Annotated in this window: 49 protein-coding genes and 3 pseudogenes; 26 read left to right on the forward strand and 26 right to left on the reverse strand. The window is 69.1% G+C overall.

All coding sequences use genetic code 11. The features are described 5' to 3' along the window. Nucleotides 1–10: 10 nt before the first annotated feature. Both GA0070215_RS23775 and GA0070215_RS23780 read right to left on the reverse strand, forming a co-directional pair. Nucleotides 11–664, reverse strand: a complete 654-nt coding sequence (locus tag GA0070215_RS23775; RefSeq protein ID WP_091050015.1) for an SRPBCC domain-containing protein — start codon at nt 662–664, stop codon at nt 11–13. After that, on the reverse strand, nt 661–1,068 hold the full coding sequence (locus tag GA0070215_RS23780) for an ArsR/SmtB family transcription factor (RefSeq protein WP_018788046.1): 408 nt from the start codon (nt 1,066–1,068) through the stop codon (nt 661–663). Before GA0070215_RS23780 ends, GA0070215_RS23775 begins: the two co-directional genes overlap by 4 nt. 509 nt (nt 1,069–1,577) lie before the next feature. On the opposite strand from GA0070215_RS23780, the gene GA0070215_RS23785 reads away from it, so the two are divergent. The 11 genes from GA0070215_RS23785 (at nt 1,578) to GA0070215_RS23835 (ending at nt 12,330) form a co-directional block, all read left to right on the forward strand. Further along, nucleotides 1,578–1,853: an ArsR/SmtB family transcription factor gene (locus tag GA0070215_RS23785; protein ID WP_244167125.1), complete on the forward strand. Its 276-nt coding sequence runs from the start codon at nt 1,578–1,580 to the stop codon at nt 1,851–1,853. Further along, nucleotides 1,850–2,947: an ACR3 family arsenite efflux transporter gene (arsB, locus tag GA0070215_RS23790; RefSeq protein WP_018788044.1), complete on the forward strand. Its 1,098-nt coding sequence runs from the start codon at nt 1,850–1,852 to the stop codon at nt 2,945–2,947. The genes GA0070215_RS23785 and arsB overlap by 4 nt, the downstream gene beginning before the upstream one ends. Before the next feature lie 92 nt (nt 2,948–3,039). Beyond that, complete coding sequence (locus tag GA0070215_RS23795; protein ID WP_091050017.1) at nt 3,040–3,459, forward strand: arsenate reductase ArsC; 420 nt, start codon at nt 3,040–3,042, stop codon at nt 3,457–3,459. A gap of 429 nt (nt 3,460–3,888) precedes the next feature. Then, a complete protein-coding gene (gene phoU, locus GA0070215_RS23800; protein ID WP_018788042.1) occupies nt 3,889–4,533 on the forward strand; it encodes a phosphate signaling complex protein PhoU in 645 nt (214 codons plus the stop codon). Nucleotides 4,534–4,723: 190 nt separating this feature from the next. Then, nucleotides 4,724–5,701 carry a PstS family phosphate ABC transporter substrate-binding protein gene (locus GA0070215_RS23805; protein WP_091050020.1) on the forward strand — a complete coding sequence of 326 codons (978 nt, stop codon included), beginning with the start codon at nt 4,724–4,726 and terminating at the stop codon, nt 5,699–5,701. Nucleotide 5,702: 1 nt separating this feature from the next. Continuing rightward, nucleotides 5,703–6,650, forward strand: a complete 948-nt coding sequence (gene pstC / locus GA0070215_RS23810) for a phosphate ABC transporter permease subunit PstC (protein WP_018788040.1) — start codon at nt 5,703–5,705, stop codon at nt 6,648–6,650. Then, nucleotides 6,647–7,564, forward strand: coding sequence for a phosphate ABC transporter permease PstA (gene pstA, locus GA0070215_RS23815; RefSeq protein ID WP_018788039.1), 918 nt, complete (start codon nt 6,647–6,649; stop codon nt 7,562–7,564). Before pstC ends, pstA begins: the two co-directional genes overlap by 4 nt. 59 nt (nt 7,565–7,623) lie before the next feature. Then, entirely contained in the window at nt 7,624–8,481 is an 858-nt protein-coding gene (gene pstB / locus GA0070215_RS23820) for a phosphate ABC transporter ATP-binding protein PstB (protein ID WP_026268525.1), read from the forward strand. 239 nt (nt 8,482–8,720) lie between these two features. Next, a complete protein-coding gene (locus GA0070215_RS23825; protein WP_091050024.1) occupies nt 8,721–9,476 on the forward strand; it encodes a winged helix-turn-helix transcriptional regulator in 756 nt (251 codons plus the stop codon). Next, the gene (locus GA0070215_RS23830; protein ID WP_091050028.1) at nt 9,473–10,075 is read left to right on the forward strand and encodes a hypothetical protein; all 603 of its coding nucleotides are present in this window, start codon (nt 9,473–9,475) and stop codon (nt 10,073–10,075) included. The genes GA0070215_RS23825 and GA0070215_RS23830 overlap by 4 nt, the downstream gene beginning before the upstream one ends. 152 nt (nt 10,076–10,227) lie before the next feature. After that, a complete protein-coding gene (locus GA0070215_RS23835; protein WP_091050031.1) occupies nt 10,228–12,330 on the forward strand; it encodes a PhoX family protein in 2,103 nt (700 codons plus the stop codon). Nucleotides 12,331–12,606: 276 nt separating this feature from the next. Here GA0070215_RS23835 and GA0070215_RS23840 read toward each other — a convergent pair whose 3' ends face one another. Further along, nucleotides 12,607–12,981, reverse strand: a complete 375-nt coding sequence (locus tag GA0070215_RS23840; RefSeq protein WP_026268523.1) for an ArsR/SmtB family transcription factor — start codon at nt 12,979–12,981, stop codon at nt 12,607–12,609. A 216-nt stretch (nt 12,982–13,197) separates the two neighbouring features. Between GA0070215_RS23840 and GA0070215_RS23845 the strand changes: the two genes are divergently transcribed. The 3 genes from GA0070215_RS23845 (at nt 13,198) to GA0070215_RS23855 (ending at nt 15,515) form a co-directional block, all read left to right on the forward strand. Continuing rightward, a complete protein-coding gene (locus GA0070215_RS23845; RefSeq protein ID WP_091050034.1) occupies nt 13,198–13,524 on the forward strand; it encodes an ArsR/SmtB family transcription factor in 327 nt (108 codons plus the stop codon). Then, a complete protein-coding gene (locus GA0070215_RS23850; protein ID WP_091050038.1) occupies nt 13,524–14,021 on the forward strand; it encodes a GNAT family N-acetyltransferase in 498 nt (165 codons plus the stop codon). Before GA0070215_RS23845 ends, GA0070215_RS23850 begins: the two co-directional genes overlap by 1 nt. Nucleotides 14,022–14,096: 75 nt before the next feature. Next, nucleotides 14,097–15,515, forward strand: coding sequence for an FAD-dependent oxidoreductase (locus GA0070215_RS23855; protein ID WP_091050042.1), 1,419 nt, complete (start codon nt 14,097–14,099; stop codon nt 15,513–15,515). A gap of 512 nt (nt 15,516–16,027) precedes the next feature. On the opposite strand, the gene GA0070215_RS23865 is transcribed toward GA0070215_RS23855, so the two are convergent. The 4 genes and pseudogenes from GA0070215_RS23865 to rpmF all read right to left on the reverse strand — a co-directional run bounded on the left by GA0070215_RS23865 (nt 16,028) and on the right by rpmF (nt 18,065). Next, nucleotides 16,028–16,879, reverse strand: a complete 852-nt coding sequence (locus tag GA0070215_RS23865; RefSeq protein WP_091050045.1) for a class I SAM-dependent methyltransferase — start codon at nt 16,877–16,879, stop codon at nt 16,028–16,030. 114 nt (nt 16,880–16,993) lie between these two features. Further along, nucleotides 16,994–17,305: a (2Fe-2S) ferredoxin domain-containing protein gene (locus GA0070215_RS23870; protein ID WP_091050048.1), complete on the reverse strand. Its 312-nt coding sequence runs from the start codon at nt 17,303–17,305 to the stop codon at nt 16,994–16,996. Between the two features lie 305 nt (nt 17,306–17,610). Continuing rightward, nucleotides 17,611–17,883: pseudogene (locus GA0070215_RS23875) on the reverse strand (GTP-binding protein); the annotation flags it as partial. A 2-nt stretch (nt 17,884–17,885) separates the two neighbouring features. Next, nucleotides 17,886–18,065 carry a 50S ribosomal protein L32 gene (rpmF, locus tag GA0070215_RS23880; protein ID WP_018788028.1) on the reverse strand — a complete coding sequence of 60 codons (180 nt, stop codon included), beginning with the start codon at nt 18,063–18,065 and terminating at the stop codon, nt 17,886–17,888. 148 nt (nt 18,066–18,213) lie between these two features. Here rpmF and GA0070215_RS23885 point away from each other — a divergent pair, with 148 nt between their 5' ends. The 3 genes from GA0070215_RS23885 to GA0070215_RS23895 all read left to right on the forward strand — a co-directional run bounded on the left by GA0070215_RS23885 (nt 18,214) and on the right by GA0070215_RS23895 (nt 20,116). After that, nucleotides 18,214–18,666, forward strand: a complete 453-nt coding sequence (locus GA0070215_RS23885; RefSeq protein ID WP_091050052.1) for a hypothetical protein — start codon at nt 18,214–18,216, stop codon at nt 18,664–18,666. Between the two features lie 818 nt (nt 18,667–19,484). Further along, nucleotides 19,485–19,709, forward strand: coding sequence for a type II toxin-antitoxin system VapB family antitoxin (gene vapB / locus GA0070215_RS23890; protein ID WP_091050055.1), 225 nt, complete (start codon nt 19,485–19,487; stop codon nt 19,707–19,709). Further along, nucleotides 19,700–20,116 carry a PIN domain nuclease gene (locus tag GA0070215_RS23895; protein WP_018788025.1) on the forward strand — a complete coding sequence of 139 codons (417 nt, stop codon included), beginning with the start codon at nt 19,700–19,702 and terminating at the stop codon, nt 20,114–20,116. Before vapB ends, GA0070215_RS23895 begins: the two co-directional genes overlap by 10 nt. 224 nt (nt 20,117–20,340) lie before the next feature. On the opposite strand, the gene GA0070215_RS23900 is transcribed toward GA0070215_RS23895, so the two are convergent. The 5 genes from GA0070215_RS23900 to GA0070215_RS23925 form a co-directional block, all read right to left on the reverse strand. Further along, nucleotides 20,341–21,288 carry a hypothetical protein gene (locus GA0070215_RS23900; protein ID WP_091050058.1) on the reverse strand — a complete coding sequence of 316 codons (948 nt, stop codon included), beginning with the start codon at nt 21,286–21,288 and terminating at the stop codon, nt 20,341–20,343. Next, nucleotides 21,285–21,659 carry a PadR family transcriptional regulator gene (locus tag GA0070215_RS23905; protein ID WP_091050062.1) on the reverse strand — a complete coding sequence of 125 codons (375 nt, stop codon included), beginning with the start codon at nt 21,657–21,659 and terminating at the stop codon, nt 21,285–21,287. The genes GA0070215_RS23900 and GA0070215_RS23905 overlap by 4 nt, the downstream gene beginning before the upstream one ends. Nucleotides 21,660–22,721: 1,062 nt before the next feature. Further along, complete coding sequence (locus tag GA0070215_RS23910) at nt 22,722–23,585, reverse strand: hypothetical protein (protein ID WP_141708242.1); 864 nt, start codon at nt 23,583–23,585, stop codon at nt 22,722–22,724. Between the two features lie 82 nt (nt 23,586–23,667). Then, on the reverse strand, nt 23,668–23,997 hold the full coding sequence (locus tag GA0070215_RS23915; protein WP_377468148.1) for an ArsR/SmtB family transcription factor: 330 nt from the start codon (nt 23,995–23,997) through the stop codon (nt 23,668–23,670). 1,888 nt (nt 23,998–25,885) lie between these two features. Next, the gene (locus GA0070215_RS23925) at nt 25,886–26,779 is read right to left on the reverse strand and encodes a winged helix-turn-helix transcriptional regulator (protein WP_091050073.1); all 894 of its coding nucleotides are present in this window, start codon (nt 26,777–26,779) and stop codon (nt 25,886–25,888) included. 90 nt (nt 26,780–26,869) lie between these two features. On the opposite strand from GA0070215_RS23925, the gene GA0070215_RS23930 reads away from it, so the two are divergent. Together GA0070215_RS23930 and GA0070215_RS23935 are read left to right on the forward strand one after the other, a co-directional pair. After that, nucleotides 26,870–28,141 carry an MFS transporter gene (locus tag GA0070215_RS23930; protein ID WP_091050077.1) on the forward strand — a complete coding sequence of 424 codons (1,272 nt, stop codon included), beginning with the start codon at nt 26,870–26,872 and terminating at the stop codon, nt 28,139–28,141. A 376-nt stretch (nt 28,142–28,517) separates the two neighbouring features. Continuing rightward, nucleotides 28,518–29,309, forward strand: a complete 792-nt coding sequence (locus tag GA0070215_RS23935; RefSeq protein ID WP_167361558.1) for an endonuclease/exonuclease/phosphatase family protein — start codon at nt 28,518–28,520, stop codon at nt 29,307–29,309. Here the strand turns inward: GA0070215_RS23935 and GA0070215_RS23940 are convergent. From GA0070215_RS23940 to GA0070215_RS23975, 8 genes are all read right to left on the reverse strand, one after another. Continuing rightward, nucleotides 29,294–29,800 carry an NUDIX domain-containing protein gene (locus GA0070215_RS23940; RefSeq protein WP_341845024.1) on the reverse strand — a complete coding sequence of 169 codons (507 nt, stop codon included), beginning with the start codon at nt 29,798–29,800 and terminating at the stop codon, nt 29,294–29,296. The genes GA0070215_RS23935 and GA0070215_RS23940 overlap by 16 nt on opposite strands. Nucleotides 29,801–30,063: 263 nt before the next feature. Then, a complete protein-coding gene (locus tag GA0070215_RS23945) occupies nt 30,064–30,885 on the reverse strand; it encodes an exonuclease/endonuclease/phosphatase family protein (protein ID WP_167361559.1) in 822 nt (273 codons plus the stop codon). A gap of 11 nt (nt 30,886–30,896) precedes the next feature. Next, the gene (locus GA0070215_RS23950) at nt 30,897–31,577 is read right to left on the reverse strand and encodes a hypothetical protein (protein WP_091050094.1); all 681 of its coding nucleotides are present in this window, start codon (nt 31,575–31,577) and stop codon (nt 30,897–30,899) included. A gap of 27 nt (nt 31,578–31,604) precedes the next feature. Beyond that, the gene (locus GA0070215_RS23955) at nt 31,605–32,945 is read right to left on the reverse strand and encodes a formyltransferase family protein (RefSeq protein WP_091050098.1); all 1,341 of its coding nucleotides are present in this window, start codon (nt 32,943–32,945) and stop codon (nt 31,605–31,607) included. Beyond that, nucleotides 32,942–34,174 (reverse strand): DegT/DnrJ/EryC1/StrS family aminotransferase, encoded by a 1,233-nt coding sequence (locus tag GA0070215_RS23960; protein WP_091050101.1) that lies wholly within the window; start codon nt 34,172–34,174, stop codon nt 32,942–32,944. Before GA0070215_RS23960 ends, GA0070215_RS23955 begins: the two co-directional genes overlap by 4 nt. After that, complete coding sequence (locus tag GA0070215_RS23965) at nt 34,171–34,989, reverse strand: dTMP kinase (protein WP_091050104.1); 819 nt, start codon at nt 34,987–34,989, stop codon at nt 34,171–34,173. The genes GA0070215_RS23960 and GA0070215_RS23965 overlap by 4 nt, the downstream gene beginning before the upstream one ends. A 47-nt stretch (nt 34,990–35,036) precedes the next feature. Beyond that, nucleotides 35,037–37,157: a B12-binding domain-containing radical SAM protein gene (locus GA0070215_RS23970; RefSeq protein WP_244167119.1), complete on the reverse strand. Its 2,121-nt coding sequence runs from the start codon at nt 37,155–37,157 to the stop codon at nt 35,037–35,039. A 130-nt stretch (nt 37,158–37,287) separates the two neighbouring features. Next, on the reverse strand, nt 37,288–38,499 hold the full coding sequence (locus GA0070215_RS23975; protein WP_208600413.1) for an aldo/keto reductase: 1,212 nt from the start codon (nt 38,497–38,499) through the stop codon (nt 37,288–37,290). Between the two features lie 484 nt (nt 38,500–38,983). On the opposite strand from GA0070215_RS23975, the gene GA0070215_RS23980 reads away from it, so the two are divergent. After that, the gene (locus GA0070215_RS23980; protein WP_091050111.1) at nt 38,984–39,766 is read left to right on the forward strand and encodes a hypothetical protein; all 783 of its coding nucleotides are present in this window, start codon (nt 38,984–38,986) and stop codon (nt 39,764–39,766) included. Nucleotides 39,767–40,077: 311 nt separating this feature from the next. After that, nucleotides 40,078–40,947, forward strand: a complete 870-nt coding sequence (locus tag GA0070215_RS23985; protein WP_167361560.1) for an ArsR/SmtB family transcription factor — start codon at nt 40,078–40,080, stop codon at nt 40,945–40,947. 153 nt (nt 40,948–41,100) lie between these two features. Here the strand turns inward: GA0070215_RS23985 and GA0070215_RS23990 are convergent, their stop codons facing one another. The 3 genes from GA0070215_RS23990 to asnB form a co-directional block, all read right to left on the reverse strand. Beyond that, nucleotides 41,101–41,391: a PqqD family protein gene (locus GA0070215_RS23990; RefSeq protein WP_091050119.1), complete on the reverse strand. Its 291-nt coding sequence runs from the start codon at nt 41,389–41,391 to the stop codon at nt 41,101–41,103. 84 nt (nt 41,392–41,475) lie between these two features. Further along, on the reverse strand, nt 41,476–42,276 hold the full coding sequence (locus tag GA0070215_RS23995; protein ID WP_244167120.1) for a CPBP family glutamic-type intramembrane protease: 801 nt from the start codon (nt 42,274–42,276) through the stop codon (nt 41,476–41,478). Between the two features lie 7 nt (nt 42,277–42,283). Beyond that, the gene (gene asnB, locus GA0070215_RS24000; RefSeq protein ID WP_091050122.1) at nt 42,284–44,515 is read right to left on the reverse strand and encodes an asparagine synthase (glutamine-hydrolyzing); all 2,232 of its coding nucleotides are present in this window, start codon (nt 44,513–44,515) and stop codon (nt 42,284–42,286) included. A gap of 722 nt (nt 44,516–45,237) precedes the next feature. Here asnB and GA0070215_RS24005 point away from each other — a divergent pair. The 3 genes and pseudogenes from GA0070215_RS24005 (at nt 45,238) to GA0070215_RS29745 (ending at nt 48,091) form a co-directional block, all read left to right on the forward strand. Beyond that, complete coding sequence (locus tag GA0070215_RS24005) at nt 45,238–46,236, forward strand: diiron oxygenase (protein ID WP_167361561.1); 999 nt, start codon at nt 45,238–45,240, stop codon at nt 46,234–46,236. Between the two features lie 18 nt (nt 46,237–46,254). Further along, a pseudogene (locus tag GA0070215_RS24010) lies at nt 46,255–46,735 on the forward strand (transposase); the annotation flags it as partial. 212 nt (nt 46,736–46,947) lie between these two features. Continuing rightward, nucleotides 46,948–48,091: pseudogene (locus GA0070215_RS29745) on the forward strand (IS630 family transposase). Nucleotides 48,092–48,188: 97 nt separating this feature from the next. Here GA0070215_RS29745 and GA0070215_RS24020 read toward each other — a convergent pair. The 3 genes from GA0070215_RS24020 to GA0070215_RS24030 all read right to left on the reverse strand — a co-directional run bounded on the left by GA0070215_RS24020 (nt 48,189) and on the right by GA0070215_RS24030 (nt 50,170). Continuing rightward, nucleotides 48,189–48,758 (reverse strand): nucleotidyltransferase family protein, encoded by a 570-nt coding sequence (locus tag GA0070215_RS24020; protein WP_091050129.1) that lies wholly within the window; start codon nt 48,756–48,758, stop codon nt 48,189–48,191. Nucleotides 48,759–48,935: 177 nt separating this feature from the next. Then, the gene (locus tag GA0070215_RS24025; protein WP_091050131.1) at nt 48,936–49,862 is read right to left on the reverse strand and encodes an IS3 family transposase; all 927 of its coding nucleotides are present in this window, start codon (nt 49,860–49,862) and stop codon (nt 48,936–48,938) included. After that, a complete protein-coding gene (locus tag GA0070215_RS24030) occupies nt 49,859–50,170 on the reverse strand; it encodes a transposase (protein ID WP_067308719.1) in 312 nt (103 codons plus the stop codon). Before GA0070215_RS24030 ends, GA0070215_RS24025 begins: the two co-directional genes overlap by 4 nt. 779 nt (nt 50,171–50,949) lie before the next feature. On the opposite strand from GA0070215_RS24030, the gene GA0070215_RS24040 reads away from it, so the two are divergent. After that, a complete protein-coding gene (locus tag GA0070215_RS24040) occupies nt 50,950–51,300 on the forward strand; it encodes an N-terminal phage integrase SAM-like domain-containing protein (RefSeq protein ID WP_244167123.1) in 351 nt (116 codons plus the stop codon). Nucleotides 51,301–51,333: 33 nt separating this feature from the next. Continuing rightward, a partial coding sequence (locus GA0070215_RS24045; RefSeq protein ID WP_167361562.1) for a transposase occupies nt 51,334–51,631 on the forward strand: 298 nt, incomplete at its 3' end.

Here is a 51,631-nt window from a genome sequence, read left to right on the forward strand (position 1 = left end):
TCGTGGTCCATCAGCGTTCGCCGCTGGTCTCGGGGGCGAAGTGCTGTACCGCGAACGCGATGGCCGCGGCGATGTCGTCGTCGCTGGTTCCCCAGGCGGCCTGGATGGCGGCAGCCCAGGCGTGGCAGCTACGGGTGGCGAACTCCTTCGCGTCGGGAGTGTCCTGCCAGCTGGCGGGGTCGAACGTCATGCGGTGCAGGAGGAGGTCGAGGCCGAGCAGCGCCAGGTCCCAGCCGCCGCCGATTCCGATCGTGCCTCCGGGACCGTAGGTGCGTACCAACTCGTCGACGATCTCGGCGGGTGAGGTGTGCTCCAGCTCGAAGACGGTGTGGTCGCTGTCGCCGGGCGCCAGGCGTACCACGACCTCGGTCGGCATCCCCTCGCCGAAGACCCAGGTCACCTTGATCAGGTGGGGTTTCTCGCAGCGTAGGATGTCGCCGCCGGCGTTGTCCTTGAGCTGGAACGTGCCGCCGGGCCGCAGGTCGCCCTCGATCGGGCCCAGCCAGCGACTGAGCCGCTGCGGGTCGGTGCAGGCGCTCCACACGTCCTCGATCGGGGCGTCGTAGACCCGCCGCAGCAGCAGCGACCGCCCTGCGCCGGTGGCGAGCGCCTGGTTGCCGATCTCCCGGTGGGTGGCGTTGATTTGGTTGACGATGTCGATCACGTTGATTCCTCGCTATCCGACTCGGCTGCCTGACGACGATCGGGTGTCTCGGCAGTGTTTCCACGGCTGTCGTGCTGCTCGCGGTGTTGGCGTTCGCCACGGGCGAGTTCGGTGGCCAACGCGTCCAGGCGCTGGTTCCAGAACTGCCGGAAGCGCTCCAGCCAGATGTCGACCTCCCGCAGGGGCGCTGCGTCGACGGCGTAGAGGCGGCGCGTACCGGCCGGGCGGACGGTGACGAAACCCGACTCCCTCAGCACTCGCAGGTGCTGCGAGACCGCAGGTGCTGAGATGCCGAACTCTGCGCGGATGACCTCGGTGACGGCGCCAGCGGCCTGTTCGCCGTCGGCGAGTACTTCCAGTACCCGGCGTCTGACTGGGTCGCCGAGGATGTCGAACGCATGCACCCAGGAACTATCCCAGTACCCGCTTAATTAAGTCAACGCTTATTCATGGGAATGCTGATCGCTGTCCACCAGGAAGCGCAGGACCCTCGGCGCGAACCCAGGGAACGGGCGTGGCGTCGGTACTCGGGTGGAGGGTTGTTCAGTCGGGCCCGATGCTCGGGTCTGGTGCCCTGCCAGGAGATTCGCGGTCGTGGTCCGGCCCTGAAACCGCGCTGAGGCTGCCGACGGCAGCTGCGCCGTCGAGGGCACCGATGCGGCCCGGGCGTCGTCCAAACTGAGTGGCTTGGCCAGCCGCGCCGGGTCGCCCATGGCGGCATGCATCCTGGCCGGCATGTCCAACGACCGTGGCTCGATGTTCATTGACTCAACTCCATCGACTCAATGCCGCCCCTGATCCTGCGCGAGGAAAGGGTCGCCGAGTGCGACACGGGTCGGCTGGCTGGACGGACGGGACGCCGGCGTGCTTACATCATGCTGTGGTGATATCATCGGTACCTGATGTGATCAGGATGCTGGCGGACCCGTTGCGGGCGCAGATCGTTGCGCTCCTCGCCCAAGGCCCCGCCTGCACCTGCCACCTGGTGGAGGACACCGGGGCGAAGCAGCCGAACATCTCCAACCACCTTCGACTGCTGCGTGAGGCTGGCGTGGTGGTCACCGAACCGCACGGGCGGTTCACCTACTACCGCCTGGTGCCCGAGACGCTCGAAGCCGCCGCCGGGCACCTGACCGACATGGCGAGCCAGGCTCGCGCCCGATCCGAGGCTCGCAGGGAGTGCCCATGACCCACACCGACCAGCGCGGGGCAGAGACGTCCGCCGTGGTGGCCCGCTTGTCCCGCCTGGACCAGTTCCTCCCGATCTGGATCGGCCTGGCGATGGTGGCCGGCATTCTCCTCGGCCGTCTCATCCCTGGCCTGAACAGCGCCCTGGAAGCGGTGAAGATCGGCGGTATCTCCCTGCCGATCGCCCTCGGCCTGCTGATCATGATGTATCCGGTGCTGGCCAAGGTGCGCTACGACCGGCTCGACACCGTCACCGGCGACCGGCGGCTGTTGTTCTCCTCGCTGCTGCTCAACTGGATCGTCGGCCCGGCGCTGATGTTCGCCCTGGCGTGGATCTTCCTGGCCGACCAGCCGGAGTACCGCACCGGTCTGATCATCGTCGGCCTGGCCCGCTGCATCGCCATGGTCATCATCTGGAACGACTTGGCCTGCGGCGACCGGGAAGCCGCCGCCGTCCTCGTCGCGCTCAACTCGGTCTTCCAGGTCCTCGCCTTCGGTCTGCTCGGCTGGTTCTACCTAACCCTGCTGCCGCAGTGGCTCGACCTGCCCGGCGCCGAGCTGACCGTCTCCGGCTGGGACATCGCCGTCAACGTCCTGATCTTCCTCGGCATCCCGCTGCTCGCCGGTTTCCTCACCCGCCGGCTGGGAGAGCGGGCCAAGGGCCGCCAGTGGTACGAGGCGAGTTTCCTGCCGAAGATCGGTCCGGTCGCCCTCTACGGCCTGCTGTTCACCATCGTCATCCTGTTCGCCCTGCAGGGCGACGCCATCACCTCCCGGCCCTGGGACGTGGCGCTGATCGCGGTGCCGCTGCTGGCGTACTTCGCCATCATGTGGGCCGGGTCCTATGCCCTGGGTCGGGCCATCGGTCTGAACTACGAGCGCACCACCACCCTGGCGTTCACCGCCGCCGGCAACAACTTCGAACTGGCCATCGCCGTGGCCATCGGCACGTTCGGGGTAACCAGCGGGCAGGCCCTCGCCGGGGTGGTCGGCCCGCTGATCGAGGTGCCGGTGCTGGTCGCGCTGGTCTACGTCAGCCTCGGCCTGCGACGTCGACTGTTCCCCACCGTCACCGCACCGGCGGCGCTGCGATGAACTGCCTCGACTGCGGCACCGCCGCAGTGCGCCACCTGCAACGCCGCATACCTCGCCGCCACCGCATGACCCACGAATAAAGGAGTGCCGACATGTCCGACAAGCCCAGCGTGCTGTTCGTCTGTGTCCACAACGCCGGCCGCTCCCAGATGGCCGCCGGATGGCTGCGTCACCTCGCCGGCGACACCGTCGAGGTCCGCTCCGCAGGCTCGGCCCCCGCCGAGACCGTCAACCCCGCCGCCGTCGAGGCCATGCGCGAGGTCGGCATCGACATCACCGACCAGACCCCCAAACTACTGGAGTACGCCACCGCCGAGTCCTCCGACGTCATCGTCACCATGGGCTGCGGCGACGCCTGCCCGGTCTTCCCCGGCAAGCGCTACGAAGACTGGAAGCTCGACGACCCCGCCGGCAAGGGCCTCGAGACGGTTCGTCCCATCCGCGACGACATCCGCGACCGGGTGCAGCAGCTACTCGGCGAGCTTGTCCCCGGCGGCGCGGACCGGGCGTGACCGGCTGCTGATCATCGGTGGCAGTGACGCCAGGATCTCCTCGCGGGACCACGGGCCCGGGAGATGGGCGCTCGCGTCACCGCTGCCGGTGGTCGCCGGCTCGTACCCTAATCAGTTGATCTGCCGCATCATGTAGCACATCTCCGGCGACGTGCCCGACTGGCACGACCTGGCCCACCGCTCGCGGGCTGACCTGGAGGAGGCGGGCCGGCGACTGATCCTGGACACCCCCGTCCACCTCGGCTACCGCGACACCGCCGTGTCACACGCCCGGCCCAACGCCGCACCGGACCTGCCGGCCCGCGCCGCAGCGGGTACCTTGCTGTGCATGGCTGGTCCGGCGAATTCGGCACGCGAGGACACCGCGCTGGTGGTCGCCCGGCCAACCCGTCTGCCCACTCATCGGCCGAGGCGGACGGAAGGGACGCGATGAGCCGGGACAGCTACGGCGAACAGCTCGACCGGCTCACCGGGCTCCTCGCGACGATGAGCCGTGATGCGGCGGCGGCCATCCGGGGCGCCAGCAGCGGCATCCTGGAGGTCGACCGCGCCGCCGCGGAGGCGGTACTGCACGGCGACGCCCTGCTCGACGCTCAGCGCGCCGACGTCGAGGCGAGGATCCCGCTGTTGCTGGCACGGCATCAGCCTGTCGCCTCGGACCTGCGGCTGGTGCTGTGCGCGATGCGTATCGCCGGCGACCTCGAACGCATGGGCGACCTGGCCGTGCATGTGGCCAAGGTCGCGCTGATGCGTCATCCCGTCACCGTGGTGCCGCCGCTGGCCACGGACGTGCTCACCACCCTGGCGGATGCGGCCGCGCGGATCGCGGACAAGGCAACTGTGGTCCTGGCGACCCGGGACCCTCTGGACGCGATGCAGCTGGGTCTGGACGACGACGAGGTCGACGCCGCCCATGCGAGCCTGCTGTCACTGCTCGTGTCGGCCTGGCCCTACGGCATCGAGTCGGCGATCGATCTCGCGCTCGTGGGCCGTTATTACGAGCGTTACGCCGACCATGCGGTCAACGTCGCGCGGCAAGTCGTGTACCTCGTGACCGGCGACATCCGGCTCTGACCGGCTCATCTTCGGACATCCAGGCATAGCCCCGTCGTCACGACACATTTCTGTAGCGGCCGGCCACGTTATGCGCTGGGGAGTTCATTTTTCGTTCACCTACGGCCGGTGGGCCGGCTACCTGGCCCTTCTACCTTGGCTGGCGTACGGCCCGCACGGGCCGATACACCCCCATAGAGAGGCTTACCTGGTGAACCGCAACGTGCTTTCGCGGCGCGTCCTCGCCGGCGTCGCGCTCGCCGCGCTCGCGCTTACCGGCTGCAGCAACAACCCGGAGAACGGCGAGAACACCGCCGCTGACGGCGGCGAGAAGCTGTCGGGTCAGGTCATGGTTGACGGGTCGAGCACCGTGGCCCCGCTCAGCGAGGCCGCGGCCTCCATCTACCAGGCCGACGGTGGCCAGCCCGGCGTGAACGTTTCGGTCGGCACCTCCGGCACCGGTGGCGGCTTCGAGAGGTTCTGCAAGGGCGAGACCGACATCTCCAACGCCTCCCGCCCGATCAAGGACTCCGAGAAGCAGGCCTGCGAGGCCGCGGGCATCAAGTACAAGGAACTGATCGTCGCCAACGACGCACTCACCGTGGTCGTCAGCAAGGACAACACCTGGGCCGACTGCCTCACGGTCGACCAGCTGAAGAAGATCTGGGAGCCGGGCTCGAAGGTCGCCAACTGGAACCAGGTGGACCCGAAGTTCCCGAGTGAGCCGCTGAAGCTCTTCGGTGCCGGTACCGACTCGGGCACCTTCGACTACTTCACCGCCGAGATCAACGGTGAGGAGGGTGCCAGCCGCACCGACTACACCGCCTCGGAGAACGACAATGTGACCGTGCAGGGTGTCGCCGGCACCAAGGGCGGCCTGGGCTACTTCGGCTTCACCTACTTCGAGGAGAACGCCGACAAGCTCAAGGCGCTGAAGGTCGACGGTGGCGCCGGCTGCGTCGAACCGAGCCTGCAGACTGCGCAGGACAACACCTACAAGCCGCTGTCCCGCCCGCTGTTCATCTACGTCAGCGACGCCGGGGCCAAGAAGCCGCACGTCGAGAACTTCGTCACCTTCTACATCGAGTCGATCGACGACATCGTCAAGGAGGCGAAGTTCGTTCCTCTGACCGAGCAGCAGAAGGGCACGCTCAAGAGCGAGTTCGACGCCCTGAAGGCCGCGGCCTGACGTGACCACCAGCACCCGGAGCGCCGGTTCCGCCGCAGGGAACACCCTGCGGCGGGGCCGGCGCCGCCCCGTGGAGAGCATCGTCCAGGTGCTCCTCGTCGCTGCCGCGCTCGTGTCGATCGTGACCACGGTCGGCATCATCATCGCCCTCGCCAACCCCACGATCGAGTTCTTCCAGCAGGTCAGCATCGTCGAGTTCTTCACCGGCACCAGCTGGACCCCCACCTTCCTGCAGAAGGCGTACGGGGTGCTGCCGCTGGTGTCGGCGACCATCGTGGTGACGGTCATCGCCCTGGTCATCGCGGTGCCGATCGGTCTCGGGTCAGCGATCTACCTGGCTGAGTACGCCAAGCCGGGCACCCGCAAGGTGCTCAAGCCGGTCGTCGAGCTACTGGCCGGCGTGCCGACTGTGGTGTACGGCTTCGTCGCCCTGTTCGCGCTCAACCCGCTGCTGCAGAAGTGGTGGCCCACCGAGAACGGTCCCGGTTTCCAGAACCTACTCATCGCGGGTATCGCGATGGGCATCATGATCGTTCCGACGATCGCCAGCATCTCCGAGGACGCGATGTCCTCGGTACCGCGCAGCCTGCGCGAGGGCGCGTACGCGCTGGCCTCGACGAAGATGCAGGTGTCGACCCGGGTGGTGGTCCCCGCCGCCATCTCCGGCATCGTCGCAGCGGTCGTGCTGGGCATCTCCCGCGCGGTGGGCGAGACGATGATCGTCACCATCGCCGGTGGTCTGACCTCCGACCGGGTGGTGTTCAACCCGCTGGAGGGCGCGGCCACGATGACCGCCTTCATCGCCAACATCTCATCCGGCGACATCCCGGTCGGATCGCTCGACTACGACTCGGTCTTCGCCGTCGGCGCACTGCTGTTCCTGATCACCTTCGCGCTCAACGCCGTGTCGATCCGGATGGTCCGCCGTTTCAGGGAGGTCTACGAGTGAGCACCCCGACCCTCACCCCCACCCGGCCGGATCCCTCCGCGCCGGGTGCGGCGCTCACCCAGCGCCGCAGCCGCCCCGGCGAGCTGGCCTTCCGTGTGGCGATGCAGTCCTGCCTGGCCGTCGCCTTCGGTGTGCTCGCCAGCCTGCTGGGCTGGGTTCTGATCAAGGGTTGGAACCGGCTGGACTCGCGACTGTGGACCGAGATGCCCACCGGACTGACGAGCCGGTTGGACACCGCTGGTGTCCAGTCCGCCTTGGTCGGCACCGTGTGGATCATCTCGCTGGTCGCGGTGATCTGTCTGCCCATCGGCGTCCTCTCCGCCATCTACCTGGAGGAGTACGCCAACAACACCCGCTGGTACAACCGGCTGCTGGAGCTGAACATCCAGAACCTGGCCGGTGTGCCGTCGATCATCTTCGGCATCCTCGGCCTGGGCATCATCGCCCGCACCCTCGGGCTCGGTTTCACCGTCATCACCGCGGCGATCGTGCTGTCGCTGCTGGTGCTTCCGGTGGTCATCATCGCCTCCCGGGAGGCCATCCGGGCGGTGCCGCAGTCGATCCGGCAGGCCTCGTACGCGCTCGGCGCCACCAAGTGGCAGACCGTCTCCCGGCAGGTCCTTCCGTCGGCGGTGCCGGGCATCGCAACCGGGTCGATCCTGGCCCTGTCACGGGCGATCGGTGAGGCCGCGCCACTGCTGGTCCTCGGCGCCGTCACCTTCATCACCTTCAACCCGGACGGTTTGGACAGCGCCTACACCGCACTGCCGATCCAAATCTTCACGTTCATCGCGAGGTCCCAGTCCGAGTACACCGAACTGGCGGCCGGGGCGATCGTCCTGCTGTTGACGATCGTGCTGGCGATGAACTCCATCGCCATCTTCGTGCGGAACCGGTTCGAGAAGCGCTGGTGAGCATCCGTGACGTATCAGCCGCTGCATCGCCGCCCGAGAACGAGTCTGAGGTGACCACCGTGAATCCCGATACCACCAGCCGCCCCGCGGTCAACATCGCCGGCGTCCAGCCGGCCGCCGGGCACCAGCCCCGCCCGACCACGCCGGTAATGGAACTGTCCGGCGTCAGCGTGTACTACGGCGCCTACGAGGCCGTGCGCGGCACGTCGATGCCGATCCAGGAGAAGCAGATCACCGCGATGATCGGCCCCTCCGGCTGCGGCAAGTCCACCATCCTGCGGTCGCTGAACCGGATGAACGACCTCATCCCCGGTGCCCGCGTCACCGGATCGGTGACCTATCACGGTCAGGACCTGTACGCCAAGGAGGTCGACCCGATCGAGGTCCGCCGCCGCATCGGCATGGTCTTCCAGAAGCCGAACCCGTTCCCGAAGTCGATCTACGACAACGTCGCCTACGGACCTCGGGTGACCGGCATGAAGGTCGCCAACATGGACGATCTGGTCGAGAAGGCGCTGCGTGACGCCGCACTCTGGGATGAGGTCAAGGACAAGCTGAAGACCAGCGGCCTGTCCCTGTCCGGAGGTCAGCAGCAGCGCCTGTGCATCGCCCGGACCATCGCGGTCAAGCCGGAGATCATCCTGATGGACGAGCCGTGCTCGGCGCTCGACCCGATCGCCACGGCCAAGATCGAAGACCTGATGTTCGAGCTGTCGAACGACTACACGATCGTCATCGTGACGCACAACATGCAGCAGGCCGCCCGGGTCAGCCACTACACCTCCTTCTTCACCGCCGAGGTCGACGAGAAGCAGGAGCGCCACGGTCGACTGGTGGAGTTCAGCCCCACGGGCAAGCTGTTCACCAACCCGACCGACAAGCGCACCGAGGACTACATCACCGGCCGGTTCGGCTGACAGACGCGCCAAGGTGCCCGTGGCCGCAGGACTCACCGCGGAGGTGCAGTCGGCAGATCGTCTCCTCGCGTGGGGCTTCGCAGGTGTGGCGAAGCCCCACTATCGAGGCCCGAGACCTGCACGATGGGCTCACGGGCCGTTGTGTCATGCCGTGCGCGCGGGCCGCAGCACGGCCAACGTCCTCAAGCCCACCGCGAGCCGGTCTGAGGGCATGAGCTGAACCGGAGAGCCGGGTACCGATGAACAACCTCGTCGAGGCCACCGCCGGCGACCGACGCCACGACGGTCGACTCGTGCTGCTCGTGGTCGATGACGACGATGTGCTCGGCGCGGAGCTGGTCGACCAGCTGACCGCCCACCGGATCCGCGGGCACCACTTCCCGCACCCCGCGGAGGCGCTGCTCGGCGCGGGCACCTTGCAACCGGACGCCGCGCTGGTCGCCGCCGGACTGACCACCATGAGCAGCACCGACCTGGTGCGGCTGCTCGCCGGCCGGGCCGGCATCCCGACGGTCGTCGGCATCGGCGACGACGACGGGCCGCTGGCCGCCGCCGTACTCAGGGAAGGCGCCACGGCCTGCGTACGGCGCCCCTACCGCACCGACGAGATCATTCCGATCCTCCGGGCCATCCGCCCGGACAGCGCCAGTTCCCTCGACCCGCCCGTCGAGATCGGCGGGCTCCGCGCCGACCCCGCCACACTGGAGGTGCACCTGCACGGGCGCCTCGTGGCGCTGCCGATGAAGGAGTTCCGCCTGCTGTACTTCTTCATGACCAACGCCGACCGCACCGTCACCCGCGAGCAACTGCTCTCGGCGGTGTGGCACGGACCGTCCGGGGACACGTCCAACACCCTCACCGTGCACATCAAACGCCTGCGCAAGCGACTGGGCCTGGACAACGGCCAGCCGCCGATGATCGTGACCGTCCGCGGGCTGGGCTACCGGTTCATCCCTCCCGCCATGACGACGTCGGCCTACCCGCCCCTGTCATGACCACCGCCGACGAACCAACCGAGCCGACCACACCAACCGAGCCGACGGTGCCGATCACACCGACGGCACCGGCAGAGGCGACGGAGTCGGTCGTCGAGAAGGCGCGTTCGTCGACGCAGCGCGCCTCTGACGTGGTGCTGGTCGCCGTGCCCGTCGCCTACGTCCCGCACGTCGCGCGGCTGCTCGCCGGACTCGACGCCGAGTCCAAGCCGCGCCCGGCGCCACGAGGACCGCTGCGCCCCAGAACGGAACCGCAGGCCACGCCTTGGCCGGTCGAGGAACTTCGCCGACTCAGCAACGGACGCAGCCTGACCCACCGGACAGTGGTCCGGGTGCTGGACGCGCTCGCGCGCCGCCCGGGAGAACTGTTGAGCGGCCAGGAGCTGGCAGGTGCGGCCGGCACCACCCGGGAGAAGCTCGTCGGGGCCTTCGCCGGGCTGACACGCCTGCTCAAGGTGCACTACGACTTCCCCAGCCTCGGCATGCCGTTCACACGCGTTCCGGGTGGTCCCGAGGGACGGCCGCCAGAGATGTACTACCGCATCGACGACGAACAGGCGAGGCGGTGGAGGCGGGCACGCGGCCACGCCGCTGATTGAGCCTCCGTGCGACGACCCGTCCGCACGTGCACGGGGACATCCCCCGTTCACTGGGCGGATTTATTTCTGCCACTTCCTGTCGTGGTTGCGGTCCACCTCGCCTGCCTAGCGTCCCGGATGACAACACTTCAGACCTGCTCAGGAGAGACCCCATGACGGAGTTCCGGCCCGCACACCTGCTGCCGGTCCTGGCCGGCCACGGCGGACGCAGCGCGATGACCTGCCAGTACCGCTGCGGTAACGCCTGTTCCCACCCGGCGCCCAACACCTCGGACAACCCGTACTTCGGTGACATCGCCGGCGAGGTGTCTCGCCGCGGTCTGCTGCGCGCCGGCGCGCTCGGCGCCCTCGTCGTCGGTGCCGCCGGCACCATCGGCGCGACGGCCGGCGGCGAGGCCGCCCAGGCCGCTGCGCCGGCTGTTCCCGAGGCCGCCCGGGCCACCGTTCCGGCCGGCTCGGGAGCGCTGACGTTCAAGCCGATCCCGCCGAACACTCTGGACACGGTGATCGTGCCCAACGGCTACGACCACTCGGTCCTGCTGGCGTGGGGTGACGAGGTCGTGCCCGGCGCCCCGGCGTGGCGGGCGGACCGGCAGAGCTCGGCGGCGCAGGCCAGGCAGTTCGGGTTCAACAACGACTGGCTGGTCACCCTGCCGCTGGACCGGCGCGGCCGGCGGGCGCTGCTGGTGGTCAACCACGAGTACACCAACGAGAACCTGATGTTCCCCGGCTTCACCACCCTCGACGCGCTCACCGTCGAGCAGATCAAGATCGCGATGGCCGCCCACGGTCTCAGCGTCGTCGAGGTCGAGCGCGTCGGCGACACCGGCGAATGGCGCCCCGTCGACAAGGGCGCCCGCCGCCTCAACCGGCGGATCACCGCTTCCACGAAGATGCGGTTCACCGGCCCCGCCGCCGGCAGCCCGCTGCTGCGCACCGCTGCCGACCCCCGCGGCCTGACCGTGCGCGGGTCGCTGAACAACTGCGCCGGCGGTCTCACCCCGTGGGGCACCATCCTGTCCGGTGAGGAGAACTTCAACCAGTACTTCGTCGGCGGCGACGGCGTCCCGGCCGAGGCCAAGTCGGCGCTGGCCCGCTACGGCATCGACACCGTCAACCGGTATCCGTCGGGTTCCCGCAAGTGGGAGCGGGCCGACGAGCGGTTCGATCTGACCCTCAACCCCAACGAGGCCAACCGATTTGGCTGGATCCTGGAACTCGACCCCTACGACCCGAACTCCACCCCGCGCAAGCACACCGCGCTGGGCCGGTTCAAGCACGAGGGCGCCGAGATCATCCTGTCCAAGGACGGCCGCGTCGTGGCGTACATGGGTGACGACGAGCGGTTCGACTACCTGTACAAGTTCGTCTCGGACAAGAAGATGCGCCGCGGCGACGGCCCAGCCGAGCGCGCCCACAACATGACCCTGCTGGAGTCCGGCACCCTGTACGTCGCGCAGTTCGACGCCACCTCCGCCAGTGAGATCGACGGCAGCGGCAAACTGCCCACCGACGGGGCGTTCAACGGCACCGGCCGTTGGATCCCCCTGGCCCGGGGCAACAAGTCGCTGGTGCCGGGGATGACCATCGACCAGGTCCTCGTGCACACCCGGCTCGCCGCCGACAAGGTCGGCCCGACCAAGATGGACCGCCCCGAGGACGTCGCGCCGAACCCGCGCACCGGCAAGGTCTACGCCGCGCTGACCAACAACACCCGCCGCGGCGCCGCCGGGCAGCCCGCCGCCGACGAGGCGAACCCGCGCGCCAACAACAAGCACGGCCACATCCTGGAGATCACCGAGAGCCGCGGCGACAACGCCGCCGAGACGTTCACCTGGAACATCCCGATCGTCTGCGGTGACCCGGCCGACCCGTCGACCTTCTTCGCCGGCTACGACAAGACCAAGGTCTCCCCGATCTCCTGCCCGGACAACCTCGACTTCGACGCGCACGGCAACCTGTGGATCTCCACCGACGGCAACGCGCTGGGCTCCAACGACGGCCTGTTCGCCGTCCCGGTCGAGGGCCCGGAGCGCGGGCACGTCAAGCAGTTCCTCACCGTGCCGCCCGGCGCCGAGCAGGCCTCGGCCTACCTCGAGCCGGACAACCGCACCGCCTTCGTCTCCGTGCAACACCCCGGTGAGATCGACGGCGCCAGCATCGACAACCCCGCCTCCACCTGGCCGCACGGGGACTTCGCCCGCCCGGCCGTGATCACCGTCTGGCGACTGGACGGCCGCCAGATCGGCGCCTGACCCCACACCCACCGAGAGGAGGTGCCCTTCCCGCCAGGAAGGGCACCTCCTCTCCCTGTTTCCCCCGCACCGCCGCCTCAGCAGCAGGTCAGCAGGTACGCCCGCAGGTCGGTCAGCGCGGTCAGCACGCCATCGCGGTCAGCCCGGTAGTAGACCGTCTTCGGGTGAGCACTTCAGCGGGCCCTGTGATCGTTGTGGGTGGAGGGCAGTCCGGCCTCGCCACTACACACGCCGCCCTGGTCAGGCGCGGGTCGGCGCGACCGCGACGCGCAAGCCTCACGCAGGCGTCGACTCGACGGTGAGCAGTGCCGCGAGCTGGCGCAGGACCGCCGGTCGGGCCCGGTAGTACACCCACGTGCCGCGCCGCTCGGCGTCGACGAGGCCGGCCTCGCGCAGCGCTTTGAGGTGGTGCGAGATCGTCGGACCGGTCAGCTCGAACGCCGGGGTCAGGTCGCAGACGCACGCCTCCCCTCCCTCGGCGGAGGCGATCATCGACAACAGCTGCAGCCGCACCGGGTCACCGAGGGCCTTGAACGCCGGCGCGAGCACCGCGGCGGTCTCCGCCGGTACCCGCCGTTGTGCCAGCGGCGCGCAGCAGGGGGCGTCGGCGCCCAGCTCGACGAGCGCGAGAGGTGACACTTGCTTCGACATGCCTCTAGGTTGACATCCCTCTAACCAGTGTGCAACCCTCTACTTCGACGGACATCAAGATAGCGTCCGGGGAAAGGGCAGCAGCATGTTCCACGTCACGGGTCGGCCGAAGACGCGCACCGCGGGTGTCCGGTTCTGCGATTCCTGCGACGAGGCCACGACGACGGGCAGTGGTCGCAGCGCCGCCACGACCACGGGCGATGGAAGGGTGAAGAAGTGGACGAGCTGTTGGATCGGGCGACCGCGCAGACGTACGCGTCGTGGTTCCGGGCCCTGGCAGACCCGACCCGGGTGCAGATCGTCGAGCTTCCGGCCCGCCACGCCCGGCCGATGAGCGTGGGTGAGATCGTCGCCGCCGTCGGCCTGGCGCAGTCCACCGCCTCCCAGCACCTGAAGATCCTCACCGAGGTGCGGTTCGTCCTCGTCGAGCCGGTCGGGACCGCCCGGCACCACCGCGTCAACGACGCCTTCGTCGGCTGTTTCCCCTCCGCCGCCGACGTCGTCATGGGTCGATCCGCCCCGAGTCCGAACGGAGTCTGCTGATGCCCGACGTCACCGTCCGCCCGATGACAGCCGGCGACTCCGGGCGGGTCCTGGCCATCTACCAGGCCGGCCTCGACGGCGGTCACGCCAGCTTCGAGACCACCGCACCCACCTGGGCGGCGTTCGACGCCAGCCGGCTGCCCGACCACCGTTCCGTCGCGGTCGACGCGCGCGGCCGGGTGGTCGGCTGGGTCGCCGTCACGCCAACATCGACCCGCGCCGTGTACGCCGGCGTGGTGGAACACTCCGTCTACGTCGATCCCGCCGCCCGCGGTCGTGGCGTCGCCGGGCTGCTGCTGGATGCCCTGATCGCCTCCACCGAGACAGCGGGGATCTGGACCATCCAGTCCGGCGTGTTCCCCGAGAACCTGGCCAGCATGACCCTTCACAAGCGGGCCGGCTTCCGGGTCATAGGCGTCCGCGAACGGGTCGCTCGCCATCACGGCCGCTGGCGCGACGTGGCCCTGATCGAGCGGCGCAGCCCCGTGATCGCCTGACCGACCCTCGGCCCCAGGCAGCGGGCCGCCGTCCACCTGTTTGATTCGACAGTTATCGAAGCAGAGGAGTTACCTATGAGCGCCCTGGACAACCTTCCGGTCGTGGTGATCGGTGCCGGTCCGGTCGGGCTGGCCGCCGCCGCGCACCTGCACGAGCGTGGCCTGGCATTTCTGGTCCTGGAGGCCGGTGACAGCGCCGGCGCCGCGGTGCGGCAGTGGGGACACGTGCGGGTGTTCTCTCCGTGGCGGTACGACGTCGACCCGGCCGCCCGCCGGATCCTGGACGACGCCGGCTGGGTCGCCCCCGACCCGGAGGCCCTGCCCACCGGCGCCGAACTGGCCGACGGCTACCTCCAGCCCCTGGCGGAGCTTCCGGCGATCAAGTCGCACCTGCGATACGGCACCCGGGTCGAGGCGATCAGCCGCCTCGGCCTGGACCGGCTGCGCACCGCCGGACGCGAGACCACCCCGTTCCTGATCCGTCTCACCGGAGGCGAGGAACTGCTCGCCCGCGCGGTGATCGACGCCTCCGGCACCTGGGGCACCCCGAACGTCCTCGGCGCGTCCGGCCTGCCCGCCCGGGGCGAGGCCGACGTCACGGCGTACCTGGAGCACGCGCTGCCCGACGTACTCGGCCAGGCCCGGCCCCGGTTCGCCGGCCGGCACACCCTGGTCGTCGGTGCCGGCCACTCCGCCGCCAACACCCTGCTCTCCCTGGCCGAACTGGCCGAGTCCACGCCGGGCACCGAGGTGACCTGGGCGATCCGCTCCGCCTCGCCGTCGCGCACCTACGGCGGCGGCGACGCCGACGCCCTCCCGGCGCGCGGCGCCCTCGGCTCACGGCTGCGGGCACACGTCGACGCCGGCCGGATCCGGCTGCTCACCGGCTTCTCCGTGCACGCCCTCACCCCCACCGACGGTCGCGTCACCGTCGTCGTGCGGCACGGCGACGGCAGCGACGAGCAGGTCACCGTGGACCGCATCGTCGCGGCCACCGGCTTCCGCCCCGACCACTCCATCACCGCCGAGCTGCGCCTGGACCTCGACCCGGTCATGGGCGCCACCCGGGCGCTCGCCCCGCTGATCGACCCCAACGAGCACTCCTGCGGCACCGTGCCACCACACGGCGTGGACGAGCTCACCCACCCGGAGACCGGCTACTACGCCGTGGGCATGAAGAGCTACGGCCGCGCGCCGACGTTCCTCATGGCCACCGGCTACGAACAGGTCCGCTCCGTCGTCGCCGCCCTCGCCGGCGACTGGAACGCCGCCCGCGACGTCCAGCTCGACCTGCCGGAGACCGGTGTGTGCAACAGCAACCCCGACGACTCCGCCACCGACGAGAGCTGCTGCGGACCGACGCCGGCCACCGAGCCGACCGGACGGGGGCTCGCCACCGGAATCTCCGGAGGGCTGCTCGCCGCGCCGTTGAACCCGGTCACGCTCGACGCCGCCCCCGCCGACGGGCAGACCGGCGGCTGCTGCGGCAGCTGATTCACCACCACGACGGTGCCCGCCGACCCCGCCGTCGGCGGGCACCACGGGTGGCGGATCGTCGCCGCCCTCGCCGTCACCTCGACCATCGGCTACGGCGTCCTGCACTACGCCTACCCGGTCCTGCTGACACCCATGGCCGCCAGTCTTGGTGCGTCCCCCCACCGCAGTCACCGGCGCGCCCACCGCCTCCGTCCTGGCGGCGCACTCGTGGTGATCCCGGTCGGCCGGTGGCTCGACCCACCACGGCGGTCGCGCGCTGATGACCGTCGGCTCGATCACCACCACCGCCCTGCTGATCGCCTGGTCGCAGGTGCAGACCATCGGCCAGCTCCATGCTCGCCGCGACCTTCGCCGGCACCGCCGCCGGCCTGCTCGGGGTCCTGTCCGTCACCGGCAGGCTCGTCCTCACCGCCACCGGCATGCTCCTGCGCGCTACCGCAGCGTGCGGGCGCGCGCCCCCGTTCGGCGGCCGCAGATCCCGGGCAGCGCGGGTCTCGCCGTACCGATCGCTACGACGTCTCCGGCGGCTCGGCGGCGGGGTGCGGCGTCGCGACGGTGATCCGGACAGCGGTGGTCAAGGTCAGGCCGCCGCCGGGTCGGTTGGCGGGTTCAAGCGCGCGGGCGGCGTCGGTGGTCGCGGCCTCCAGTCGGTGGGCGGGAATGTGCCGTAGCAGGGCGCGTCCGCCGTGGGACCACATCCACTCCATCCAGTGGTCCACGTCGCGGAAGCGGCTGTCCACCCGGTGCTCGTTGATCGCGGTGACGGTGAGGCCGGCCGCCGCCATGGTCGCGGTGATCGCCGCGTCGTCGGCGAACGGGTCAGCCGCCGGCGCGGGTCGAGGACGGTCGGCCGACAGATGCCCGGCGAGGGCATCCAGGGCGGCGACGAATGCCGGGTCCTGGGCGGCGAATGTGCTAACCGCCAGCCGGCCCGCCGGCCGGAGCAGCCGCGCGTACGCCCGGAGGGCCTGCCCGGGGTCGGGGAGCAGGAAGACGACCAGCCCGGCCAGGACCGCGTCGAAGCTGCCTTCCGGGAAGCCCGGCTGCTGGGCATCGCCCACCCGCACGTCGACGTGGGTCAGCCCGGCACGGGTGACGTCCTCGGCGGTGAGTGCCACCATGGCCGGCGCCAGGTCGATGCCGGTGACCTGACCGGCCGGCCCGGTCGCCTGCGCCGCCGGAAAAAGGACCGCTCCCCGGCCGCAGCCGACGTCCAAGACCCGCTCTCCCGGCCGGATACCGGCGCGACGGACCAGTTCCGCGCCGAAGGGCCCGAAGAAGGACACCCCGGTCCGGTCGTAGCTCGTCGCGGCCTGTTCGAACACCTCGACGGTCCCATTCGACGGTCCATCACTGCTCATCGTCACTGCTTCCGTTCTCGCGTCACATCCGGCTTCCTGCCCGTCGCCACGCGCCGTCGCCAGCGCGACGGCAGCACCCCTGGCCGAGACTCCGCCCGCCACTGATCACAATGATCACACTTCGCCAGGTCTCGGGACGTCCGCCTTCCGGATGAGGCCGACCACTGCATCGATGTGCTGGCGCTCCTCGACGGGACCGATCAGCATGCCGCGCCGGCCGATCGGATCGGAACCGGTGAGCAGGAGCAGGGCGGGTGCGCGGTGGCAGGCGCCGAGGCACTCCGTCCGGATCAGGACACCGCCGTGGCTGGCGCGGACCGCCTGCCCGAGAATCTCGACGAGGTCCACCGGCTCGTCGGGCGCCGGCGGAAAGGCGCGGTGGCGTAGCGCGCGACATCGGTGGCCGTCGCAGTAGGCCACGGTCACTTGGACACCACGTGGTGACGGCGGGCTCATCGGCGGAACGCCATCAGTGCATGATCGGCGTACCGGCACGGGACCGTCGCATCGGTGAAATCGGCGCGCCGGGCCGCCTCGCCGTGCCAGTCGGTCGACGCGACGAACTCCGCCGGATTCAAGCCGCTGAGCGCCACCGCTCGCTCGGTCAGCAGCGGCGCCATCGACGGCTGCGCGGACAGGGCGGCCCACCACGCGGCCCACGGGTCTACACCACCGCTGCGCGGCTTCGCGGCGACGGGCGCGTCGGGCATGGCGTCGGCGTCCAGGAGCATCAGGCGGGTCAGCAGCGCCTCCACCGTCGCGAGGTCCTCCGCGCCGACCATGTCGGTCTTGTTGACCACCAGCACGTCGGCGAACTCGATCTGGTCGACCAGCAGGTCGGCGACACCCCGGTCGTCCCCCTCGTACGCGGGCAGCCCCCGCGCCTGAAGGCTCTCCCCCGCCTCGATCAGGCCCCGCAGGCCCGCCGCGTCCACCACCGTGACGGTGGTGTCCAACCGGGCCACCTCGTCCAGCAGGTCGTCGCGCAGCGTGCAGCAGATGCAGGTCACGGCTGATCCACTACCTGACGCCCCTTGTACAGACCGCAGTGGGTGCAGGCCCGGTGCGGCACCACCATCTCCTTGCGGGGGCACGGGCAGGGCGTCAGCGGCGGCACGGCCGCCTTCCACTGCGCCCGCCGGTGCCGGGTGTTCGACCGCGACATCTTCCGCTTCGGTACGGCCATGAGATCTCCTCCGTCGAAGGGTAGGGGCCAGTCTATCGGAAGTGATTTTCGTTTTCTCATACACCTTGGTTCGCCGGTGTTCGCGATCACTGAACACATGCGCACCACTGCATGTATCGTCGGGGTGAAACGATCTCAGGAGGACCAGATGAGCACCGACACCATGCACCCCACCCATGCCGCCCAGCACCGCCACACCCACGGGCCGGAGTGCGGGCACCCGAGCGTGCAGCACCTCGGGCACGTCGACTTCCTGCACGACGGACACCTGCACCACGCCCACGACGGGCACTACGACGAGTGCAGCACCGAGGGACACCGCCCCGCCGAGCAGCACGAACACCACCACGGGGACGGATGCGGGCACGTCGCGGTCGCGCACGAAGGGCACACCGACTACCTCCACGACGGGCACGTGCACCAGGCACACGACGACCACTACGACGAGTGCGCCTCCGGTGAGCACGTCGTCGCCGAAGAGCACGACCACGTCCACGGAGACGGCTGCGGCCACTCACCGCTGCTGCACGGCGACCACCTCGACTACATCCACTACGGCCACCGGCACGCGGCACACGCCGGCCACTATGACGAGCACTGAGCCCCGCCCCAAGGCGGGTCGTCGGCCCATGTCCGTCGCCGGGGACGGGCCGCCCCGCAGAACGCACTAACGGAAACCGTTGCCACTATGGTGGCGGGGGGAGCGACGAGTACGCGATCTCCGGGGAGTACCTGCACCTGCTCAGCGAACGGCCTGGCTGGAGTCAATGTCCCGCACGGGGCACCCACCCGGACCCACCACCGGATCCCATCGATCAGGACTCGCCGCCCGGCAAGCCAATCATGATCGAGCCAGGCGGACGCCACTGCGCCCACCGGACGGGACCGGACGTAGGGCGCGCTCGTCGCACGAGCACCAACCGAGCACCCAGCCGACCAGAAGAGACAGATGCAATGAGGGGCCTGACTGCCGTTATGGCAGTTCAGGCCCCTCATGATCTTGTGCGCCCGAAGGGACTCGAACCCCTAACCTTCTGATCCGTAGTCCGAACCCATCAGATGCTCTCTACGTTGCGTAACCGCCGCTCCACGTGTGCCGCCGAGTGGTGCTGCGTGCCGAAACAAGCGGCTGAGTATCTGCTGGTCCGGGCGCTACAGCGGATGAAGGGTCAAGATCAGGCGTAAAATGGTCCGGGAGCGAGGCGTCCGTTGCCGATCACGATCAGTTCGTGCTGATCACGTACCGGACATCCGAGCACCAACGGAGCACCATCACGGCAGGTGATTGTGGGCTCGCGCCAGGCGGGGCCGCTAGACCTGCCCGTGGACAACGAGGCATGTGCGGCAACTACTCCGAATCCGCGTTCACGCCATCGTCGGCGTGATATCGTGATATCACGCCCCTACGGGAGGTGCTACATGCCCAACATCCTCGTCCGTGATCTCAGTCAAGAAGCCGTGGACCGCATCGACGCCGCCGCCGCCAGCCTCGGACTGTCCCGCAACGAGTACCTACGCCGCAAGTTCGAGGAGAACATCAGCCCCGCCGGCGACCGGACGGTCACCGCCGAGGACTGGCAACGGTCCGCAGAGGCCTTCGCCGACCTCGCCGACCCTGCGGTGATGGAGGCCGCGTGGCGGTGACGAACTGGCTGATCGACAAGTCCGCCTACGTACGCCTCCAACTTGGTCACACGGCGAACCGCGACGAGTGGAGCGCGCGCATCAGCCGAGGCCTCGTCCGGCTCTCCACCATCACGCGCCTCGAACTCGGCTACTCGGCGCGCTCCGGAGAAGCGGGACGCCGGCAGTTCGCTGCCCCACCGTTGTCACTGATGCCGGTCGAACACCTCACACCCGCAATCGAGGACCGGGCGCTGGAAGTGCAGATGCTGCTCGCCGACCGCGGCCAACACCGCGCCCCGTCAATCCCCGACCTGCTGATCGCCGCAACCGCCGAAAAGACCGGACTAACCGTCCTGGCCGTCGACAAGGACTTCGACCTCATCGCCACGCTCACCGGCCAACCGATCGAAACCCTGCCCAGTTAAGAGGTCGCGCAGATTGGTCAAGGTCATGGTCGGCGGGTGGGGCGGGAGTCCCATCGGTAGAGGGTCCATGCCTGCCGGATGAGGCTGCGTAGGGTGATGATGGTGTCGACGAGGCGTCCGCCTGGTGCGGAGCAACCGGATGATCCCGGTCAGAACGCACTGCGGTATCCACTGGAGACCTGACTCGGTGTGGCATGTTCGACATGCTCCCAAGCATGTTTTGTTCATGCCAGGCCGTCCCGGTGTCGACCGCGTCTCGCCTGCCAGCTCACCGCGATCAGCAGCGAAGCCACCGCTACCAACAGGGACATCGCGGCCCAGGCGACGGCTCCTCGCCGGCTGTCCCACGCGGGCAGTGCCTGCACAGCGGCCAGGCCGAACCTCGGACCGAGCAGCAGCACCGGCCCGAGTAGCAGGATCGCTGGCCACCAGGCGCGCCGGTCTCGCCGGGCCGTGAGGACCGCACCAGTGACGATGAGTGCCAGGAACAGCAACGCGCCGAGAATTGCCTCGTACCGCACGTCATAGCGCGGCCCGATCAGCACCGTCGCCACCCCGGTCGCGAGGACGAAAGCGGTGATGACCGCGGTGACTCGGTAGCTGTGACGGCGGGGCACCGCCAGTGCCACCAGGCCGAGCGCGAGTTGAGGCACGAGCACGAACAAGTTCGGCTGGTGGAGCGAGGTCAACTCCGTCGAGGGGACGACCGCTACGGCCACAGCCACCCCGATCGTCACGGCGGTCGCGATCGCGACCGCCCATCGTCCGTATCCGGCGGCACCTGCCGGCAGCACAAGCAACCAGGTAATCCACGCCAGGGCACCAAGGGTGTGGAACGGCCCCAGCATGGGGGCCCCGACGTCGTACTGACCGGGATCCGGGAACACTTCCGTGAGGATCAGGCCCATCGTGGCAAGCACGGTTCCCGCGACCAAGGCGATAGTGCCGGCGAGCGGCAGGGCATCGGCGAGTCCAACGGCGTTGCGGGCCCGCAGGCGTTGGCGCAGCCCGCCGGCCGCCAGGTCGGCGACGTCCGCGAGGTGCGGCCAGCGCTGCCCGGCGGTGGCGAGGTCCATGTACGTATCGACGATCTCGACGCCCCGGTCGGTCCGGTCGGCGGCGGGGTACCAGCGCAGGAGTTTAGTGTAGCGCTGACGCAGCACGCGCGTCATGCGATACCACCGGCGAAACGCGCACTGCGGGACGCAATCAAGGGCTGCGTCGCCCCACGACCAGCGAGGCGGCTGGTCGCCGCCTCGACCGCCCGGCGCATGCGATCCGTCTCGGTACGCAGCAACCTGGCCCCCTCGTCGGTGAGGCGGTAGTACTTCCGGGCGCGGCCGTCGACGATCTCGTTCCGGTCCACTGTCACCAGTCCGTCGTCGGCCAGCCGGTCGAGGGAGCCGTACAGCGTGCCAGGCCGGAGGGACAGTCGACCCTGCGACAACTCCGTCACCTCGAGGATCAGCCCATAGCCGTGCATAGGTCCTTCCGCCAGAGCGGTCAGGATCAGGAACGTGGGCTCCTGCAGCGGGGTCTTCATGCACGGAAACTATCGCGGCAAGCATATCTTCGCAACGAAGTGTTCGTGGAGGATCGACTGAGATGCCCGGAGACACCACGCCACCCTGCGCGCCGCCCTCGACCGCGCGCACCATGATCGCCTCATCACCGACCACCCGGCTCGGGGTATGGAATTACCACCTCGGGAACGTCGTGCCGCGCCACCGCGACCAGGCCACCTATGGGGTGGACTTGCGCTCAACGAGCACCATCTCGTCCAGGTCCTGACCTTGATGCCCGGCATTGGGGTCAAGATCGGACGCCCAGCTGCCCCTGTTCCTGGGACCATCTGATCGTAAATCAGGTGGCCGAGCTGCCAGGGTCTCCTCCGGTGCGGAACAAGCCAAGGCCGCTACCTGCGGAATCAGGCGCACCGCTACCCATTGTCGCAACCCAAGAATCCAAGATGGTGGATCGTGCTGCTCCGTGGCTGCTCGGCGGTCGGGAGCCGACCGAGGGGGTGCAACCGCCGAAAGAAACCGCCCCTGACCTGCGCAAACGTGTGTCACAACCGTGCCCCACACGTGACCCATACGAAAGCAAGGAATATAGCCGACTGGCTATATTCCTTGCTCAAGTGGTGCGCCCGAAGGGACTCGAACCCCTAACCTTCTGATCCGTAGGAGGAAGGGTAACCCACCTTCCCCACCTAATACAAGGTCTCATAGCTCGTACTGTTTTGCAAGCCCTTCGTCCACGCGGAGGGCTTTTTGTTTCGGCTGGTCCAGGCGCTGCAGGCGACGGGCAGGGTGGTGGGCTCGCCGCGGCTGGGCTCACCGTGCTGATTTCGACCCGCCCGTGCTCGACCGGTGCCGAACATCCGAGCACCATCGGAGCACCATGCGGGCCGCGATATCCCTTGGATCTGAGCGCCGGGGGTTCTGGCGATGTCGATAATTAGGTAGCACGCACGCTCCCCAATGACCGCCTTCATCTCTCGCTTCACTCGGACCGAGGCGGGACCGCTGGCGCCACCCACAGACCTTGGCGCGGTGATCCGCGCTTCGATGACAGCGGGAGCGGGCGGCCGAGTGCGGCGATGTTAGTCGTCTTCGGGGTCGGCGAACCGTAGTTCGGCCGCCGCCTCCGCCATGGCGGCGTCGTCGAAGTCCGGTAGCGCCCGTTCTGGCAGGTGCAGGTCGGCGTCCGGGTCGATGCCCTCTGAGCTGCCGATCAGGTCCAGTAGGAATTCCTCGGCACCGCGCAGCAGTACGGGGTCCTCCGTCCAGAAGCCGAACTCGAGGCTGCGTCGTGACGACGCCGTGAAGTTCGCTGACCCGATCCAGAGTCGCTTCGGGGTGAAGGCGGTGACGTCGGCCGGTCCGAAGTCGTTCTCGTCGTGTTCCCAGAGGCGGCCGAGTAGCGCCAGCTTGGCGTGCAGGATCGGCGGCATGGACCCGTTGGCGCCCACGCCCTTGCGGAAGCCGATCGTCCGCACGGTCGGGATCATCTCGTCGCCGGGCGGCAGCGACCACCCGGGTCCGATCACCGGGTGCTCACCGTCGATCAGGGAGGTCAGTTGCTCCAGTGGGGGGAAATAGCACACCGGGAGACCGGGTGTACGGGTGTTGAGGTCGGCCAGGCGGCGAAGCTTGTAGGGCAGATCCGGCGGCTGCACCTTCTTGTCCCGGGCCTGCTTGCTGACCACCACGCAGGCAGCCTGCAGCCTGGCGAGTTCGTCGAGGAGTTCTGGGTCGTCCATCCACATCGCGCAGCCCAGCAACGTCGCCCCAGGCCCATGGTATTGGTCCCACCGCTGCTGCCGGTGCTCTCGGAAGTCGCGGATTCCCTGTACCAGGCCAGCCAGCACGTCCCGACCGAAGAAGGCCTGATTTCCGGCCGGGCCGACGTCGAGCGCACGGTCGTACCACTGCCTGAATTCCGGCTGCGCTTCCTCGTCCCCCATGACGGCAGGTTAGAACCTTCGCGCCTGCGGCCCGAGCGCCGCCGGGTCAGGAGGCGTTGGCGGCGGTCTTCGGTGGCGTCGGTCAGCGGGTCTTCTTCATCGCTCGCTTGCGAGGCGGAGTCAGCAGGTCGGCGATCGTAGCGATGGCGGACGGCACGAGCCGGTAGTAGGCCCAGACGCCGCGCTTGTCACGCTCGAGCAGGCCGGCCTCGGTGAGGATCCGCAGGTGGTGGCTAACGGTCGGCTGGGAGAGTCCGAGGGGCGCGGTGAGGTCACTGACCGACGCCTCTCCCTGAGGGGCCATCAGGCTTCGACTGCGGTGTTGTTGTGGGCAGCGCGGGATGCGGCGATCAGTGACGCGCCGAGGTTCGCCGCTTTCTGAGGGGTGAGCCGGATCGTCGTACGGTCCCAGAAGCCCGACAGCAGCGACGCGGCCAGGTTCCGGACCGCGTTGTGGTTCATCCCGTCGAGCTTGGTCATGTCGGTGGGGCGCTGTTCCGGGTTGTCGATGGCCAGCGTCACTGATGGCGGCTCGTCGTACCCGTCGGGGGAGTTGAACGCCTGAAGGTCGACCGTTGCTACCTTGATGTCGTTGGTCGTGGTGCTGGCCGTACACGGCGGCCACGTGCCGGTCGTGCAGGCGGACGCCGTCTTCGGTAAGGCAATCCCCACCGCACCACACCGGGCACTGCGGCTCGGCCGGCTTGGCAGGTGGAAGCAGGTAGCCGGTGTGCGACCACATCGCGAAGTCCACCACCGCGTCCAGCGCCTGCTCCTCGGCGCAGTTCAACCGCACAGCCTGCTCACTGACGCTCAGACCCTGCTGGGTAAGTCGCTCGGCGACCACGCCGCGGAGCACACTGATCTTCTGCTCAGCCGTCAAGCCCTCGTCGTGGACCACCAGATCGGCCACGGTCTGGTCTAGGCGCGGCCGGTCTGGCGTCGGCGCTGGACCGGCCAATCCGACCCCAACCAGCTGGTTGTCCGTATCACGCGCCATGGCCACAACTCGTCCGACCGCCGTCCGCACCTGCTCAGCCTCGTTCAGCGTGAGCCGCAACGCTACCGTCGCGCCCTCGATCACGAACTTCACTACCGGCTCGACCGCGTCGGCGTGCTGCTCCAGGTCGACCTCCAGCCCCGGCGGCCGGTACGTCCCATCGCTGCACGACTCGCCGGCAGTACTCACCGAGCTGTGCAGCGACAACAGCACAGGCGGCGAGTCGTCTGGCCAGTGGATGCGATCCTCGAGATGGTCGCCGTCTTGGTGCGTCGCGACACACCAGGACGGACGCGCCCGCCTCAGCCAGTACGGCCGGTGCGTTCGGCGGGCTGCCGTGACCGCCTTCCTGATGGAGGTGGCGAGGTAGCCGGCGTCGGCCAGACTGAGCGGATCCGGAGCGGACACGACCAACTCCGCTGGGGTGCTCTCCTCGGGCTGGTCAAGGTGCTCCAGTGAGAAGATCTCCACCGCCATCCCGCCGACCTCACCCTTATGGGTCTCCATCACCATCCGGGAGTGCCCCCGGGCCCGGTCGCCCGGACTACCCAACTCATCCTCGGCATGGACCTTGACACACCATGGCGGGCGACCAGGATGGCGGTCTTGGCGCTGTCGAAGGTGATGGTGAGCGCGCCGTCGAGGAAGTGCTCCCCGCGGTTGTGAGGCTGTTCTCGGGGAGGTTGAGCACTTCGGTGAGCGCCTGGGCAGACCGGTGGCGCTGCAGGTCGTCCTGGTAGACGACGCTGATGTGGATCGGCCGTGTTGCCGTGTTGACGGCCGAGGCGAGTTTCGCGTGCCGGTCGGGGTCGCCGGGGCCGTCGATGCTGCGTATGGGTGTGGTCTCCAGGACGAGCGACTCCGTGTTGAGCCTGGCGGTGGCGTGCTCGAGCACGCAGTCGAGGAATCGGCGGCCCGGTCCGGAGCCGACGGGGTGCCTGTCGGGTGTGGTGGCGTGCCGGGCGCGGATGCGGGGGTGGGTGGCGAGGAGATCATCTGTGGTGAAGCTGTGGCGGGCACGCCGCGGATGCTGAAGGAGTCGACGAGGTGGGGAAGGAGCCCGGTGATCACGTTTCGGCCGGTGGGGCGGTCGTAGCGGTGTCTGGCGGTGAGCAGCATGCCGGTGTCGTCGGTGGCGATCCAGAGGCTCTTGGCGTTGCCGGGGAAGCCGGTGGTGGCGCTGATGTGGGCGTCGAGGTTGAGCAGGATGCCGGGGGTAGCCGGGGGCGGTGATGGGTTCGAGACTGACGTAGTGGATGCCCTGTTCGGCCCTGGGGTGCGTCTCGGGAAGCGTCAGCGCTCATTTGCCGGCACCCGCCCTCGACATCTGCCGGACCAGATCGAGCATCTCAGCGACGGAGCCGGCCGGATCGCGGATCGGGAACTGCACCGAGCAGACGACAGCATTCGCGTCGACGAGCAGGCTCAACCGCTTGAATCGATCGACTCCCCCGGCACGGAAGGTAGGGAGGAGCAGGCCTGCGGCGAGCCTTCCGTGCTCGTCTGACAGAAGGGGGAAGGGCAGCCGGGCATGCGCCACGAACGCGGTCAACTGTTCCGGGGCCTGAGTGCTGACGCCGTAGACGCGGGCACCGGCCGCCGCGAAGTCGGCATGGCTGGTGGCGTAGGTCGTTGATTCCACCGTGCAACCACGCGCGCCCGGGATGTCCTCCCAGCCCGACGGAGGTTCCGCGTCGCCTGGGGCGAACGCTCCCGGGATGAAGAAGAGCACCAGCGATGAGTCGGGTGTGTGCAGCCGTTCCGGTCGGCCGTCGTGGCGGGTGAGCAGAACATCAGGCAGACGGCGTCCGACGAGGTGGCGGACGCGTTGCGCCTCCGCGCTGGCCGGCTCGGCCGTGGCGGTAAGGCTGCCGTCATCCATCACGTGGCGGGTGCCCCAGTCCTGCAGGGCGATGAGAATCGGCAGCAGCGCCTCGCCCTTGGGGGTGAGCAGGTAGTCAGCTCGCGGCGGGTGCCGCGAGTAGAACCGGCGGTGCAGCACGTCGTGCTCCACCAGGGTGGCGAGGCGCTCGGTGAGCACCCGGCGGCTCACTCCGAGACCACGTTGCAGCGCGTCGAAACGGGTCGTGCCCCCGGCGATGTCTCGCAGGACGAGGAACGTCCGCCAGTCACGGAGGACACCGAGTGCCTGAGCGATACCACACTCCGCGTTCGCCAGTTCAGACTTCCGCATCCTGCCACCGCCTTCTGTTCACCGGCTTCGATCTCGACTATAGTCCGTTTTAAATCGGAACGGACAGACGTGGATGCGGGGTCGGGGCGGATGAGTGTCGGACACAGCGCCGGGGTCTTCTGGAGGTGGTGGACGGCCGGCACGATCAGTGCGGTCGGCTCGGGAGTCACGGCGATCGCGCTACCGCTGACCGCGCTCATCGCGCTCGATGCCGATGCGTTCGAGATGGGGCTCATCGCCGCAGCCGGCTACGTCGCCTGGCTGGTGATCGGTCTACCGGCCGGCGTCATCGTGCAGCGCATGCCGCTGCGTGGCATGCAGGTGGGCGCCGACCTGGCCCGGGCCGTGGCGCTGCTGTCCATCCCGTTGGCTTGGTGGTCAGGACACCTGACCGTCGCACAACTCATCGTCGTCGCACTGGTGATCAGCTTCAGCACCGTGCTGTTCGACGTAGCGAACGCCACCTTCCTTCCCAGCATCGTGGAGCGTTCGGAGCTGGAGTCGCGCAACAGCCTGACCTCCGGCACTCATGCGGTGACGCAGGTGGGCGGCCCGCCGTTGGGCGGCGTGGCCGTGCAGTTGCTCGGTGCGGTGCCGACGCTGCTGATCGACGCGGTGAGCTACCTGGTGTCGGCGCTTTTGCTGCGGTCGCTGCCGGCGCGGCCAAAGGAGAAGCCGGACCGCTGGCCGCCGGTACGCAGCATGATCCGCGAAGGGTGGCACTTCGTCTCCCGGCATCCGGTGATGGCACCGTGCACATGGGCGGCCACGGCGCTCTGCGTGGCGTGCGGCGCGCAGATCGCGCTGTACCCGCTCCACTTGGTCCGCACCCTCGCCGCCCCAGCCGGTCTGGTCGGTCTGCTGCTCGCCGTCGAAGGGGTTGGTTCGCTGATCGGCGCCGCCCTGACTCCCCGGCTCACCGGGTGGCTCGGTTCCGCCCGCGCTCTGCTGCTGTCCGGTATGGTCTCCGTGGCCGGTGCGATCCTGGTGCCGCTGGGCAGTGGCGTAGCGGGTTACCTCTGCTTCGCCCTCGGCAGCGCCGTCTTCGCTGCCGGCGTTGTGCTGTTGAGCGTGATCACCCGCACCTACCGCCAGGTCGCTAGCCCACCCGACCTGCTGTCCCGGGTGATGGCCACCGTCCGCTTCGTCACCTGGGGCGCTATTCCGGTCGGTGGCCTGGCCGCTGGTGCCCTCGCCAGCGTCTACGGCAGCCGGGTCGCTCTGCTGGTCTCGGTCATCGCGGTCGTGTGCGCTCCGCTCGTGTTGGTCTTCTCTCCCGTCCGTCACCTACACGACCTCACCGACCACCCGTCCTCGGCCGTGACGCCGGACGAGGAGGCCATGGTGAAGGCCGGCCACTGAGGGAGGCCCCTCCCGCGCGAGCTGGCGCGTCGCACGCCGGGCAGGATGCTGACTCGAAGATCAGCCGACCGGGGGGGACATCTGACCATGGACGCATCACCTTCCCGGTTGCCGACACCGGCCGGCGCAAATCCGGCACCGCCACCCGTCAGCCTGGTCACGTGGAACGTGCGGCGTGCCGCGCGGCCCGTTCCGGAGCCAGTGGGCGTCGGCCGCTGACTCCGCCGAGCCGTCCCGGTCACGCCGTGCGGCGTGGGTGCCCCCGACGGCACTACAATCGGGCTGGAGCGCCGTCGACGACCGCAGGGATCCCACATTCATGGTTCCGTTCCCTCGACAACCGCCGCCCTCGGTCGGCGAACCATCGGAGCCGCGCGTGGGCGTGGTTACCTGGAACGTCCAGCGAGCAGCGTCGGCCCGCGCCCGGTCCCAGATGTCGTGGCTGGCCAGCCAGCCGGACGCGGACGTCGTGGTGCTCACCGAGATCCCTCGGAGCGGCGCCGCCCACGCCGACGCGCTGCACGCACACGGCTACAGGGTGCTCTGCCCGGAACCCGACGGTGACTATCGCGTCCTGGTCGCGGCCCGCGTCGGCGCCGTGACTCCCGTGGCCGGGCTCTACGCCGGCGGGATGTCCGGCCGCTTCGTCGCGGCGCGGATCGCCCTGACGGGCCCGACCACGCTCGGCATCGTGGGGCTCTACGTTCCGTCGCGTGGATCCCGGGAACACCGCAACGTTGCGAAGCGGCTGTTCCAGACCGAGGTCGCGGCGATGCTTCCCCGGCTCGGCCGGGCCTACCCGGACGCCAGTCCGCTGATCGTCGCGGGAGACCTGAACGTGGTCGAGCCGGGGCACCTGCCCGCACACCGCGTCTTCGGCCAGTGGGAGTACGACTTCTACCGGGCCTTCGCCGGGGCGGGCCTCATCGACGCGTACCGGCATGTGCACCCTCGGACGGTGGAGCACTCCTGGTACGGCCGGTCCGGAGCGGGATACCGCTTCGACCACGTCTTCTGCGACGATCCGGGCCTGGTGCTCCGCTGCGCCTACCTGCACGCGCCCCGACGGGCGAAGCTGTCGGACCACTCGGCGATGACGGCCACCTTCGGGCTCACGTCCCCGGTCACCGGCCTCCCGCCGGTCGAGGCCGGTCAGGTGGGGGTGTAGTCCGCCGTCCGGGCCAGCCAGGCGTCGAGCTTGGCTACGAAGCGGTGCATCTGCGGGTCGTAGACATCGCTGTTCCAGTTGACCTCGGTGAGGCCGTACCAGCGCACCGAGCGGAACTCCCGCGGGTCGGGAAGCACCGGGTCCGTGCGCCGAGCTTCGAGGATGAACCACAGGGTCATGTCCACATGGCTGTGGTGACCCCGCGTCCAGGTCCTGCTCAGGAAAAACGGATCGTCGCCGAACCGGCTGTGGAAGTCGGCGAGGACCCCGAGTTCCTCCGCGGCCTCGCGGACGACCGTGTGCCGGGGATCCTCATCCTCGTCGACGTGACCGCCGGGCAGCAGCCAGCAGTTCGCCTTGAGGTGGTCCACGAGCATGACCGACCGCTCGCGCTCATCCAGCAATGCGAAGTAGACCGCGAGGTGACGTGGCGGGTCCGCCGGCGCGTGTCGGCGGAACAACGGCTCGCCGGAGCGCACCCATCCGGTCATCGCCTGCTGGTCGAGCGCTTCCTGCCGGTCGTGCGGCACCACTCGCCTGACGAGGTCAGCGACGATGGCACGGGGCTCCTGACGGGTGAGCACGACAAATCTCCCACGCGTTGCTCGATGGACCTGGCCGAATGAACCGGAACCTTACCGTGGGTGGCACGGGGTCGACGGGAGGCGTGGCCGGTATCGGCATGTGGCGCGGGACAGCGGAGCCGGACGGGTCTGTGACCCGACCGGCTCCGCCAACGCGAGGAGATTCCCGGTCAGCCGGGAGTCGCTCCATCGTGTTCCGGGGCGAAGCGCAGAATGGTGCGCACTGCGGCGTGGTCACTCAGGTTCTGCCGCCGGGGCTCGTGGTCGTAGTCGCTTCCCACCAGCGAGCCCGCCGCGGCGTCGGCGAACGCGTAGTCCAGGCGCTGCGCCCCCAGCCGGTCGCTGACCCAACTGAACTGGGTGGCTTCGGGATGCAGTGTCCGGTGCGTGTCGCTCACCCCCAGCGCCAGCAGCCCCGCGTAGAACTCGAAGTCGTGCCGCTCGAACACCGACGCGCAGGGTTGGTCCGTGGAGTCCAGCACGTTGAGGTCGCCGACCACGCAGAAGCCGGGTGTCCGGATCGACGCCAGGTAGTCCAGACACCGGCGTTGGAAGGCTGCCCGCGCGGTGCTGCTGTCGGGTGTCATCCCGTTGGTCGGTGCGTAGATTGTCACCAGACGGACCGACCGGCCGGCGGCGGACAGGTCGACGGCGAGGATGCGCGCGCTGTCCGGCTCGGGCACGACCCGGGCTACGTCGAAGCCTCGGGTCGTCACCGCGGTGACGTACTGCTCGTCGGGACGGGCGACGGTGCAGACGACGTCGTACCCCTCCTCCCGGAGGGCGTTGAGCAGCGCTCTCGCGCCCTCGCCCGCCCGCAGCTCGGTCAGGGCGAGGACGTTGCACTGGGTCTCCACCAGCCAGCTAGCGAGAGGCCGGGCCCGGCTGGCGCCGGCGCTCTGCACGTTGAGTGCGCAGACGCGCAGCTCCTCACCAGCGACTCTCTCGTCGACCGCCGCCGTGGGGGCGAATCCGAACAGGGCGCCCTGCATGGCGTCACCCATCACGACCGCAAGACCGCCGAGGCCGCTCCGGTGATCGTCGCGACGCGGCCGATCGTCTCGTCCACGCAGGACTCCGACATGCGCTTGCTCGCTCTCTGCTCCGGGCTCTCCTGGGCAGCACCGTACACCCAGAAGGATCCACCGGCCGCGCGATCGAGGATGAGGAACCGGTCCTTGGCGGCCGGCCCCCGCAGCAGGAGGGAGATGGTGTCGGCCTCGGCCTGGACGGTGTGCACGCTGGTGTGGTGAAGAGCGTAACTGTCGCCCGGACCCTCGATCCGCTCGTGCACCGCCACCAGGCTGTCTGGGTCGGTGTCCTCGCCGAACTGCTGGTCGTTGCCGAAGATGCGGTGGGTGTACCGGCCACTGAGGATATACGAGGCGAACGACCAGCGGTGGTTGTGCGGGCGGTCAAAGTAACCCGACCGGTAGAGGTGGAGCCGGATGCGCACCTGCGCCGCGCGGTCGTCGTGGAGCACGAGCTTGTCGAGGAAGTCGTAGCGCTCGCACAAATCGCGCAAGCTGCGGTCGACCCGCAGGTTGTCGAGGAGCCCGGGCAGCAGTTCGGGGTCGTTGACCAGAGCGTCGAAGACGGTCTCACCGCCCCGGACGATCGAGCCGGTGTCCTCCCAGTCGATCTGTCCGAGGGCGGCGAGGGCGGGATGACGGATGTCGGCCATGGGGTCGTTCCTCCTGTTCGAAGCGGTTCAAGCGGCGTACAGCGAGGCGTCCAGCAGCCGCTTGAGATGGGGGTGCAGGCGGTAATACCGGGTGCCGCCGGCGGCCGGCTGCGGCGTTGTGTCGGGCAGCTCGCCGTGGCGTGCCACGTGCGCGGCGGCGGCCAGCAGTAGCGCCACCTGTGCGGCCTTGACCCTGGCCCGCAGGGTCGGTGCGGGCTCCGGCGCGACCGGCACGCTGGCGATGATCTCGCCGGTGTCCGCACTGGACCGGACCCGGTGCACAGTGCACACCACCGGATCGTTGTTCAGCAGGGCCCAGCCCACCGCGTCCATCCCGCGGTAGTCGGGCAGCGCGCCGTTGTGTGCGTTGATCGCGCCGAGCCGAACGTTGGCCAGCACCCGCATCGGGACGACCGGCATGCCCAGCAGGACCACCAGGTCGGCGCGGTGGCGGCGCAGCACGTCGGCGAGCTCGTCAAAGTCGACGGCGTCGCACTCGGTCGCCGCCGGGGGCGCGGTCGCCGGCGCTGGGTCGTCCGGCGGCTCCGGCGGGTACCAGGCCTGTGCGTAGCCGGAGTCGAGGGCCGTTCCGGGGATCGTGGCCTCGTACCAGCAAACCGCCGCGACCGGGAGCCCGGCGCTGGCTGCGGCCCCGAGGAACCGGCGGGCGCCGCCGGACCCCCGGCGGGCGACGACCACGATCCGCGCCGACGCCGACGTGGGCACCGTCGGCACGCCGAGGTCAGGCGCACCGGCTGCAGCGGCGGAAACCGAGCGCCGGTCCAGGCGCGCCGCCAGCTGCGCGCTGCCGTCGCGGACGAGCCGGGCGGCGAGCCGGAGCAGCCCGGCCAGGCGGGGTACGTCCCAGCTCTCGCGCTCCGGTCCCGATGCCTCGGTGCGGCGCAGCCACACCCCGCCGAGCAGCTTGCACGCGGCGTTGAGATACCGGGGATCCCCCTGCCGGAGGTGCGGGCGCGCCCAGTGTGCCGCCAGGACCAGCCATCCCTCGGCCAGCGCGGGCGTGAGCCCGGCGAGCCTCGCCGCCACCGGTGGCACCCACAGGCCGGCGGTCTCGACGTGGTGCAGCAGCGTCACGTCCGGTCCCGTCACGGCCCGGGCCTTCGGCTCCGGCGAGCTGATCCGGTGCCCGGCCACCGCCCGGTGGAAGGCAGCCAGGTCCGCCGTTCCGTCCAGTCGCCACAGCCTGGCCGCCAGGGCGGCCGCCGCGACACCGTCGGTCGGGGGTTCGGCGGCCTCCGTGCCCGGGACGGCCCGGAGAATCTGCTCGGGCGCGACGTCGCCGTCGACCGCGGGTCGCAGCGGATAACGGGTGGGCTGCACGCTTTCCGCCCGGGCGGTACCAGTCATCGCGCGACCGCGCCGGAAACCTTGTTCAGGGCGGCGAGATAGCCCTCGATCAGTTCCTCGTCCCCCTCGTAGCCCCAGATCGGGATCTTCAGGAAGACGTCCTGGAAGCTCCGCACCCCCGGCAGCGCCGCCGCCGCCACCTGCTCGGGTTTCCACGGGGCGAACGAATCGCGCCGCGCGAAGAGCGGTTCGCCGCTGATGTCCCGGGTGGAGCCGGGTGCGTCGACCTCAGTCGCCCCCTCCGCCACGGCCAGCGCGACGAACTCGTCCCGCGTCACCGTGGCCGCCTCCGGGCAGAATCGGAGGCCGGTGACGTAGAGGCCGTGCCGGCCTCGGTCCTCGGGCACCAGCACCGGCGTGACCACGGGATTGTCGGCAAGTTCCTGACGGACCCGGGACAGCACGCCCCGCCGGCGGGCCTCGATCTTGTCGGCCTGTGCCAGTTGGTGCAGGCCGATGGCCGCGCCGAGGGTCGTCATCCGATGCTTCAGTCCCATCCCGGTGAACGCGAAGGGGTAGTACTCGGCGCTTGAGTCGATCTCGCTGAGGCACCGCTTGTTGTAGTGGCCATACAGCAGGGCCAACTCGCGGTAACGGTCGTTCGAGGTGACCAGCACTCCCCCCTCGCCGGTCGTGATGGCCTTCTGGTTGGTGGAGAAGACCGCCATGTCGCCGAAGGTGCCGACCCGGGAGCCGCCCCAGGACGCGAAGTGGGCGTGCGAGCAGTCCTCGAACAGCAGCAGGTCATGGCTGCGGCAGAAGGCGACGATCTCGTCCATCGGGCAGGGGTTGCCCCACATGTGAGTGACGATCACGGCCCGGACGTTCGGGGCAAGCTTCGCGGCGAGGCTGTCGGCCGTCACGTTGCCGTGGTCGTCCGCGTCGGCGAAGATCACCTCGACACCGTCGTAGGCGAACGGCGAGGCGGTGGCCAGGAAGGTATACGCCGGGGCGAGCACTGCGTCACCGGGCCGGAGCCCGGCGATACGGGACATGGCGTGGATGGCCGACGTCCCGGAGCTGAACGAGATCGCGTAGGGCGTCCCCACGAAGTGGGCGAACGCCGCCTCGTACTCGCCGATGATGCCCCGCGCGTCGCGGTCGGAGAGCGACCGGTGCATCTGGTCCGACACCGCCCGCTCTAGGCTCGGGTCGATGATCGGCCACCGGTAGTGCGGGCCGGGGATGTCCATGGTCTTCGGTCCGCCGTGCGCGGCGAGTGCCGTCATGCCGTTGCCTCCTTGGAGTAAGCCGATCCGTCCTGCCCGGTCGTCTCTCCCACCGTGGCCAGGGCCGCCGTGACCAGGGCGGACACCCGATCCCGGGTCTCATCCACCGGCTCTCCGGCGCCAATCGCGAGCACCGGCCACCGGTATTCGCGGGCCAACTGCTCCAGCAGCTGCATTCCCTGCTCCTGGTAAGTCACGAAGGAGGCCCGGTTGAGCTCGGTGTAGCCGGCGTGCATGCCTAGCTCGCTGGCACGGAACCCGCGGCCCTGCCGGTCGTAGAGCATGCCGGCGTCGGAGCTGAGCAGGACGACCACGTCCGGTTTCCGCACCTCGGCGAAGATCGTCTCCAGGTCGTGACGCTGGTAGCCCTGCAGGAGCAGTTTCGACCAGAACTTATAGAGCCAGCCGTCAACGACCACGTCGTGTCCCGCGCGCAGCAGCGGCTCCAACACGTTCGTCGCGTGCGCCGTGAACCAGGCCGCCTGCACGGACACCCAGAACGAGTCGGGCAGATCCGTGCTGTCACCGCTGTGCCACAGCACCGTCGACAGGTGTTCCATGAGCTTCGCCGCGTACCCGGAGGTGCCGGAAATCTGCCGTCGTGACACGAAAACCAGGGGCCGCCCCGGCTCGGGGGCCGGCCGTGCCACCAGGGCAGCGACGGCCTCGTCGTACGTCAGGGCGCCCAGTGCACCGGCGAGGGTGGTCTTGCCGATACCGTCCGGGCCCTCCAGGGCGATGAACCGTCCGGGCAGTGTTTGCGAGTGATCCGACCGTCGGCGGCCGGGCCGGCCAGAGGACTCGTCCACGGTCATACGGGTTCCTTTCTCAGGGGTGCGGCGAGGCGGTGGTCGCAGCCTGGTCAGCACGAGTCGGAGGCGTTGATTAGCCGCCAGCCCGACCGCAGACGCCAGCGGTCGTGCTCCCGGTCGAGCAATTCGGCCGCGGCCGGGGTGAGCGCGCCACGGATCGCCGTGACCGCCGACGCGAGGGCGTCCGTCATCACCAGCAGCTCGGCGTCCATCATGGTGGTCAGCTCGCGGTCGAAGGCGTCCTGGTCGTGCTCGCCGATCGACTGCTTGTCAATCAGCCGTACCATGTTGCTGAGCACCGTGAACGCACCTGCCTTGATAACGCGCCGCACCTCGCGCACCGCGTGGTACGCCTCACCCTCCAGGATCTTCTCCAGGCTCTTGAGGGTGTAGTCCAGCGCGAAGTTCCGGTCGACCCACATCTGGGCGTGGTGCGAGGCGCGCCCGATGCGCCAGTCGGCGAAGGAGGCGTCCACCCGGCCCATCGACGGGCGCGGCTTGCCGGCCAGGCCGGCTGCCTCGACCCGTCGGGTGTACGCGGCGCCCAGCAGGCACTCCATCGACACCAGCAGGTACGAGACCGCCGAGTAGAACGGCGCTCCGAGGGAGTGCTCGCTGACGAACCTGGGATCGGTGACGCCGTCGACGATCTCCTCGACGCTGAGGTGGTGTAGAGGTCGCAGCAGCAGGTCGGTGCGGGCCTGGAAATCGTGCGTCGCGCGCAGCTCCTCCAGCGTCATCAGGTGGTCGAAGGTGATGTAGGTGAACCGGGTCGGCACTCCCAGCGCGGACAAGGTCCGGATCGCCAGGGCGTTCTGCTCGCCGGTCGTCTCCTTGTTGAACCGTTCGAGGATGGAGGTCACGCCCGACTCCACGCCGAACAGCATCCGGCGCAGGCCGGTCGCCACGAGCTCCCGCCACATGTACCCGCGTTCCAGGTGCCAGGCGCGATCACGCTGCGGGTCCACCACCTGGTCGATTCGGCACGACGACTCCCACCGGAAGCCAGCGTCGTGCATGGTCCGCGAGATCACCAGAGCCCGCTGCGCCGCGTCGTCGCCCCGGCCGATGAACTCCTCGTCGACCAGGTAGAGCGTCCGGGACAGGTGCGGGTGGCGTTCGAACACCTCGCTCATGGCGGCGAGCATCCAGGGCAGGCCCTCTGGGGCGGCGCCGGACCAAATGCCCTTGTGCCCGCGTGGGCAGAAGGAGCAGTAGTTCGTGCAGCCGCGACTGGTCTCGAGTTGGGCGACGCCGCGGTGCCGGAAGGTCCGGTCGAGCAGGTCCAGCTCCGGGAGGATGTCGGTCTGCGCACGGTTGGCCACCGTCGCGGTCCGCCGGGGCGCGCGGCGGATCGTCATCCCCCCGCCGCGGGCCGCGCCGTTGTAGCCGATCCCACGAACATCCGCCAGGTCGAGGTCGCCGTGGAAGTGCGCGATAACGTCGACCACGGTCGGCTCGCCCGCGCCCCGGGCCACCAGCAGCCCTGGGTACTGGGCGAGGAGGAGCTGTTCGTTGCGGACGGTGAGGCTGCCGCCGGTCAGCACCAGGGGCGGAGACGGCCGTCGGTAGATCTCGTCAAGCAGTTCCACCATGAGATCGTGCTGACCGAACGTCGCGGAGATCCCCACGATGTCGGGTGCCTGCCTGGTCGCGGCGATGACATCGTCCATCGATACGCCCAGTTGCATGTCCATCATGCGGACCCGGCCGGAGAGCGTCGACCGCGCTGCCCGCGCCACGTCGGAGATCGCCAACGGAAAGCGCGGCAGCGGAAAGTTCTCCGGGTGGTAAAGCGCCACGAGAAGGATCTCGGGCTTGAAAAGACGCCGAACGCCCGAGTCCGCCAGTTCCGCCGACGAGTGCCAGCTCTCCGGGTCACGCAGCGTCAACCGGTGCCGGGTCCACTCGGGCCAGTCGCGCTCGCCGAGCGGGCGTCCGTCGAGGCTGGCGACGTACCACCCGCCCTCGGCCGGGTGTTCGGCCACCAGCAGACGCGCCTCGTAGGTGCCGGTGATCGTCGACCGTCCCGGCAGGTAATCGCGGACGGCGTCGAGAACCGCGAGCGGCTCCGCCGGAGACAGGTTGTGCAGCGCCGCGGCCGGCATGGTTCCCGGCCCCGCCACCTCGTTGACGGCGTGCACCAACCTCGTAGGCCAGTTGTTATCCATTCCGCCTCCTGATGACAGCAGCTTCAATGGACCGCCCGGGCGCGGTGGTGTGCGCCGGGCATCGCCTCCCAGCGGTCGGGGCGGTAGTCGCCCAGACCGCGTAGCTCGGCTCGTGTGGGGACCGGTCAGGTCATGGGTTCGGAGCGGTCGCGCCGACTGGCGGTGCGACGGCGGACATCGGCGGGCGCTCGTCGAGGAACACCTCGCCGGTGTTATCGAGACGCCGCTGCACGTCCGCCATCACCGCGCGCGCCGCGTCGATGACGTCGATGGGCGGCGGCTCACCGAGGCAGGTCAGGTTCATCTCGACCTGGGCGGCCCGGGTGAAGCCCACCAGGACAGCGGCGTTCTCACTGCGGAGCAGGCCGCTCCAGAGCGCGACCCTGACCAGATCCGCCCGGTCGGGTCCGACGATGGCTCGCAGCCGGGCCAACCCTTCCCCGATGACGACGCCGGCCGCCGGAGTAAACCATCGCTTCCGGGAGCGGTGATCGCCCGGGCCGAGGACCCGGGGATGCGCGGGATCGTTAACTCCCACCAGCAGTCCCTGGCCGAGTGTCTTGTTCAGCAGGATCCCGCAGCCGTGCTGCTCGGCGAAGGAGATGATCGGCGCCGATCGGGCGGACGGGGTCAGCAGGTTGTCCCGGACCGCCAGGATCTGCGGCTCGACCACGTCGAAGACCCGCCGGAACGTGGCCGACTTGTCCTCCCGCGCGGCGGTGCCGCCAGCCCGCCGCTGCGGCGCGAAGCGGTGCGGACCGCGCATGCCGATTGCCCGGATCAGGCCCTCGTCACGCAGCGCGCGCATGGTGTCGGCGGCGCCGCGCAGCCACCGGTCGTATGGGCCAAAGTCGGAATGGTGCAGGAAGTATATGTCGAGGTGGTCGGTGCGCAGGTTCTCCAGGCTCTGTTCGAGCTGACGCCGCATGTGCCCCGGATCGAAGCCGTGCGGCGCGGTGCCCCGGAAATATCCCACCTTGGAGGTGAGCACCAAGTCGGCCCGTGGCACCTGCGCGACGAGCTGCCCGATCAGGCGCTCGGAGTGGCCATGACCGTAGACGTCGGCGGTGTCGAACAGCCGGGCGCCGAGGGCATGGGCGCGTTCCAGCCCGGCAGCCGATTCCGCGTCGTCCGCGGTGGACCAGCCCATCGGCATGCCGAGGTTGTGGTCCGGACCGCCGATCGCCCAACACCCCATGCCGACCGCCGGCACAGAGATGCCGGTGTCCCCTAGGACACGGAGCGGTATGTCACCTGCCATCGTTCCCCCGTTGTCGAGATCGTGCGGATACGGAAAGGAACTCCGAGCGCGGATACGCTCCGAGACAATTCCGCCGCCCACGCGACCAGCAGCTTTCCCAGACTGGCGCCGCCACCGAAATTTGTCACGGAACGTGACATCTCATTGACGGGAAGCCATCCCTGCAGCCACGATAGCACGGTCTTCAACAGAGCTACCACCAAGATAAATGTGTGCGGACATGCGCTCTGCGCATCGCTTGACGTCGCTGCCGATCCCGTGTATTGACGAGTCCGCCTCGCGCCTGCGGAGCCCGGAATATCACGGGCGAGTGTTGCTCCGGCGGGCACCCTTGTCGTAGCCTGCCTCCATCGCCGCACATCAAACGGGGAGAGGTTCTGTGCCGGCAATCTTGAGCAGCATGTCCACATGAGTCGCCACACCGACGGCAACTTATGTCCGCAGCTGAGTTCTCCCGGTCACGCCGCTCTCCGTGTCCACGATTACGCGGCCGACGCGAGAACCATCGCCGACATCATTCGCACAGCGTCACCGCCGGCTGGGCAGACACTTATGGAGGCATTCCTTGACGACTGGAGCCATACCGTTCCTCGAGGTCCTGCAGCAGCGGTCGCTCGTACCGGACGGGTGCCGTGCCGTCCTGCTCGTCGGATCGGCGGCGAAGGGGTGGAGCAACGCCAAAAGTGACTACGACTTTTACCTCGTGTGCGACGAGCCGTGGCGGGCTCCGAACCACGGCATCCTCAACCTGCCGCTGGATCCCCCCGAGATCCAGACCGAGTCCTTCTATGCCCATGATCGACGCTGGGAGGCGACGTACTGGCTGGCTACCCAGGTGAAGCAGATCCTCGCGAAGGTCTCCTGGGAGGAGTTCGAGAAGGACCGGGTCGCTGGGCAGGTGCTCGCCGGCCGCGAGGAGATGCTGCTGGAGCGGTTGACCGTCTGCGTTCCGCTGCTCGGCGGGCAGTGGTTGGCCGAACGCCAGCGTGAGGTCGACGCCTCGGCGTTCCGGTCACTTATAGTCACCCGCTCCCTGGGCGCCGCCGACGACTCCGTCGAGGACGCGCTCGGGCAGCTGGAATCCGGTGACCTGCACAGCGCCGTGCTGTCCGCCCGGAAAGCGCTGGGGCACAGCGTCGACGCCTTGTTGGAACAGCACGGCCAATACGGTAGTCACTCGCCGAAATGGCGTCCGCACCGATTCCGGGCGGCCAATCCCGCCATTCTGTCGTTCGATCGCTACTGGGCGGTCGAGACAATGCAGAATTTCGATCCCGACAAGCCGGAGAAGTGGGTGACCGATGTGCTGACGCTGTGTCAGGACATCGCGATGAAAGTGGAACTGTAGATGATCGGGGAAAGATTGCCCTCCGAGACCGGATCCGGATCGGCGCGGGCCGTACCTCTTCCGTCGCCTTGGCTCGGCTTTTCACTTGGTAACGATGCGCTGGCGCCCGCATCTGCGAACGCGGGAATGGACGTCCACCGTTCTTCCGCATTGTCACCGCCAAGCCGATGATCCGGTTAACTGTCGATGACGAAACGCTGCTCGGCGTACGGGTGGCGATCAGTCCTCTGTGGGAGGCTTTGTCGAGCCTCGCATTGCTGGCCCGGTACCGTAGCGAGGTCCCCTATCCCTACAGCACGTGGGCGAGCACCGTGCGGCGGGCCCTCCCGGTCGGCTTCCGCCGGGAGCTGTTAACCTGGATCGCGCAGTTGCGCAGCCTCCGGCTCCCCTCCTTCCTCACGCCCGTACCGGCCTCGGCGTCCCCCACGATCCGGGAGGAACTGGCGACCCTTCGCGCGACGCCCGCAGAGACCGTCCGGCGTGAGCTGGAGGCGCTCTATCCGACCGACGTCCCGGCGCCGCTGCTCCGGCTGGCCGACGGGGCCGACGGCCTCACCCACCTGACGGATCTCCTGGGACGCTACTGGGACACCGCGATGGCACCCTACTGGCGTTCGATGCGCAACGTGCTGGAAGAGGAGATCCTGTTCCGGGGCCGGACCCTCGTCACCGAGGGTTCGGACGCGATGCTGCAGAGCCTCGGCGGGCGGGTGAAGTGGGAACGACCGGACCTGACGCTGCCCTACCAGACCGACATCAACTCCACCCTGCGCGGCACCCAGTTCTACGTGGTGCCGGTGTTGTTCGCCCGTGGCATGCGGATTTTCTCGCAGGGCGCCGCCGGATCGGCCATCTCCTACCAAGCCCGTGGCGCTGCCGTCCTCGACGGGCAGGTGGGCGACAGTGCGCCGCCGGAGGCCGAGCCGCAGCAGGGTGACCGGCTGGCCATCCTGGTAGGGCGGGGCCGGGCGGCGGTCATGCGGGCGCTCGTCGCCCCAACGACGACGACCGCGGTCGCAGGATCCGTCGGCCTGGCGCCGAGCACCGTGTCGCAGCATCTGACCGCGCTCTCCGCCGCAGGGATGGTGCGACGCCGCCGAGCAGGCAGCCGGGTCCTCTACGAACTCGATCGCGAGGGCCTGGCCCTGCTGAGCCACCTCGACTGCGAGATCAGCCATTAGCCGATCCCGCGTCCAGGCGGGATGCCGGGTCGGCACGGGGAATCGGCGTCCGTCCGCGCAGGTGCGGCTCTCGCCGGCCGGTCGCCGTCCGGGCGTCGCCGTGGGGGCGCCCGGACGGCGATCGGTGACGCGCGCCGGTGGTGGCATCACCGCTCACCGGTTCAGGTCGAGGACCTCGGCCTCGCTGAGCGCGGTGAGCAACTCGACCGTGTCCTCGACGGCGGTGTCGAAGGGGATCCCGTACTCCGCCGCGACCTGACGGCCGATCTCCGCCACGCTCCGTTCGCCGTCGATGGCCCGGTAGATGAAGGCGGCGGTGTCCGACAGCTCGAACGCCTGCCCCTGACTGGCCACGAAGAGCTTGCCCCGGAAGTTGCGGACCCGTAGACCCTGACGGGTCTGCGGCACCACACTCTGCGCGGTGCTCGCGTCGATCATCGACATCACGTACTCACTTCCCTCGAACGGGTGACGCCCCACGTCGGGGCCGCGCCGACGCCCTGCTGGCGGCGGCGGTTGACGCGCTCCTCACTCCTCGTCCCGTCCCACCACCGCCCGTTGCAGGTGTAGGACGAACATCGGCACGTTGTTGATGGTGTGCGCGAGCAGCGCCGGATAGATCGATCCGGACAGCAGGGTGAGGACCAGCAGCGCGGCAGCCGCAATGATCTCCAGCATCGTCGCCCGAGTCGAGCCCCGCCAGTTCTGTCCCGGCGACACGTGGTGCCGGGCCACGAAGGCCACCGCGGCGAGCAGGCCCAGGGGCAGCGTCGCCGTGGCGGCGGCCGTGAGTACAACCGCGCGGAAAAGGACCTCCTCCCCCGCCGGGCTCACGATGGTGGTAAATGCCCGCGCCAGCGTGTGCGACGAGGATGTGGGTCCCATCAGAAAGGCCAACTCGCCCCGGACGAGACCGCGCACGTCCATGCCGGACATCGCGATCAGCGCGCCGCCGAGCACGACGGCGACCACGAACCATGTCCAGTCCGCCCCGACGCTCAGCCAGCTCGCTCCGCCAATGGTCACCAGCGCCAGTGCGCCCACCGGCGCGGTCAGGCCCAGCAGGGCCTCGACCCAGAAGCTCGTCCCGCTGCGCCCGTCGCGAGGCAGGCCCCACGGCAGGAGCAGGAGCGCGACCTCCACGATCAGCAGGACCGACACGATCCATCCGTCGCCGGGCCCGGCGATGGACGCCGGCCATACGGCCGCCGCGAAGGCGAGGACGCATCCGGCGGCTGCCAACCGTGCCGGCGAAGGCAGCCACTCGCGGGTGTCCAGAACGGGCACCCGCTTCGTGCCGTCGGCGCGGTTGGCGGTGAGGCTGGCCATGGCGGACCTAGTCCGTCGCGGTGAGCACGAGCTCGTCCGCGGCCGGCGACGGTGAGATGACGACCAGACGTAGATCCACCGCCTCCGACAGCAGCTCCTCGACCGCGGTGAGTGGAACCCGCGTCACATCCGCCACCTCCTGCGCCGTGCGTGCCCCGTCCAGCGCGGCAAGGAACCCGCCCCAGCCGGGTGTGTCCGCGTCGTCCACGACGTACTCGATGGCGCCGTCAACGACCACGTACCAGTTTTCCTGGTCGGCGGGGGACCGCAGCAGCATCACGTTGTCAGCCAGGACGGGTATGGCATCCGGCCGGACCGCCGGGCGGCGGACGGTCATCCGGTCGACGGTTTCTCGTTCGGCGTTCCAGTCGACGACCGTGACGGCGCAGGGCTGCACGTCGATCCGGCTGACCGATGGCGGCGCCGGCGGCCGCGCGGCCATCTGCTCGAGCAGACCCAGGTTGACCAGATGCAGCAGGAACTCGACGTGGCCCGCCTCCGGCTCGGCCGCGAGCTGGCGGGCCAGGCTGCGCAGGTTGTCACCGTCGATGTGCTCCTTGGCCTGCGGCCCCGCCAGCGCCTCCTCGATGAGGGCACCGTCCTGCTGGGTCAACATCCGGGCGAACGTGCGGTAGGTGTACCGCACTCCGTCACCGTAGAAGAACGGGTTCTTGGGGCGCTCGACGACCTCGTCTGGGAGGATGCCGCGCATCGCCTGCCGGAGGATCCGCTTGTCCCACACCAGTCCTGCCCTCATCGAGGGAGGTACGGCGGCGACCAGTTCGACCAGCCGGTGGTCCAGGAAGGGAACCCGGCTCTCGATGCCGTTGCCCGCCGCGGTGCGGTCCTCGTGCCAGCAGTTGTATTGCAGGATGTCCCGGTACTTCCACCGGAAGTACTGCTGGTAGGCGTCCGTGGAGTCCGCCGGGGCCGTGCCGAGCGCGTCCTCGCGCAGCAGCGGTAGCGGGAAGTGTTCCGACCACGCGGCGAGGTCGGGGTTGGCGTATCGGTGCCGCTGGCCCGCCATGGCGCGCAGGTTGACGAGGAAGTCGTCCCAGTCGCCGCCGGCGGCGATCTGCGGCGAGTAGCCGCCGTTGAACTCGTCACTGCCGGCGCCGAGCATCATGGCCTTGATCTCGGGGTGGGCCAGCCTGACGTAGCTGTACATGTGGTGCTTGTAGTAGATCTCGGGCCCGCACACCGGCGACTCGAGCAGCCACAACAGGTGTTTCCAGTCCTCCGGCGACGGCGTCTGGTCCGTGTCGTACAGGATCTGGTGATTCGGCAGATCCAGCATCCGCGCGATGCGTTGGCCGCCCTCCGCGTCACCGTTGGCGAGGGTGCTGCCGTTGAGTGCGGTGAACGTCCGGAGCGGGTTTTTCCGTCGGGCGAACGCCGCGACCGCGGCGGAGTCGATGCCACCGCTGAGGAAGAGGCCGATCTCCACGTCCGCCATGCCGCAGTCGTCGACCGACGAGGCCAGCAGCTCGCGGTAGCGGTCGACAAACTCGGTTTCGGAGAGGGCACCGTCGCCGGCGTAGTCAGGGAGGGACCAGTACCGGTGTGTGGCGGAGCGCCCCGATCCGAGGTCCACCGTCACGATGGTGCCGGCGTCGACGAGGTTGATGTCCTGGAACCAGGTGTTGACCGGTGCGGCGCTGAACATCGGCGCCTTGGTGAGGGCCTGATCCGTCAGCGCCCCCGCCCAGTCCAGGCGACGGGGAACGGCAGCATCCTCGAACAGCGCCTTCATCTCGGAGCCGAAGACGACGCGCTCCGTGTTCAGGTGGTAGAAGAGGGGCTTGACGCCGAACCGGTCCCGCGCGAAGAGCAGCTGGTTCCTCCGCCGGTCCCAGAGGACGAGGGCGAACATGCCGCGGACCCGGTCGAGAAAGCGCAGACCGTCGCGCAGGTATAGGTGGATGAGCACCTCGCAGTCGGACTGCGTTCGCAGGCGGGTGCCGGCGGGCAGGGTCGTGGCCAACTCGCGGTGGTTGTAGATCTCGCCGTTAGCGATCAGGACGACGTTGTCACCGTCGTCGGTGAGTGGCTGGCCCCCGCCGACGAGATCGACGAGTGACAGCCGGGCGAACGCGAGTGCGACCGGCCCATGCAGTAGCAGTCTCTCCTCGTCCGGTCCACGGTGCGCCACCGCACGGGCCATCCGCTTCACCAGGTCGTGTGTCTCGGACCCGAGATTGGCACCGTCGAGGCGAGCCACACCGGCCAATCCGCACATCGTCTTCCCTGCCTCTGTGAGTAGAGCGGCACCTCTGCGGCGCCACGGCTCCTGGTCGCGGCCCGCCGTCGAGTCGGGGCGCCCGCGTTCGTCGCTGGGCGCCCCGACTCCCGCATCACGGGGTGACGCCCAGGATGACGGCGAAGGTCACCTTCTTCGCAACCGGCTTCACGTACTTCTTCATCTCGCTCACCTCCCTCCCCCAATGTGGCCACGCACGGCTTCACCCTGCGTGACTACACCAAAGGGAGGGAAATGAGAAATGGGCTGGAATAAACCCTCGATAGCGCGTCCGCGATGACCAAGATTTTACTCACCCCCGGTCAAATAGCATTGACGTTCACCTCCGCACAAGGCGATCCGGAATTCCGCCTCCGCTGTGCGATGAGCCGAGTCAAGCATGACGTTCCAGCCCCGTCAAGCCCCGCCGGGACGAAGTCGTCGACAAGGCCGCACGCACTTTCGGACGAGCCCTCGACCAACCTCCCGAACACCTATATTCCCAGCTCAAAAGCTTGATCGAGCCAGAGATTCGGCCCACAACGAATCGTTGGCCGTCGAGTTTCTGGGGGCCTATAATGACTGCATGATAATGCCGGCGGCGACGGTGGCAATCGCGTCCTCTTTCAATACCTCAAAGCGTTCGCGCCAGCACCTGGATGCAACCTCAGGCGCGACGACAAACGGTCGCCGGCCACTCCGTCGGGCGAAATAGGCTCCCGATGTACACCGAGCAGGCTCTCGCCGACCTGGTGCGAATCCGAGCGGGTCGACGAGACGCGGCGACCCGGGAAGCCGGCCGCTACGACAGCCGGTTCAAGCAGTGGGACGAGCGTGCGAGCGTACGCCGAAAGCCGCGGCGGGTACTCGAGTCGCAGGATCCGGAGACGCTCTACTTCCCGCCCGAACTGCTCCCGGTCGTCTCCCACCCGCTGGTGCGGGCGAGAGGGCCCGAGGTGGTGCGCCGCCTGCTCGTGTACCGGCTCTACGACTACCTGCACTTCACCACGGATCTCGAGGAGATCGCCGTGATGCCCGTGGCGACGAGGATCAGCCGGGGGCGGGCCGGACTGCACCTGCCCGAGAAGATGCGCGCCGACGCGTTCAAGATCGTGACGGACGAGGCGTGGCACGCGCAGTTCTCCTACGACCTCATCCGTCAGGTGGAGGAGGGGACCGGGATCGCCTGGCAGGACGGGGACCTACCGGCGTTCGTGCCGCGTCTGGACGCGATCCGAGTACGCCTGCCCGAGCACCTCCGGGGCGCCGAGGGCCTGTTGTTCTCCGTCGTCAGCGAGACCCTCATCTCGAGCATCCTCGCCGACGTGCCGCGCGACCACCGGTTGCCGCAGGCGGTCCGGGAACTCGTCCGCGACCATGCCGAGGACGAGGGTCGGCACCACGTCTACTTCCGCACGGTCCTGCACCACTTCTGGCCCGCGCTGGGCACCTCGGCGCAACGCGCGATCGGCCCCTACCTGCCCGAGATCATCCTCGCCTTCCTGGAGCCCGACTATCGGGCGGTTGCGCGCAGCCTGCGTCGGATCGGCCACGGCGCAGCCGAGATCGAGCAGATCCTCGCCGAGTCGTGGCCGAACGCACGGGTAGCGAGGGACGCCGCGAAGGCCGCCCGCTGCGTGATCAAATACCTGGCCGAGGTCGGCTCCCTCGACGATCCGCAGACGGCCGAGGCCTTCGCCGCCGCCGGTCTGGTCAGCTGACCCGCCGCCCGTACGGAGGTCCGGCAGTTCCACGGCTGCTACTCCGTGGGCGACGACCAGCTCTGGGGCGTCATGCGGCGCCGCAAGAGCAGCGCGAACACCCTCGCGGCGCTCAAGTCGATCCGGGCCGCCCTTCCGGACGGGCGCCAATCTACGTGATCCTGGACAACCTGTCCGCGCACAAAAGCAAGAAGATCCGGGCCTGGGCGGCACGCAACAAGGTCGAGCTCTGCTTCACCCCGACCTACGCCTCCTGGGCCAACCCAATCGAGGCCCAGTTCGGGCCGCTACGCACCTTCGTGATCGCCGGCTCGAACCACCCGAACCACCCGGCGCCAGCTCGAAAACTGCAGGACTACCTGCGGTGGCGCAACGCCAACGCCCGCCACCCGACGTCCTGGCCGCCCAACGCCGCGAACGCGCCCGCATCCGCATCCGCATCCGCATCCGCAGCGAACGACAACGACGCTGGGGCCAACCCACCACCCGCGCAGCCTGACCCAACACTCCAAACGTCCGTGGTCACGGCACTAGCTAGTGCCGTGACCACGAACGTTCACGGTGTTGGTTGACACGCCGTTCGGCCTGTCGGTCCGGCGCACATCCAGCCACCGCTGCTCATCCAACGCCCCCACCGCCAGCCGCCCCACGCCGGTCCGTTCACGACCCGAGCAGCCTCACCCTCAGTCACCCGCTGACGACGGACAAACAGTGCGCACCTCTGCAAGATCAGCTGTACCTAGCTCTGCACTCCAGGCCGTACCCCGACAGCAGCTGCTCAGAATCACCCGCCGAGGAACTGGCTCCCCGATCCGGCTGCGACGGGCGATGGTCGTGCTCGCCTCGGCCGGTGGGAACACGGTGCCGGCCATCGCTCGCCTGGTCCAGGCCGACGAGGGCACGATCCGGCAGGTCATCCACCGGTTCAACGAGATGGGGATGGCCAGCCTGGACCCTCAGTGGGCGGGTGGCCGTCCCCGCCAGATCAGTCCTGACGAGGAGCAGTTCATCGTCGAGACGGCCAACACCCGCCCCGAGAAACTGGGGCGACCGTTCACCCGCTGGAGCATCCGCAAGCTCGCCGAGCACCTGAGCTCACATGCCGCCCGCCGGGTCCGGGTCGGACGGGAACGGCTGCGGCAAATCCTGCACCGACACCGAATCAGCTTCCAGAGAACCAAGACGTGGAAGGAGTCCACCGACCCGCAGCGTGACGTCAAGCTCGCCCGGATCGAATACGTGAGCAGTCACTTTCCGCAGCGGGTGTTCGCGTTCGACGAGTTCGGCCCTCTGGTGATCCGGCCGCAGGCCGGAACCGGGTGGGCGCCCGAGGGCCATCCGCGTCGGCTGCCCGCGAACTACCCACAAGCTGCACGGCGTCCGGCAGTTCCACGGCTGCTACAGCGTCGGCGACGATCAACTCTGGGGCGTCGTGCGGCGTCGTAGGAGCGCCGCGAACACCCTCGCCGCGCTCAAGTCGATCCGCGCCGCCCGCCCGGACGGCGCACCGATCTACGTGATCCTGGACAACCTGTCCGCGCACAAAGGCCGCAAGATCCGAGCGTGGGCGGCTCGGAACAAGGTCGAGCTCTGCTTCACCCCGACCTACGCCTCCTGGGCCAACCCGATCGAGGCCCAGTTCGGGCCGCTGCGCACCTTCGTCATCGCCGGCTCGGACCACCCCAACCACACCGTGTTGACCCGGCGGCTGCAGGCCTACCTGCGCTGGCGCAACGCCAACGCCCGCCACCCCGACGTCCTGGCCGCTCAACGCCGCGAACGCGCCCGCATCCGCATCCGCATCCGCAGCGAACGACAACGACGCTGGGGCCAGGCCGCCACCCGCGCAGCCTGACCCCAACACCGTCAACGTTCGTGGTCAGAGCACTAGCCCGAGCGCGACCACATCCAGGCCCGTACTGACTCCCCCTCCGCGGGCTTCGAGCGCTGCCTCAGGGCAGGACGCGGACGCCGGGCCAGCGTTCGGCTGGGCGGTGGCGGGCTAGTCGTTGCCGGGAGACCTCCGGGCTGACTCTGGTCGGGTTGCGCCGCCACACCCCGTCGAGCAGGTCGTCAAGGCCGTGCGGTGCGCAGACCACGATCTGGTCGTGCGCGTCGAGGCGGACGGCCACGGCGGTGGCGTATTCGGGCCAGGTGGCGACCTCGTCGGCGATGGTGCGCAACGGGGTCACCGGGTCGCCGCCGAACTTGACGGGATACCAGGTGTGCACGGCGGCCTGGTTTTTCGCCTCCCACGGAGGATCCGGCCAGGCCGCCACCAGCCGCAGGGTGGCCCGCTCGTCGTTGTCGCGGCTCAGGTCCGTCGGGTCGACGAAGACGACATCGACGTCACGCACCGATGACGGGTCGAAGCCCTGACCGTACCGCTCGGCCCAGACGAGGTCGCGGATGGTGCCAGCGCCAATCCAGGCGTCCGGGAGGCCGGAGTCCCGGACGACGCCCAGCGCCCGGATCAGCCACGGGCTCCGCTGGGCCAGGTCTCGCAGTTCGTCTTCCCGCATTGTTTCCCCAGGTTGCCACTGTTGGATTCCTGATCAGTCGAACAACCGGCCCACGAGGGCACCCTGGCCGGATTGCAGGACGTGCGCGGCCCATAACGGTACCCAGGACCAACTCCGGATCCCGGCACCGCCTCCGTAGACGCAGCATGAGTTCCCCCCGCTTTGATGGAGCGGTGGTTACCTGCTGCCGGCTGGTGCAGGGGTAGCGATAGGTGGTTCGGCTGGTTGCGTCTGGCGGGTGTGCCAGGCGGTCTCGTACTCGTTCGGGCTGAGGTCGCCCAGTTCCTTCTGGATGCGGCGGGTGTTGTACCAGCCGTCGATGTAGGCGAAGATCGCGTTCTCGGCCTCGTCGCGGGTCCGCCACGAGGTGCGGTAGACGAGTTCGATCTTCAACGTTGACCAGAAGTTCTCCATCAGCGCGTTGTCGAACGAGTCGCCGACAGAGCCCATCGAGGGCAGGATCCCGTTGTCCTGCAACCGTTCGGAGAAGCGGAACGACGTGTAGTTCGACCCTCTGTCCGAGTGGTGGATCAACTGGCCGTCGCGGACATCGCGCGACCAGATGCCGTATTCGAGGGCGGCGAGGATCAGGTCGGTGTCGCAGCGGTCGGAGGTCTTCCATCCCACGATCCGGCGGGAGAACACATCCCGGACCGCGGCGAGCCAGAACACGCCTTCGCCGCAGGGGATGCGGGTGGCGTCGGCGACCCAGAGCCGGTTCGGCCCGGCCGCGGTGAACTGCCGGTTGACCAGATCCGGCGCCGGGGTGTGCCGGGGATCCTGCCGGGTGGAGCCGCCGCGCCAGCCTCGACGCAGGAACGCACCCTGCCAGCCCTGCTGCGTCATCAACCGCTCGACGCGCTTGCGGCCCACGCCGATGCCGTCACGGCGCAGCTGCCGATGCACCCGGTCCGCGCCGTAGGTGCGCCCCGACGTCTTCCAGATCTCGTGGATGTTGGAGATCAGCCCCAGGTCGACCACGTCCCGGTCGCAGGGCTGCTCGGCCTGCTTGACCCACGCGTAGTAGGTCGAGGCGCCGATGTTCAGGACCCGTAGCAGGAGCGCGACCGCGAACTGGTCACGGTGTTCATCAATGAACGTCATGACCGTCGCCGGGTCGGGTCGAGCTCCGCCGCGAAGTACGCGCTCGCCGCTTTCAGGATCTCGTTCGCCCGCCGCAGCTCGGTGACTTCCCTGCGCAGCCGGCGGTTCTCCTCGGCCATCTCGCTGGTCGGCCGGTCGTGACGCTCGTCGGCGTCTGCCTCGGCCTGCCGGATCCAGTTCCTGAGCGCCTCGTGATGCACGCCGAGCTGCTCGGCCAGGCGCCGGATGACCGGCTTCGGATCCGACTCGCGATACAGGCGCACAGCGCGCTGACGTAGCTCATCGGGGTACTTCTTCGGTGCTGCCACGGACAACTTCCTCCCCCACGGCCATCAGACCATGGTCAAGAAGCTCCATGAAAGCGGGGGTGGCTCAACCAGCAGCATGCCCAGGAGCACCAGAGTGCCCTCGGTCGCTACCTCCAGCGCCGGGCCAAACCACGACGGTGCACCCGCCGTCGCCCCGATGACCGCTCGGTACCCAGACACCGAAACTCCGTCGGTAACCTGCACGGCCCCGGCCCGGCCCAACCCGCCCGGAGAAAGCCAGGCGACCGCCACCGCGACCGCTGCCAAGACGCCGACCGCAGCCAACAACCGCCCAGCTCCGCTGGTTGCTCGTGTTTCTCGTTTCATGGGGGTCGACCGTAGAAACGAAAGCGGCCGGAGACCCGAGCCGAACGGCAACCGCGCACCCCGACGATCGTCAGGGTTGACCACTCCGCAGAAAACAACGCAGCGGGCCGAGTCGGACGCTGCCCGAGTCCCGGGCCGGGCCTGCCCACCGGCCGGGCACCGGCCTTCGACGAGAGCCACCACCCGGGCCACAGGTGGCCGCCGCCCGCCCAGTGTGCAGATCGCCGGAAGGCACAGGTGGCGAGCGTCGGTCGACGGGCCCGTACCGGCAGGTAGGCGGACCTCGGTGGAACAGGTGAATCCATCAGAAGGGCGCGGTCATGGCGACGTCAGGTGTGATCTTCAAACGGTGCGGGTGCCGAGACGACCAGCGGCGGCGATTGGAGCAGTCCTGCCCCCGACTGGGCGAACGTGGCCATGGCACCTGGTACTTCCACTGCTCTGCCCGGAACTTGCTCGGTCGCTGCGAGCGGGTCCGCCGCGGTGGTTACCCCTCGCGGACCGCCGCTCGCCACGCCCGCGACGAATGGCTGAACAGCACCGAGGCGGACCGGACGGCGCAGGGCTGGACGGTCGAGCGGTGGCTGCGTCACTGGCTCGACAACCGCACGAAGATCCGACCCACCACGCGTTTCCACTACACCCGCGACGTCGAGAACGTCCTCATCCCCCACCTCGGCCGCTACCGCCTGGCCGACCTCGACGCCCCGCTCCTGCGCACCGTGTTCGCCGAGATCGGAGCGACGAGAAACAGCAAGGGCCGCCCGCAGTCCGCCTCGGCGATGTGTCCCGCACCGGGTTAGATGGAGACATCGAAACCTGGAGGAACACCAGCGATGCCTGCACCGAAGAAGTACCCCGATGAGCTGCGTGAGCGTGCGACCCGGTTGGTCTTTGAGGCCCGTCGGGATCCGGCCGGTGCGGTCGGCGTGATCCGGCGGATCGCCGACCAGCTTGGAGTCCATCCGGAGGCGTTGCGGACGTGGGTGAAGCAGGCCGAGGTCGACGCCGGTGTGCGGCCGGGCACGACCAGCAGCGATGCCGAACGCATCGCGGCCCTCGAACGGGAGAATCGTGAGCTGCGGCGGGCGAACCAGATCCTGAAGTCCGCGGCGTCTTTCTTCGCGGCCGAGC

The organism is Micromonospora marina, assembly GCF_900091565.1.
Taxonomy (GTDB): domain Bacteria; phylum Actinomycetota; class Actinomycetes; order Mycobacteriales; family Micromonosporaceae; genus Micromonospora; species Micromonospora marina.

Excerpts from the sequence above, each read along its gene's own strand:
- GA0070215_RS23960 (WP_091050101.1), bottom strand. The coding sequence starts at position 34,174 with ATGACGGCACTCGCCGCGCACGGCGGACCGAAGACCATGGACATCCCC.
- GA0070215_RS23855 (WP_091050042.1), top strand. The coding sequence starts at position 14,097 with ATGAGCGCCCTGGACAACCTTCCGGTCGTGGTGATCGGTGCCGGTCCG.
- phoU (WP_018788042.1), top strand. The coding sequence starts at position 3,889 with ATGAGCCGGGACAGCTACGGCGAACAGCTCGACCGGCTCACCGGGCTC.
- GA0070215_RS23905 (WP_091050062.1), bottom strand. The coding sequence starts at position 21,659 with ATGAAGACCCCGCTGCAGGAGCCCACGTTCCTGATCCTGACCGCTCTG.
- GA0070215_RS23950 (WP_091050094.1), bottom strand. The coding sequence starts at position 31,577 with ATGGCCGACATCCGTCATCCCGCCCTCGCCGCCCTCGGACAGATCGAC.
- GA0070215_RS23965 (WP_091050104.1), bottom strand. The coding sequence starts at position 34,989 with ATGACCGTGGACGAGTCCTCTGGCCGGCCCGGCCGCCGACGGTCGGAT.
- GA0070215_RS23945 (WP_167361559.1), bottom strand. The coding sequence starts at position 30,885 with ATGCAGGGCGCCCTGTTCGGATTCGCCCCCACGGCGGCGGTCGACGAG.
- GA0070215_RS23885 (WP_091050052.1), top strand. The coding sequence starts at position 18,214 with ATGAGCACCGACACCATGCACCCCACCCATGCCGCCCAGCACCGCCAC.
- GA0070215_RS23970 (WP_244167119.1), bottom strand. The coding sequence starts at position 37,157 with ATGGATAACAACTGGCCTACGAGGTTGGTGCACGCCGTCAACGAGGTG.
- rpmF (WP_018788028.1), bottom strand. The coding sequence starts at position 18,065 with ATGGCCGTACCGAAGCGGAAGATGTCGCGGTCGAACACCCGGCACCGG.
- GA0070215_RS23830 (WP_091050028.1), top strand. The coding sequence starts at position 9,473 with ATGACCACCGCCGACGAACCAACCGAGCCGACCACACCAACCGAGCCG.
- GA0070215_RS23795 (WP_091050017.1), top strand. The coding sequence starts at position 3,040 with ATGTCCGACAAGCCCAGCGTGCTGTTCGTCTGTGTCCACAACGCCGGC.
- GA0070215_RS23785 (WP_244167125.1), top strand. The coding sequence starts at position 1,578 with ATGCTGGCGGACCCGTTGCGGGCGCAGATCGTTGCGCTCCTCGCCCAA.
- GA0070215_RS23930 (WP_091050077.1), top strand. The coding sequence starts at position 26,870 with ATGAGTGTCGGACACAGCGCCGGGGTCTTCTGGAGGTGGTGGACGGCC.
- GA0070215_RS23835 (WP_091050031.1), top strand. The coding sequence starts at position 10,228 with ATGACGGAGTTCCGGCCCGCACACCTGCTGCCGGTCCTGGCCGGCCAC.
- GA0070215_RS23940 (WP_341845024.1), bottom strand. The coding sequence starts at position 29,800 with ATGACCGGATGGGTGCGCTCCGGCGAGCCGTTGTTCCGCCGACACGCG.
- GA0070215_RS24005 (WP_167361561.1), top strand. The coding sequence starts at position 45,238 with ATGTACACCGAGCAGGCTCTCGCCGACCTGGTGCGAATCCGAGCGGGT.
- GA0070215_RS23990 (WP_091050119.1), bottom strand. The coding sequence starts at position 41,391 with ATGTCGATGATCGACGCGAGCACCGCGCAGAGTGTGGTGCCGCAGACC.
- GA0070215_RS24025 (WP_091050131.1), bottom strand. The coding sequence starts at position 49,862 with ATGACGTTCATTGATGAACACCGTGACCAGTTCGCGGTCGCGCTCCTG.
- GA0070215_RS23910 (WP_141708242.1), bottom strand. The coding sequence starts at position 23,585 with ATGGGGGACGAGGAAGCGCAGCCGGAATTCAGGCAGTGGTACGACCGT.
- GA0070215_RS24020 (WP_091050129.1), bottom strand. The coding sequence starts at position 48,758 with ATGCGGGAAGACGAACTGCGAGACCTGGCCCAGCGGAGCCCGTGGCTG.
- GA0070215_RS23825 (WP_091050024.1), top strand. The coding sequence starts at position 8,721 with ATGAACAACCTCGTCGAGGCCACCGCCGGCGACCGACGCCACGACGGT.
- GA0070215_RS23995 (WP_244167120.1), bottom strand. The coding sequence starts at position 42,276 with ATGGCCAGCCTCACCGCCAACCGCGCCGACGGCACGAAGCGGGTGCCC.
- GA0070215_RS23925 (WP_091050073.1), bottom strand. The coding sequence starts at position 26,779 with ATGCGGAAGTCTGAACTGGCGAACGCGGAGTGTGGTATCGCTCAGGCA.
- GA0070215_RS23840 (WP_026268523.1), bottom strand. The coding sequence starts at position 12,981 with ATGTCGAAGCAAGTGTCACCTCTCGCGCTCGTCGAGCTGGGCGCCGAC.
- vapB (WP_091050055.1), top strand. The coding sequence starts at position 19,485 with ATGCCCAACATCCTCGTCCGTGATCTCAGTCAAGAAGCCGTGGACCGC.
- GA0070215_RS23865 (WP_091050045.1), bottom strand. The coding sequence starts at position 16,879 with ATGAGCAGTGATGGACCGTCGAATGGGACCGTCGAGGTGTTCGAACAG.
- GA0070215_RS23900 (WP_091050058.1), bottom strand. The coding sequence starts at position 21,288 with ATGACGCGCGTGCTGCGTCAGCGCTACACTAAACTCCTGCGCTGGTAC.
- GA0070215_RS23955 (WP_091050098.1), bottom strand. The coding sequence starts at position 32,945 with ATGACTGGTACCGCCCGGGCGGAAAGCGTGCAGCCCACCCGTTATCCG.
- GA0070215_RS23850 (WP_091050038.1), top strand. The coding sequence starts at position 13,524 with ATGCCCGACGTCACCGTCCGCCCGATGACAGCCGGCGACTCCGGGCGG.
- asnB (WP_091050122.1), bottom strand. The coding sequence starts at position 44,515 with ATGTGCGGATTGGCCGGTGTGGCTCGCCTCGACGGTGCCAATCTCGGG.
- arsB (WP_018788044.1), top strand. The coding sequence starts at position 1,850 with ATGACCCACACCGACCAGCGCGGGGCAGAGACGTCCGCCGTGGTGGCC.